General features: G+C 40.2%; 62 protein-coding genes and 2 pseudogenes (1 of these 64 only partly in view). 39 read left to right on the top strand and 25 right to left on the bottom strand.

Annotation, left to right across the window (positions count from 1 at the left end; all coding sequences use genetic code 11):
- Positions 1-403: the 3' portion of a DUF937 domain-containing protein gene (locus H6H03_RS28835; RefSeq protein WP_190958486.1), read on the top strand. Its footprint begins 119 nt before the window's first position; 403 of the gene's 522 nt are visible here — the last part of the coding sequence; the start codon falls outside the window, past its left edge; it ends in the stop codon at positions 401-403.
- Positions 404-663: 260 nt separating this feature from the next.
- Positions 664-1,311, top strand: coding sequence for a class I SAM-dependent methyltransferase (locus tag H6H03_RS28830; protein ID WP_190958485.1), 648 nt, complete (start codon positions 664-666; stop codon positions 1,309-1,311).
- A 601-nt stretch (positions 1,312-1,912) separates the two neighbouring features.
- Here H6H03_RS28830 and H6H03_RS28825 read toward each other — a convergent pair.
- On the bottom strand, positions 1,913-2,710 hold the full coding sequence (locus tag H6H03_RS28825; protein WP_190958484.1) for a dienelactone hydrolase family protein: 798 nt from the start codon (positions 2,708-2,710) through the stop codon (positions 1,913-1,915).
- Between the two features lie 335 nt (positions 2,711-3,045).
- Between H6H03_RS28825 and H6H03_RS28820 the strand changes: the two genes are divergently transcribed.
- The 3 genes from H6H03_RS28820 to H6H03_RS28810 all read left to right on the top strand — a co-directional run bounded on the left by H6H03_RS28820 (position 3,046) and on the right by H6H03_RS28810 (position 7,035).
- Positions 3,046-3,591 carry a DUF2267 domain-containing protein gene (locus H6H03_RS28820; RefSeq protein WP_190958483.1) on the top strand — a complete coding sequence of 182 codons (546 nt, stop codon included), beginning with the start codon at positions 3,046-3,048 and terminating at the stop codon, positions 3,589-3,591.
- Between the two features lie 282 nt (positions 3,592-3,873).
- Positions 3,874-5,757, top strand: coding sequence for an MASE1 domain-containing protein (locus H6H03_RS28815; protein WP_242058027.1), 1,884 nt, complete (start codon positions 3,874-3,876; stop codon positions 5,755-5,757).
- A 306-nt stretch (positions 5,758-6,063) separates the two neighbouring features.
- The gene (locus tag H6H03_RS28810; protein ID WP_190958482.1) at positions 6,064-7,035 is read left to right on the top strand and encodes a helix-turn-helix domain-containing protein; all 972 of its coding nucleotides are present in this window, start codon (positions 6,064-6,066) and stop codon (positions 7,033-7,035) included.
- 224 nt (positions 7,036-7,259) lie between these two features.
- On the opposite strand, the gene H6H03_RS28805 is transcribed toward H6H03_RS28810, so the two are convergent.
- Positions 7,260-7,748 carry a hypothetical protein gene (locus H6H03_RS28805; protein WP_190958481.1) on the bottom strand — a complete coding sequence of 163 codons (489 nt, stop codon included), beginning with the start codon at positions 7,746-7,748 and terminating at the stop codon, positions 7,260-7,262.
- Between the two features lie 318 nt (positions 7,749-8,066).
- Positions 8,067-9,398 (bottom strand): annotated as a pseudogene (locus tag H6H03_RS28800) (site-specific integrase); the annotation flags it as partial.
- Positions 9,399-9,721: 323 nt separating this feature from the next.
- On the opposite strand from H6H03_RS28800, the pseudogene H6H03_RS42110 reads away from it, so the two are divergent.
- From H6H03_RS42110 to H6H03_RS28740, 13 genes and pseudogenes are all read left to right on the top strand, one after another.
- Positions 9,722-9,880 (top strand): annotated as a pseudogene (locus tag H6H03_RS42110) (nitrogenase molybdenum-iron protein alpha chain); the annotation flags it as partial.
- Positions 9,881-10,085: 205 nt separating this feature from the next.
- Positions 10,086-11,621 (top strand): nitrogenase molybdenum-iron protein subunit beta, encoded by a 1,536-nt coding sequence (gene nifK / locus H6H03_RS28795; protein WP_190958479.1) that lies wholly within the window; start codon positions 10,086-10,088, stop codon positions 11,619-11,621.
- Between the two features lie 171 nt (positions 11,622-11,792).
- Positions 11,793-12,140, top strand: coding sequence for a Mo-dependent nitrogenase C-terminal domain-containing protein (locus H6H03_RS28790; protein ID WP_190958478.1), 348 nt, complete (start codon positions 11,793-11,795; stop codon positions 12,138-12,140).
- A 296-nt stretch (positions 12,141-12,436) separates the two neighbouring features.
- Positions 12,437-13,849, top strand: a complete 1,413-nt coding sequence (nifE, locus tag H6H03_RS28785; protein ID WP_190958477.1) for a nitrogenase iron-molybdenum cofactor biosynthesis protein NifE — start codon at positions 12,437-12,439, stop codon at positions 13,847-13,849.
- The gene (gene nifN / locus H6H03_RS28780) at positions 13,850-15,187 is read left to right on the top strand and encodes a nitrogenase iron-molybdenum cofactor biosynthesis protein NifN (protein WP_190958476.1); all 1,338 of its coding nucleotides are present in this window, start codon (positions 13,850-13,852) and stop codon (positions 15,185-15,187) included.
- 41 nt (positions 15,188-15,228) lie between these two features.
- The gene (gene nifX, locus H6H03_RS28775) at positions 15,229-15,642 is read left to right on the top strand and encodes a nitrogen fixation protein NifX (RefSeq protein WP_190958475.1); all 414 of its coding nucleotides are present in this window, start codon (positions 15,229-15,231) and stop codon (positions 15,640-15,642) included.
- Entirely contained in the window at positions 15,639-16,115 is a 477-nt protein-coding gene (locus tag H6H03_RS28770; RefSeq protein WP_190958474.1) for a NifX-associated nitrogen fixation protein, read from the top strand. The genes nifX and H6H03_RS28770 overlap by 4 nt, the downstream gene beginning before the upstream one ends.
- A 245-nt stretch (positions 16,116-16,360) precedes the next feature.
- A complete protein-coding gene (locus H6H03_RS28765; RefSeq protein WP_190958473.1) occupies positions 16,361-16,579 on the top strand; it encodes a CCE_0567 family metalloprotein in 219 nt (72 codons plus the stop codon).
- Positions 16,576-16,893, top strand: coding sequence for a nitrogenase-stabilizing/protective protein NifW (gene nifW, locus H6H03_RS28760; RefSeq protein ID WP_190958472.1), 318 nt, complete (start codon positions 16,576-16,578; stop codon positions 16,891-16,893). The genes H6H03_RS28765 and nifW overlap by 4 nt, the downstream gene beginning before the upstream one ends.
- Before the next feature lie 10 nt (positions 16,894-16,903).
- The gene (locus H6H03_RS28755) at positions 16,904-17,707 is read left to right on the top strand and encodes a HesA/MoeB/ThiF family protein (protein WP_190958471.1); all 804 of its coding nucleotides are present in this window, start codon (positions 16,904-16,906) and stop codon (positions 17,705-17,707) included.
- A 92-nt stretch (positions 17,708-17,799) separates the two neighbouring features.
- The gene (locus tag H6H03_RS28750; RefSeq protein ID WP_190958470.1) at positions 17,800-18,171 is read left to right on the top strand and encodes a HesB/IscA family protein; all 372 of its coding nucleotides are present in this window, start codon (positions 17,800-17,802) and stop codon (positions 18,169-18,171) included.
- Between the two features lie 101 nt (positions 18,172-18,272).
- The gene (locus H6H03_RS28745) at positions 18,273-18,572 is read left to right on the top strand and encodes a 2Fe-2S iron-sulfur cluster-binding protein (RefSeq protein WP_190958469.1); all 300 of its coding nucleotides are present in this window, start codon (positions 18,273-18,275) and stop codon (positions 18,570-18,572) included.
- Positions 18,573-18,772: 200 nt separating this feature from the next.
- Positions 18,773-19,024: a FeoA family protein gene (locus H6H03_RS28740; protein WP_190958468.1), complete on the top strand. Its 252-nt coding sequence runs from the start codon at positions 18,773-18,775 to the stop codon at positions 19,022-19,024.
- 205 nt (positions 19,025-19,229) lie between these two features.
- On the opposite strand, the gene H6H03_RS28735 is transcribed toward H6H03_RS28740, so the two are convergent.
- The gene (locus H6H03_RS28735; protein ID WP_190958467.1) at positions 19,230-19,439 is read right to left on the bottom strand and encodes a TOBE domain-containing protein; all 210 of its coding nucleotides are present in this window, start codon (positions 19,437-19,439) and stop codon (positions 19,230-19,232) included.
- Between the two features lie 756 nt (positions 19,440-20,195).
- Here H6H03_RS28735 and H6H03_RS28730 point away from each other — a divergent pair.
- From H6H03_RS28730 to H6H03_RS28715, 4 genes are all read left to right on the top strand, one after another.
- On the top strand, positions 20,196-20,792 hold the full coding sequence (locus tag H6H03_RS28730) for a CBS domain-containing protein (protein ID WP_190958466.1): 597 nt from the start codon (positions 20,196-20,198) through the stop codon (positions 20,790-20,792).
- Positions 20,793-20,964: 172 nt separating this feature from the next.
- The gene (locus H6H03_RS28725; protein ID WP_190958465.1) at positions 20,965-21,429 is read left to right on the top strand and encodes an ankyrin repeat domain-containing protein; all 465 of its coding nucleotides are present in this window, start codon (positions 20,965-20,967) and stop codon (positions 21,427-21,429) included.
- Positions 21,404-22,690 (top strand): nitroreductase family protein, encoded by a 1,287-nt coding sequence (locus H6H03_RS28720; protein WP_190958464.1) that lies wholly within the window; start codon positions 21,404-21,406, stop codon positions 22,688-22,690. The genes H6H03_RS28725 and H6H03_RS28720 overlap by 26 nt, the downstream gene beginning before the upstream one ends.
- Positions 22,691-22,708: 18 nt before the next feature.
- On the top strand, positions 22,709-23,086 hold the full coding sequence (locus H6H03_RS28715; protein ID WP_190958463.1) for a hypothetical protein: 378 nt from the start codon (positions 22,709-22,711) through the stop codon (positions 23,084-23,086).
- 62 nt (positions 23,087-23,148) lie between these two features.
- Here the strand turns inward: H6H03_RS28715 and H6H03_RS28710 are convergent, their stop codons facing one another.
- Positions 23,149-23,631: a hydrogenase maturation protease gene (locus H6H03_RS28710; RefSeq protein WP_190958462.1), complete on the bottom strand. Its 483-nt coding sequence runs from the start codon at positions 23,629-23,631 to the stop codon at positions 23,149-23,151.
- A gap of 379 nt (positions 23,632-24,010) precedes the next feature.
- Here H6H03_RS28710 and H6H03_RS28705 point away from each other — a divergent pair, with 379 nt between their 5' ends.
- Positions 24,011-24,553: a DUF7004 family protein gene (locus H6H03_RS28705; RefSeq protein ID WP_190958461.1), complete on the top strand. Its 543-nt coding sequence runs from the start codon at positions 24,011-24,013 to the stop codon at positions 24,551-24,553.
- Positions 24,554-24,639: 86 nt separating this feature from the next.
- Here the strand turns inward: H6H03_RS28705 and H6H03_RS28700 are convergent, their stop codons facing one another.
- Both H6H03_RS28700 and H6H03_RS28695 read right to left on the bottom strand, forming a co-directional pair.
- Complete coding sequence (locus H6H03_RS28700; RefSeq protein WP_190958460.1) at positions 24,640-25,062, bottom strand: hypothetical protein; 423 nt, start codon at positions 25,060-25,062, stop codon at positions 24,640-24,642.
- A gap of 192 nt (positions 25,063-25,254) precedes the next feature.
- Positions 25,255-25,587: a winged helix-turn-helix transcriptional regulator gene (locus tag H6H03_RS28695; protein WP_190958459.1), complete on the bottom strand. Its 333-nt coding sequence runs from the start codon at positions 25,585-25,587 to the stop codon at positions 25,255-25,257.
- 119 nt (positions 25,588-25,706) lie between these two features.
- Between H6H03_RS28695 and H6H03_RS28690 the strand changes: the two genes are divergently transcribed.
- From H6H03_RS28690 to H6H03_RS28680, 3 genes are all read left to right on the top strand, one after another.
- Positions 25,707-26,444: an SDR family oxidoreductase gene (locus tag H6H03_RS28690; RefSeq protein ID WP_190958458.1), complete on the top strand. Its 738-nt coding sequence runs from the start codon at positions 25,707-25,709 to the stop codon at positions 26,442-26,444.
- Positions 26,445-26,675: 231 nt separating this feature from the next.
- Entirely contained in the window at positions 26,676-27,182 is a 507-nt protein-coding gene (locus H6H03_RS28685) for a GNAT family N-acetyltransferase (RefSeq protein WP_190958457.1), read from the top strand.
- Between the two features lie 36 nt (positions 27,183-27,218).
- On the top strand, positions 27,219-27,428 hold the full coding sequence (locus tag H6H03_RS28680) for a type II toxin-antitoxin system HicB family antitoxin (protein ID WP_190958456.1): 210 nt from the start codon (positions 27,219-27,221) through the stop codon (positions 27,426-27,428).
- Between the two features lie 63 nt (positions 27,429-27,491).
- On the opposite strand, the gene H6H03_RS28675 is transcribed toward H6H03_RS28680, so the two are convergent.
- From H6H03_RS28675 to H6H03_RS28655, 5 genes are all read right to left on the bottom strand, one after another.
- Entirely contained in the window at positions 27,492-27,905 is a 414-nt protein-coding gene (locus H6H03_RS28675; RefSeq protein ID WP_190958455.1) for an HNH endonuclease, read from the bottom strand.
- 6 nt (positions 27,906-27,911) lie between these two features.
- Positions 27,912-28,115, bottom strand: a complete 204-nt coding sequence (locus tag H6H03_RS28670; RefSeq protein WP_190958454.1) for a hypothetical protein — start codon at positions 28,113-28,115, stop codon at positions 27,912-27,914.
- Positions 28,116-28,265: 150 nt separating this feature from the next.
- A complete protein-coding gene (locus tag H6H03_RS28665) occupies positions 28,266-29,861 on the bottom strand; it encodes a nickel-dependent hydrogenase large subunit (RefSeq protein ID WP_190958453.1) in 1,596 nt (531 codons plus the stop codon).
- 117 nt (positions 29,862-29,978) lie between these two features.
- Positions 29,979-30,941 (bottom strand): hydrogenase small subunit, encoded by a 963-nt coding sequence (locus tag H6H03_RS28660; protein ID WP_190958452.1) that lies wholly within the window; start codon positions 30,939-30,941, stop codon positions 29,979-29,981.
- Positions 30,942-31,308: 367 nt separating this feature from the next.
- A complete protein-coding gene (locus H6H03_RS28655; protein WP_190958451.1) occupies positions 31,309-32,124 on the bottom strand; it encodes an Rpn family recombination-promoting nuclease/putative transposase in 816 nt (271 codons plus the stop codon).
- A 529-nt stretch (positions 32,125-32,653) separates the two neighbouring features.
- Between H6H03_RS28655 and H6H03_RS28650 the strand changes: the two genes are divergently transcribed.
- From H6H03_RS28650 to hypB, 12 genes are all read left to right on the top strand, one after another.
- Positions 32,654-33,631, top strand: coding sequence for a hypothetical protein (locus H6H03_RS28650; RefSeq protein WP_190958450.1), 978 nt, complete (start codon positions 32,654-32,656; stop codon positions 33,629-33,631).
- Positions 33,632-33,724: 93 nt separating this feature from the next.
- Complete coding sequence (locus H6H03_RS28645) at positions 33,725-33,991, top strand: hypothetical protein (RefSeq protein WP_190958449.1); 267 nt, start codon at positions 33,725-33,727, stop codon at positions 33,989-33,991.
- An 8-nt stretch (positions 33,992-33,999) separates the two neighbouring features.
- The gene (locus H6H03_RS40615) at positions 34,000-34,224 is read left to right on the top strand and encodes a hypothetical protein (RefSeq protein WP_242058026.1); all 225 of its coding nucleotides are present in this window, start codon (positions 34,000-34,002) and stop codon (positions 34,222-34,224) included.
- Between the two features lie 49 nt (positions 34,225-34,273).
- Positions 34,274-35,122: a NifU family protein gene (locus H6H03_RS28635; RefSeq protein WP_190958447.1), complete on the top strand. Its 849-nt coding sequence runs from the start codon at positions 34,274-34,276 to the stop codon at positions 35,120-35,122.
- Between the two features lie 354 nt (positions 35,123-35,476).
- A complete protein-coding gene (locus H6H03_RS28630) occupies positions 35,477-36,688 on the top strand; it encodes a hypothetical protein (RefSeq protein ID WP_190958446.1) in 1,212 nt (403 codons plus the stop codon).
- Positions 36,689-36,715: 27 nt separating this feature from the next.
- On the top strand, positions 36,716-39,094 hold the full coding sequence (gene hypF / locus H6H03_RS28625; RefSeq protein WP_190958445.1) for a carbamoyltransferase HypF: 2,379 nt from the start codon (positions 36,716-36,718) through the stop codon (positions 39,092-39,094).
- Between the two features lie 42 nt (positions 39,095-39,136).
- Complete coding sequence (locus tag H6H03_RS28620) at positions 39,137-39,397, top strand: HypC/HybG/HupF family hydrogenase formation chaperone (RefSeq protein WP_190958444.1); 261 nt, start codon at positions 39,137-39,139, stop codon at positions 39,395-39,397.
- A 197-nt stretch (positions 39,398-39,594) separates the two neighbouring features.
- Entirely contained in the window at positions 39,595-40,779 is a 1,185-nt protein-coding gene (gene hypD / locus H6H03_RS28615; RefSeq protein ID WP_190958443.1) for a hydrogenase formation protein HypD, read from the top strand.
- Between the two features lie 31 nt (positions 40,780-40,810).
- Complete coding sequence (locus H6H03_RS28610) at positions 40,811-41,026, top strand: tautomerase family protein (RefSeq protein ID WP_096534655.1); 216 nt, start codon at positions 40,811-40,813, stop codon at positions 41,024-41,026.
- Positions 41,027-41,095: 69 nt separating this feature from the next.
- Complete coding sequence (gene hypE / locus H6H03_RS28605; RefSeq protein WP_190958442.1) at positions 41,096-42,142, top strand: hydrogenase expression/formation protein HypE; 1,047 nt, start codon at positions 41,096-41,098, stop codon at positions 42,140-42,142.
- A 20-nt stretch (positions 42,143-42,162) separates the two neighbouring features.
- Positions 42,163-42,504 (top strand): hydrogenase maturation nickel metallochaperone HypA, encoded by a 342-nt coding sequence (gene hypA, locus H6H03_RS28600; protein ID WP_190958441.1) that lies wholly within the window; start codon positions 42,163-42,165, stop codon positions 42,502-42,504.
- Positions 42,495-43,349 (top strand): hydrogenase nickel incorporation protein HypB, encoded by an 855-nt coding sequence (gene hypB / locus H6H03_RS28595; RefSeq protein ID WP_190958440.1) that lies wholly within the window; start codon positions 42,495-42,497, stop codon positions 43,347-43,349. The genes hypA and hypB overlap by 10 nt, the downstream gene beginning before the upstream one ends.
- A 63-nt stretch (positions 43,350-43,412) precedes the next feature.
- Here the strand turns inward: hypB and H6H03_RS28590 are convergent, their stop codons facing one another.
- From H6H03_RS28590 to H6H03_RS28560, 7 genes are all read right to left on the bottom strand, one after another.
- The gene (locus tag H6H03_RS28590; protein WP_190958439.1) at positions 43,413-44,261 is read right to left on the bottom strand and encodes an Rpn family recombination-promoting nuclease/putative transposase; all 849 of its coding nucleotides are present in this window, start codon (positions 44,259-44,261) and stop codon (positions 43,413-43,415) included.
- Between the two features lie 142 nt (positions 44,262-44,403).
- Positions 44,404-44,778, bottom strand: coding sequence for a hypothetical protein (locus H6H03_RS28585; RefSeq protein ID WP_190958438.1), 375 nt, complete (start codon positions 44,776-44,778; stop codon positions 44,404-44,406).
- Positions 44,768-45,775, bottom strand: coding sequence for an LLM class flavin-dependent oxidoreductase (locus H6H03_RS28580; protein ID WP_190958437.1), 1,008 nt, complete (start codon positions 45,773-45,775; stop codon positions 44,768-44,770). The genes H6H03_RS28585 and H6H03_RS28580 overlap by 11 nt, the downstream gene beginning before the upstream one ends.
- 137 nt (positions 45,776-45,912) lie before the next feature.
- Positions 45,913-46,248 (bottom strand): hypothetical protein, encoded by a 336-nt coding sequence (locus H6H03_RS28575; RefSeq protein ID WP_190958498.1) that lies wholly within the window; start codon positions 46,246-46,248, stop codon positions 45,913-45,915.
- A gap of 508 nt (positions 46,249-46,756) precedes the next feature.
- Positions 46,757-47,068, bottom strand: a complete 312-nt coding sequence (locus tag H6H03_RS28570; RefSeq protein WP_190958436.1) for a hypothetical protein — start codon at positions 47,066-47,068, stop codon at positions 46,757-46,759.
- Positions 47,069-47,070: 2 nt separating this feature from the next.
- A complete protein-coding gene (locus tag H6H03_RS28565) occupies positions 47,071-47,337 on the bottom strand; it encodes a hypothetical protein (protein ID WP_190958435.1) in 267 nt (88 codons plus the stop codon).
- Positions 47,338-47,420: 83 nt separating this feature from the next.
- Positions 47,421-47,840 (bottom strand): hypothetical protein, encoded by a 420-nt coding sequence (locus tag H6H03_RS28560; protein WP_190958434.1) that lies wholly within the window; start codon positions 47,838-47,840, stop codon positions 47,421-47,423.
- 967 nt (positions 47,841-48,807) lie between these two features.
- Between H6H03_RS28560 and cysK the strand changes: the two genes are divergently transcribed.
- Positions 48,808-49,767 (top strand): cysteine synthase A, encoded by a 960-nt coding sequence (cysK, locus tag H6H03_RS28555; protein WP_190958433.1) that lies wholly within the window; start codon positions 48,808-48,810, stop codon positions 49,765-49,767.
- 348 nt (positions 49,768-50,115) lie between these two features.
- Here cysK and H6H03_RS28550 read toward each other — a convergent pair whose 3' ends face one another.
- The 6 genes from H6H03_RS28550 to H6H03_RS28525 all read right to left on the bottom strand — a co-directional run bounded on the left by H6H03_RS28550 (position 50,116) and on the right by H6H03_RS28525 (position 55,827).
- Entirely contained in the window at positions 50,116-50,628 is a 513-nt protein-coding gene (locus H6H03_RS28550) for an ArsC/Spx/MgsR family protein (protein WP_190958432.1), read from the bottom strand.
- A gap of 115 nt (positions 50,629-50,743) precedes the next feature.
- Entirely contained in the window at positions 50,744-51,355 is a 612-nt protein-coding gene (locus H6H03_RS28545) for a cysteine dioxygenase family protein (RefSeq protein WP_190958431.1), read from the bottom strand.
- A 297-nt stretch (positions 51,356-51,652) separates the two neighbouring features.
- Positions 51,653-52,138: a hypothetical protein gene (locus H6H03_RS28540; protein WP_190958430.1), complete on the bottom strand. Its 486-nt coding sequence runs from the start codon at positions 52,136-52,138 to the stop codon at positions 51,653-51,655.
- Between the two features lie 109 nt (positions 52,139-52,247).
- Complete coding sequence (locus H6H03_RS28535) at positions 52,248-52,844, bottom strand: cytochrome c oxidase subunit 3 (protein ID WP_190958429.1); 597 nt, start codon at positions 52,842-52,844, stop codon at positions 52,248-52,250.
- A gap of 181 nt (positions 52,845-53,025) precedes the next feature.
- A complete protein-coding gene (gene ctaD, locus H6H03_RS28530; RefSeq protein WP_190958428.1) occupies positions 53,026-54,717 on the bottom strand; it encodes a cytochrome c oxidase subunit I in 1,692 nt (563 codons plus the stop codon).
- A gap of 129 nt (positions 54,718-54,846) precedes the next feature.
- The gene (locus tag H6H03_RS28525) at positions 54,847-55,827 is read right to left on the bottom strand and encodes a cytochrome c oxidase subunit II (protein ID WP_190958427.1); all 981 of its coding nucleotides are present in this window, start codon (positions 55,825-55,827) and stop codon (positions 54,847-54,849) included.
- Between the last annotated feature and the right edge of the window lie 399 nt (positions 55,828-56,226).

Genomic DNA, 56,226 nt, shown 5'->3' with positions numbered 1-56,226 from the left:
ACCATCTCAAATGCAAAATATCATGTCAGTTATGGGCAATATGCTTCGTCCTGTACTGAGGCATCAGCAGTCATTACCTGATGGGAATCAGTTACAAAATCTGATTAGTCAACCTACTAGTACTGATACTAGTGGAATGGGAATGCAATCTTTACTGCCACCTCAGTTGCAGCAGCAAATTGTTCAAACAGTTTCCCAAACAACGGGAATCAGTCCTAATGTAATTGAGGCTATTTTGCCCACAGTAACTTCGGCAGTACAAAGTTTGCTAAGTATGGGTTCTACTAACGGTGGCTCTCTAAATTCAAATTCTATTTTGAATACTTTTTTAGATAGCGATCGCGATGGCGGTACCGATTTAAGTGACGTTCTCAGATTTGGCGATCGTTTTGTTCATCCATAATACACATATAGGGTTCCTGTGTGATTTTTCAAAAAGCTCTGTAAATCTCAAGAGTAGCAGCTTTGAAATTGCACAGTAACTCATCCTGTTGACGGTTAACTGTCAACCGTCAACACGAAAAGATATGCTGCGTTGCCTTTAGAAAAATTATTTATTGTGAAGTTTCTTGCTGTTAATATAATACACAAGGTTTGGACACTAGACAGGTTATACAGTTGAACAAATAGTTAAAAACAGTAGTTCTATTTGTAAACAAACCTATGCAGATAAATCAGGCGATCGCAACCTACGATCGCGCCGCAGTGGATTATGACGCAATTATGAGGCGTTACTGGCACATTGAGCGCGAACCGCTAATTGCTTCCTTGCAACTTCAACCAGGACAAACTGTACTGGATGCTGCGGTAGGAACAGGTCTGAATCTTCCAGCCTATCCTCAAGGGGTGCATGTCGTCGGTGTAGATCTTTCTCATAAAATGCTGGATGAAGCGCGTAAAAAAAACGTATCCGCAGACATCACTTTTAAAGTATCGGATCTCTGCAATTTAGATTTTCCTGATAATAACTTTGATGCAGCAGCATCGGGATTTACCCTCTGTGTCGTTGACTATCCAGTCCGTGCTTTGGAAGAAATTTTAAGAGTTACCAAACCTGGTGCTTTAATTGCCATTATTGATTACTGCAAATCACGAGATCCAGAGATTGTAAAATGGCAAGAATTAATATCTGATGCAGCCTCACAACTAGGTTTTCCCACTGACAAAATCAAGTGGAATGCATTGATGGATTATGAAGAATTGATTTACAACAGTAAGCTGACTATTGAAGTGCTGATAGACAATCGCATAGAAAGTCCTAACCCGTTTTCATGTGGTTGTCAATTCCTGCTGAAAAATTCCAAAGCTTAAAAACTTAAATTGTAGTGCGTTAAGCGTTGCTATAACGCACCAACATATCTGGTGCGTTAATTTATCAATAGAGTTCCAACAATGCAGGGAAAATAAGCACAATCAGCATCACATCAAGTAAAACTAAGCTCACTATCAGCCAAATGTTAATTGTATAACCTTCTGACTTAAAGTATAACACAATAGCTTTATTAATAATTCCAACAATTATTGACGTATCAAATAAAGAAGCAGCTATTATTCCAAACAGGTAGGAGAAACTATTTCCTTGGCGATAGCTTGGCGTTGTTATATGCTGATAATACAGCAAAATAGCTAAGTTTCAAAAAAAAAATAGTATAAGCTACGAGCCACTTGTTGTTAGGCATAATCTGAGCAATAACAAAAGGAATAGTTAACAACAAAATAAAAAATCCAATAATATCAATCATTAATAAATTCCTAATTTTTTAGATTATTTATAAATATCCATTAGTCACATAAAATTTAGTAAAAGCGAACATGGAACGGAGAATATAACTGCGTATTAGTGAGATGTAACACCTCACTAATACGTACAAATAAAAGCCTGTTACCTGTTGCCTATTACCTATTGCCTGCTTTACAAATTGTTTTTAAACAGTTCTAAAACATGTTGCCAAGCATCAGGAGCGGCTTCAGGATTGTAACTTGGGTGTTGTTCCATAAATGGGTACTTATCTTTGAAAAATCCAGCAAAGAATCCGTGCCCGGCATCATATCGAAATACACGATGATTGATTTGATTTCTCTTTAATTCTGCTTCAATTTCCTCGGTTTCCTCCAGGGAAACTAATGTATCTCTTGTGCCAAAAAAGGCATAAATAGTACCTTTAATTTCCGGAGTACGATTAATAGTTGGAGTTTCTTCACCATAACTAGAAGTGGTAATTCCAGCACCATAAAATGAAGCTGTGGCTTTGATATCTGGGAAAGTTGCAGCGATGTAAGCAACGTGACCGCCAAAACAAAAACCAATGACACCAATGGCATCTTGTTTAACATTGGGTAAAGTTTTTAAGTAGGCGATCGCTGCTTGAATATCACTCAAGATATCTTGATACTTTACTTGTTGATAATATTCCAACCCCAGACGATAGGCTTCTGGGCTAAACCCAACATCTTCGGCGCTAAAATCAGCCTCAAAACCGGGAGCAATACGTTGATACATTGCGGGGGCTATTGCTATATAACCTTGTTTAGCGATTAGTTCTGCGATATCTCGAATGTTACTGTTGATGCCAAAAATTTCTGGAAACACGATAACTGCGGCAAAGGTTCCCTGATGTGCTGGTTGAGCTAAGTAAGCATCAATTTCTAAACCATTATTAGGTATTTTGACTTTTGCGGTGTTAATTTCGATGTTTGTGATTTCTACCATGTTTTTTCCGGCGAGTTGATACCAACTTGTCTATTTTGACTGTTTTTCGACACAGATAGAAGATGTATAGACAAGCTATTTTTTCCGTTTATGCAGCAACGACAAGCCAGACGGTCGTATGACAAATTACACAACAAAGGCATGAAAATATTTCTTCCCAATCCCTAGTACCTACTCCCTTTTTCAAGCTAGGATGTGCCTTATTACTCAACATGGAATTTATAACTTTTGGACAGACACCATCTCGAACTTCTGGACGATACTAAGGGTTTTTGATTTGTGCGACCTTACAGAGGCAAGCATAAAGACTCAATATAAAGAAGCACAAAAAAATTATGCCAGATCAAACATTTAGAACAAACATTCCAGAAGTAGATCCAAGTGAGATTGAAGATACTCGAACTCAAAGAGCGATCGCCAACGAACATCGCTCATTCCTAGAAAAAGTCATGGTCAAAGCTGGATTTGGAGATTTATATGACGCCAGAGACTTTAGCGAAGTTGTGTTTCGCGTCATGCGTGACTTGATGACAACAGAAGCAAGCGATCGCGTCGAGGGAGAACTGCATAAAGAAGCTGTGTCTACCGACGAAAAAGCACTCCAGTTTGAAGTCGCCGATCTTTGGAAAGATACCAATCCAATTGTCGGATTATTGAGCCGGGTTCGTCCACCCTGGCAAGGTCCTGGCATCTTCAAAATCGATTCCGATCGCTTCCTGTTCCGAGTTGCTAATGAAGGCGGTAAGCCAGCAACGGTTGACCGAGAACAAGCAGTTAAAGCCGTATTTTCTGCCACCAAAGACGAACTTTCCCAAGAGCGAATTGAGGAAATTGCTAGTTGGCTACCTGACTATGTACGTCAGCTTTGGGAACAAGCTTAATTACAAGTCTGAAAAAGTCAAGTCTGTTTGTGGATGATAATCGCAAACAGGCTTTTTATATAAATCATTCCGCAGACTTCACAGTTTGGTTTACCACAGAGCATGGTTTCTTTCGGTCTGACTTGCGCGATTCCATACTCATCACTATTTTTGCCATAGTGAGAAGCACAACGCACCCTACGTTTTGGTAGTTACGATTTGTAAACAAAATTGCTTAAAATCGTATTCTAAATACTAGCTGGTTAAAAAAACGCCAAGGAAGGGAATGCTAGAAAGAGCAATTTGAAACTAGCTCTGAGGCGATCGATGTTTTTCCCAAAAGCTTTGCTAAAAGCCCGTATTCCCTGCGTAGGCGAAGCCCGCCGCAGGCATCGCCGCCTGATAATAGGGTTTTTTATCCTGCTACCCGTTCACTTTGCCTTAGCCAAGTTAGCAACAGCATTTACATTTCCAGACGGCTCAGCTGCAATTTGGCCATCATCTGGCGTGTTTGTGGCAACACTGCTATTATTTGGACGGCGTTTTTGGGTTATCTTGCTGCTTTGCGACTTTATTATTAACCGGGTGCTATTTTTTCAGACGCCTGCTTCTTTAATAGTTGCGTCGCTGAATGCGATCGACTCATTTATTATTAGTACCTTAGTCGCTCGTTTCATTCAACGACCCTACCCATTTGAGCGCCCCCAAGATGCGATCAAATTTATTGCTTCGCTTTTCTTGTTTACACCTTTGACCGCCTTAGTGGGGGCAGCAACTCAATGTGCAGACGGAATTTCAGTCTGGCAGAACTTTCAGATGGTTTGGCTGGGGTGGTATGTCGGTACTGTTGTGAGTATGTTAATTATTTCTCCTGCATTATTAACGTTGTTTAAGGCATATCGCAGCCGTCAGTGGTGGAAAGCAAAGCAGCCAGGAGAATTTTTTCTAGTCTTAGCACTATTAATAGGAATTGGCTGTGCAGCTTTTTGGAGCAACAATCCAGTAGAGTATATGATGGTACTGCCGTTGTTGTGGGCTGCTTTTCGATTGGAACAGTGGCAAAGCACACTTTTAATTCTTGTCATGGCAGCGATCGCCATTTTTGGTACATCCAAAGGATTTGGATCTTTTGCCAAAGATTCCGTTGGCACTTCTCTAATGCTCCTGCAATCTTTTATGAGTGCATTAACCATTGTCACATTAATTTTGTCGGCGGCGATCCACGAAAATCGCACTTCCTCTGCTCAACTAGAGCAAGCCAACAATCAGCTAGAACTTCGCGTTGAGCAGCGAACTTCTGAACTGATGAATACTCTACAAGAGCTTCAGATTACTCAGGCGCAACTGATTCAGAAAGAAAAAATGTCAAGTTTGGGGCAATTAGTGGCAGGGGTAGCACATGAAATTAATAATCCAGTTAATTTTATTCACGGTAATCTTAACCATCTACAGGAATATACTCAAAATTTATTAGATTTTGTAGCGTTACAGCAGAAGTACGAACCAAATCCTGCCCCGGAAATTTTAGCAGCTGCCGAGGAGCTGGATTTAGAGTTTTTGCGATCGGACTTACCGAAAATATTGTCTTCGATGAAAGTAGGTACCCAGAGAATTCGGGAGATTGTGTTATCGCTACGAAATTTTTCTCGCATGGACGAAGCTGAATTTAAAGCCGTTGATATTCACGCAGGTATCGATAGCACTTTGATGATTTTGCAACACCGCTTCAAAGCTACATCAGAACGTCCAGAAATAGAGGTGATAAAAAACTACGGTAATCTGCCGTTAGTAGAATGTTATGCCGGACAACTGAACCAAGTATTTATGAATATTTTGATAAACGCGATTGATGCTTTAGAAGAACGTAATGCCAAGCGTACCGAGCGAGAAATTCAAGACGATCCAAATCGAATTACAATCCGCACAGATGTTGTTAATAGTACTTTTATAGAAATAGCGATCGCTGATAACGGCATCGGCATTCCCAGCCACATTCAGCAACGCATATTTGATCCCTTCTTTACTACCAAACCAATTGGTAAAGGAACTGGGATGGGGATGTCTATCAGCTATCAAATTGTTACAGAAAACCATAACGGTAAACTAGAGTGCCATTCAGTTCCGAACAAAGGAACTGAGTTAATCGTTCAGATTCCTCTCCAGCAAAGAGTTTATAGTGCAGCTTAACGTATAGCGGAATGTAGTTGAAGGGAGGAATGCGATCGCTTTCTTCTCTGACACTACATCATAAGCCTTACGCACAGTTCAAGGAACTTACCCTTGGTACGCACCTAAGGTTTTTTCTCAAAGAGATGTCAGTATCATTTTTCCGTTCGTGACTGCGTTTATTACACCTTTGTTCCAGTGTTTTTGATGAATTAAAAAAAATTAAATTATACAATTAATATCCGGAAAGCCAAGGTGAAGTTAGGAAAAATAGTGAAGATTTGATTGTAACTTTCTTTCCTTGATTTAATATAAAAGGCTTTCACAATGGTGACTACTCCTGTATACTATTTGCAAATTCTCGGCAATCCGAATATTGAAATTTCTCAAGATGAGGTGCGATCGCTTTTAGGAGAAATAGAAGTACAACTGCATAGTAGCGGAGTTTATCGGCGTGCTTTAGCGATGGTGCAAAAGTTAATAGGCGAACAAACACATCAGGCTCAAGATATATTAAAAGCTGTAGGTAGAGAAGCGATCGGTTTAGCATTTCGACAATTTGCCCAACAATATCAAAAAGTTGAAACAGCTACAGATACCACGCAAGCCACAGAAACAGTCAATTCTTCACCAGAAATACAGCCCACTCTCCAAGAGCAACCCTCTAAAAATGCAACAGAAAATTCGCTGTGGAAAAAACCACTACAATTGCTAAATCATCAGAAAATTTCCCAAGCACAACAAGCCGAGCAAGCAGCCCAACAACGCATAGATAGCCTACGCCAAATCGGCCAAGAACTCCAAAAAATCCGTCAGTCCAAAGGGCTTTCTTTGTACCATATCCATTTTTGCACCCATATCCGAATGGAGCTGATAGAGGCATTAGAAAACGGTAACTCCAAAGAATTACCAGATGACATTTTTCTACGTGGATTTATCCGACGTTATGGAGATGCTTTAGGACTTAATGGTGTTGCTTTAGCTGCTTCTTTGCCAGTACAAGCAGCTATACCAGTAACTAAGTCCTTGTCGCATCAATCTAAAAAAGGAATGGAACTGGAAATTCATCCGCCGCATTTATATGTAGGTTATACAGCTCTTCTTGCCGGTGCAATGGGAGGATTAGCTTTGATGTCCCAGCAACAAGCAAATACTAATATATCAATAGAGCAAGATAACTCTTCTTCTGTTTTACAATCATTAAAACAAGAATCTCCTACTGTTAAACCAGGGATTAAATCTACTAATAATGGTGTGGTTGTTGGATCTGATATTTCCCCACCAGAAGGATCATATTAACGAACTGCACCACAGCAGATTGCAAGTTTGTGAGGTACAGATCGTTGTAGGGTAGCACAGCTGTGCTATCCGCAAACAAAAGTATAAAAGGAATGCGATCGCGCTTATTTTCTCACCCTACGCCATATTGCGATCGTCTGCTGATAAATCAAGGTGCGTTGCGCTTTGCGACAACACACCCTACATTAGAAATGCGATCGTTCTTACTGATTATCTCAAAGTACTTATGAAAGTAAACTTTTGATTTCAGGGCTTACACTACCAGCAGACAAATAAGCTTTTTTAATTGTTGCGATGTATTTAGAAACTAATTTTTGCAAACCACTATCAAAATAATTAGTCTCCATTTCTTCCTCACTGACACCATCATCATCGCAGCACTCCCATGCTAAATGCCCCGGACATGGAGCTTCTTTGCTGTACCAACGCTTTTTATCCTCTTCAGAAGAGAGAGTCTCTTTACTCCACAAACGAACTAGATAGCTGTTTGGACAGTTAATACTAGTTTCCATTTCCACAAAAGCCTTTTCTAAATCTACGCTCAGTCCCACAGCTTCATACATACTATCGCTTACATTATCATTCCAAAACTTAATTTTGCAGTTTCCAGAATTAATTGCTCGAATAATTGAATCAGAAATGTATACCAAGTTGTTTTCAAGCTGACGATATACAAAGTCTTCTCTTGCTTCTGGATTAATTTGGCTGCACATAACTGTATGTTGTCGGTTTATATTTGAGGTTCAACTAGAATTATTCACTAAAAACCTTCAAAACTAACATTATAGAGTTTCCTAATTTACTGAGGTACTTAATACATTGCTAATAAAATTGGATAAACCTCTGTGTACCTTTGCGCTTGACTCTGCGCCCCTCTGCGTTAAAAACAAAACTTTGTGTACCTCACTTAACAGCAAATTGCTATAATATGTAAAAATTATTTATTTGTGATAATATAAAATTAAAATATAATTAGCTATAAAGTGGGTTGCCCTGTGTGATAACCCAGTATGTAAATTTCATTAACCAACTCAAATCTTTTTATAAAGTATCTCCATCTTCAATTTCTCAATCTCCAACTTTAATTTCTCATTTTCCAATCTCAATTTAGCATTCTCTTCCCTAATCAACTCAACTTCATTCCTCTTGCTCAAAGCCTGATTCATCGCTAACTTTCGCATATCGAGTGAGAACCAACGCTGATAAGTTTGCGTATGAACTTGTACGCTATGCCCCAAATTATCTGCCGCAGCTTTAATTGGAATTCCCAAAATATGCGCTCGAATTGCCCAAGCGTGACGTAAATCATAAGGTTTAAAATCTAAGCCTATTTTACGAAACCACCAACTGACTCGTTGTGTTAATGCCGTAATTTCTGCATAATTAGTATTATCTTTTTTACTAATTGCTGTTGCCAACATTTCTAAATGTTTGGGATTTCTTAAATCAAATTCTTCAATCCATTTTTTATATAACGGTAAAGCTTCCCTCTCGCCAGTCTTACAGTCTTTATGAACCTTCCAGGTTAAATCTACATTTTCTTGACTTAACCACCAATCGATGTCAGGATTAGTAAAAAGCTCACGCGGTCGTAAACCAAAAACTGCTAACATTCCATAAGCCCAGCGCCAAAGTTGCCAGCTATCTTGAACATTTTGGTTCACTTGATTGCCTCTGGTATTTAAATATTCTTCAAACTTGCTAATTCCCTCAGCTATTTCTGCATCAGTCGGTATATTGCGGGAATTCTTCTCTGGCATTTTGGAATATTTTGATAAATCGATTTCGATTTTGAACGTCTGGCAAAATACAGCGATCGCTCTAGCTGCATTATACTTAGCCCATTCCTTATCGATTTTTTCAATTGCAATTATCAAATTCTCAGAAGTCGCTAAATCAGTAGCATTTGTGAATCGCTTAGTTCGGGAAAAATAATAAAAAAATGTATGTTCGCTTTTTGTTGTGCGTTTGTGAGTTTTAAAATATTCATCTTCAAAATTTTCGAGTAATTCTCCAATTGTTTTAAAATCTTTTTTGATTGCCTCATTACCTAAATATTTATCATTCCATTCAAATGTTTTACGAGCAATTAACTTACCTAATTCATAAGCTTCTTCCTCAGCCGTCTTTAACCCATCTAAATTTGCAGGAATATTCAAGCTGAGATTGTACTGCTTTCTACCAGTGCCATTTTTATCCTTGTCTCCGGGTTTAATCGGTAATGTAGCGCGTAATTGCAGACTTCCATTCGATTCTCTAATTGTTACCTTTGTCTTTGCAGACTTCAAACGCAGATTTACTGTCTCTAATTCCAGTAGTACTTTTGATTTCATGTGTTCTCTTTACTGCTGTGCTTGCAGACTTTAAATAATTCGTAATTCGTAATTCGTAATTTGACTCTTAATTATGAATTATCAATTACAAATTTTTTTTGTCCTGGTTATACTTACTCAATAACTACTAATTTGTAATTTATAATTTTTAATTACCAATTACTACTTATAAAATATCTTTTTCCGACTGATAATTAATTCCTGATTCATAACTAAAATCCTTAATTACGAATTACGAATTACGAATTATGTTTTAGCTTATATTTAGCTTAAAAATAAATGCGTTCTCGGCGAACAATGTTTAATTCTGACATTGCTCATTGCAAACATTAAACTCTCTAAAAAAATAAAAGCATCAAAAGGATTACTCCGGCCCTTATCACGGTTATGACGGCTTTGCTATCTTCGCTCGTGATATGGATTTGGCACTCAACAGCCCAACCTGGGGATTAATTGGCGCTCCCTGGAGCAAAAAAGCTGAAGCTAAAGCTAAAGCCAAAGCAACCGCCTAAAAAAAATGAGAGAGACATAAGTACCTGGGGCTAATACCCCAGGAGGGAGTCGGGAATTCAAAATTCAAAATTAAAAATTCAAAATGATGTGTTTTGCTTTTTGCATTTTGAGTTTTGAGTCACATTTCCACTCCCTAACTAGTCTCCATTCGCCTCACTGCCGATTCCTCGATTAGTAATAACTCAGCAAGCTTGGAGATCAGAAATGCCTCAGAATCCAGATAAAATTCAAGACCACGTAGAGCTGTTTCACCAGCCGGAATACCAACAATTATTCCAAAACAAGAAGGAATTTGAAAACGGTCACGACCCCGAAGAAGTTGCGCGGGTTGCAGAATGGACTAAGAGTTGGGATTACCGCGAAAAGAATTTCGCTCGTGAAGCTCTAACCGTCAACCCCGCTAAAGGTTGCCAACCTTTAGGAGCAATCTTTGCTGCTGTTGGATTTGAAGGCACTCTGCCCTTTGTTCAAGGTTCCCAAGGTTGCGTTGCATACTTCCGCACCCACTTAACCCGCCACTACAAAGAACCATTCTCTGGTGTATCTTCTTCCATGACTGAAGATGCAGCGGTGTTCGGTGGTCTGCAAAACATGATTGATGGCTTGGCGAACTCTTACCAACTCTACAAGCCCAAGATGATTGCTGTCTGCACCACCTGTATGGCAGAAGTAATTGGTGATGACTTACAAGCTTTCATCAACAACGCTAAGCAAGCTGGTTCAGTTCCTCAAGATTTCCCAGTTCCTTACGCTCACACCCCCAGCTTTGTTGGTTCCCACATCACTGGTTACGACAACATGATGAAGGGTATTCTTTCTAACTTGACCGCAGGTCATAAGAAAGAAACCAGCAATGGCAAAATCAACTTCGTTCCAGGTTTTGACACCTACGTTGGCAACAACCGCGAAATCAAGCGGATTGCTTCTCTGTTTGGCTTTGACTACACAATTCTAGCTGACAACAGCGATTACCTGGATTCACCTAACACTGGTGAGTTCGATATGTATCCAGGTGGTACAAAGCTGGAAGATGCAGCAGATTCAATTAATGGTAAAGCTACAGTATTCCTGCAATCACACTCTACAGTCAAGACCCGCGAGTACATCGAAAAAGAATGGAAGCAACCAACCGTAGTTTCCCGTCCTTGGGGTATTAAAGCTACTGATGAGTTCTTGATGCAACTCAGCGAACTATCTGGTAAGCCCATTCCTGAAGAATTGGAAATCGAACGCGGTCGTGCAGTTGACGCAATGACTGACTCCCATGCATGGGTTCATGGCAAGCGCTTCGCTATCTACGGTGAACCCGATTTAGTGTACAGCGTTGTGGGCTTCATGCTGGAAATGGGTGCTGAACCAGTTCATATTTTGGTTCACAACAGCAACGAACAATTTGAAGCAGAAATCAAAGAATTGCTTGCTTCTAGCCCCTTCGGTCAAAATGCAACAGTTTGGGGTGGTAAAGACCTGTGGCACATGCGTTCCTTGTTGTTCACCGAACCCGTAGACTTGTTGATTGGTAACTCCTACGGTAAGTACCTGTGGCGCGATACCAAGATTCCCTTAGTGAGAATCGGCTACCCCATTATGGATCGCCACCACTTGCACCGCTACAGCACCATCGGTTACCAAGGTGTAATCAACTTGCTCAACTGGATTGTAAATACAATCTTCGAGGAAATCGATCGCACCACCAATATTCCTTCCAAGACCGATATTTCCTACGACTTGATTCGTTAGAAATTACACGGAAACGCAAGTTATTAGGAATTAAGGGTTAGGGACTGGGGACTAGGGACTGGGGACTGGGGACTAGGGAATTAATTATTCCCAATCCCCAATAACCAATACCCTCTCCCCAGTACCCAATACCCACTCCCAAATTTAGCATTTACCTGAGGCGTAAAATAAATGGAAACTATCAATAAAACTCACACCCACACTCATACTCATCCTCATCCTAATTACCATCCACCTAACTATCGAAAACGCGGGATATTTAGCAAAATTCTCAATCCTTTACGTAATGTGGTAGATGGAATTCAGGTTAAAAATAATCGCTTCGCTCATTTAATTTGCCAAACAATTCCTTGCTGTTGTCCTTTTGAACGCCAAATAAAATTATTCGGGCGGTCTTTTGATATTCCAGCATTGTGTAAACTCAATCCTTTATATGATGAGTTTGTCGGATTGCGTTTTCGTGCTTTATCTTATCTCGCCGATGTATGTGGGGAAGATGTCACGAAATATATTTGTTAGTTATTAGTCATTGGTCATTAGTCATTGGTTATCGGGACTTAATAAGTTTTTATCTCACGCAAAGGCGCAAAGGCGCAAAGAAGAAAGTAAAAGTAAGGGCTTTTGCAAGAAGTCAATTAGTTATTCAAAAAACGGCGTTGCTGAATCAGAGTATGAAATGCCAAAATTACCTTTTCTTTGTACCTTTGCGCCTTTGCGACTTTGCGTGAGACAAATTCATATTTTCAATCAGCAACGCCTAAAAAACAAATGACTAATGACAAAGAGAAAAACTGCCATCCACTAAGAGAAGAGAGATGAAAAGCACCCAAGGCAAAATTAACGAGCTGCTCAGTGAGTCAGGATGCGAACACAATCAGCATAAACAATCAGAAAAGAAAAACAAGTCTTGCACCCAACAGGCACAACCTGGTGCTGCTCAAGGGGGTTGTGCTTTTGATGGGGCGATGATTGCCTTAGTACCCATTGCGGATGCGGCTCATTTAGTCCACGGGCCGATCGCCTGTGCTGGTAATTCCTGGGGCAGTCGTGGTAGTCTCTCTTCTGGGCCGCAACTCTACAAGATGGGCTTTACGACTGACTTGACTGAAAATGATGTTATTTTCGGTGGCGAGAAGAAGCTTTACAAAGCGATTTTGGAACTCCACAAACGCTACCAACCAGCAGCAGTGTTTGTCTACGCTACTTGCGTGACTGCTTTGATTGGCGATGATATCGATGCAGTTTGCAAAACCGCAGCCCAGAAGATTGGCACTCCAGTTATCCCGGTAATTGCTCCAGGATTCATTGGCAGTAAAAATCTGGGCAACCGTTTTGGCGGTGAAGCTTTATTAGATTATGTTGTCGGGACAGCAGAACCGGAATACACAACGCCTTATGATATTAACTTAATAGGCGAGTACAACATCGCCGGGGAAATGTGGGGAGTCACGCCGCTGTTAGAAAAATTAGGCATCCGCATTTTGTCAAAAATTACGGGCGACGCTCGGTACAATGAAATTCGCTATGCCCATCGCGCCAAGCTGAATGTGATGATCTGTTCGCGGGCGCTGCTGAACATGGCGAGAAAGATGGAGGAGCGTTACGGCATTCCTTATATTGAAGAATCTTTCTACGGCATCGATGATATGAATCGCTGTCTGCGAAATATTGCTGCTAAATTAGGCGATCCGGATTTGCAAGAACGCACAGAAAAGCTGATTGCTGAAGAAACTGCGGCTTTAGATTTGGCACTGGCTCCCTATCGCGCTCGACTCAAAGGTAGGCGTGTTGTATTGTATACTGGTGGCGTTAAAAGTTGGTCGATTATCTCGGCTGCTAAGGACTTGGGTATTGATGTTGTTGCTACCAGTACTCGGAAAAGTACTGAGGAAGATAAAGCCAAAATCAAGAAGTTGCTGGGTAACGATGGCATCATGCTGGAGAAAGGCAACGCCCAGGAATTGTTACAGCTGGTGAGAGATACTCAAGCAGACATGTTGATTGCTGGAGGTCGTAACCAATATACCGCCTTAAAAGCTCGGATTCCTTTCTTGGATATCAACCAAGAACGCCACCATCCTTATGCAGGTTATGTAGGAATGATTGAGATGGCGCGGGAATTATACGAAGCTCTTTATAGTCCGATTTGGGAGCAAGTACGCAAGCCGGCTCCTTGGGAAGAGAACGTGGGGAGTGCTTTCACTGCGTCAATGGAAGAGGTAATCTAAATGGCGATCGTTACTGTTTCTAACAAATCACTGACGGTTAATCCTCTCAAGCAAAGCCAAGCTTTAGGCGCGTCTTTAGCTTTTCTGGGATTGAAGGGGACGATGCCTTTATTCCACGGTTCTCAAGGTTGTACTGCTTTCGCTAAAGTTGTCCTGGTGCGGCATTTCCGGGAAGCGATTCCCTTGGCTACCACTGCGATGACGGAAGTCACTACGATTTTGGGTGGCGAAGAAAATGTGGAACAGGCAATTCTGACTTTGGTGGAAAAGGCTAAACCAGAAATTATTGGTTTATGTACCACTGGATTGACGGAAACTAGAGGAGATGACATTGAAGGTTTTCTCAAGGAAATCCGCGATCGCCATCCAGAATTGAATGATTTAGCGATTATTTTTGCCCCGACTCCCGATTTTAAAGGTGCGTTGCAAGATGGTTTTGCCGTCGCTGTGGAAAGCATAGTTAAGGAAATTCCCCGCGCAGGTGGAATCAAAACCGAACAAGTAACGATTTTGCCGAGTGCTGCTTTTACGCCAGGCGATGTCCAGGAAATCAAAGAGATGGTGACGGCTTTTGGCTTGGTGCCTATCTTTGTACCTGATATTGGCGCTTCCCTTGATGGACACTTGGAAGATAACTACAGCGCGGTTACAGTTAGCGGAACTACCTTAAAACAGCTACGAGAAGTTGGTTGTTCTGCTTTCACCTTGGCTTTAGGCGAGAGTATGCGCGGTGCAGCCAAGATTTTGGAAGAAAGATTTGGCACGCCTTACGAAGTGTTTGGAGAAGTGACTGGATTAGAACCAGTAGACGAGTTTCTCCAAGCATTGGCGGTTCTCAGCGGTAATAGCGTACCGGAAAAATACCGTCGCCAACGTCGTCAGTTGCAAGATGCGATGTTAGACACGCACTTTTATTTTGGTGCGAAGCGAGTTTCTTTAGCACTGGAACCCGATTTATTGTGGTCAACAGTCCATTTTCTGCAATCAATGGGAGCGCAGATTCATGCTGCGGTGACGACAACGCGATCGCCTTTACTCGAAAAACTCCCAGTTAAAAGTATTACCATCGGCGATTTAGAAGACTTTGAGGGTTTAGCAGCAGGTTCGGATTTGCTAATTGGTAACTCAAATGTCGGTGCGATCGCCAAACGCCTTAATGTTCCTCTTTATCGCCTGGGATTGCCCATTTATGACCGCTTAGGTAATGGTCAATTTACCAAAGTTGGTTATAGAGGCACAATGGAACTTCTGTATGGCATTGGCAACCTCTTTTTAGAGGCAGAAGAAACAAGAGTTAAGAAGTTACAAGAATTAGGAATTGTGGGCGCTGATTTTTGAAGAATGAGTCAGAATTCACAATTTTAAAGAGGAGAAATACGATGAAAATTGCCTTCACTACGAGTGACCGAGTTCATATTAATGCTCATTTTGGATGGGCAAGATTAATTGATGTTTATGAAATTTCCGATGAGGGATATCATTTTGTCGAAACCCTCAACTTTGAAGGCGAACTCAAAGAAGATGGAAATGAAGATAAAATCACACCAAAACTGGAAGCATTAGGCGATTGTACCATTGTTTATGTAACAGCAATTGGTGGCAGTGCTGCGGCTCGGTTAATCAAAAAAGGTGTTACCCCAGTGAAGGCGCGATCGGAAGAAGAAGAAATTAGCGAAGTGCTAAATAAATTAGTACAAACCCTCAAGGGTAATCCTCCACCTTGGTTGCGTAAAGCTTTACAACAAAAACCTTCAAACTTTACAGATGAAGTTGGAGACGAAGCAACAGTATGACTATAAATAATAGTGTGAACGGAACTGCTGCCGCTGAAGTCTTGAACTCGCCTTTTATTAAGGTATTAATCAAACAGATTCGGGGTCAAGATAGCTATGGAGTTTATCGTAGTTGGTCGGATGAGTTAATTCTCAAACCCTTTATTGTTACCAAACAAAAGAAACGGGAAATTTCCGTTGAAGGTGAAGTAGATCCAATAACTCAAGCTCGGATTATGGCATTTTTTCGAGCTGTAGCTGCTGGGATTGAACAGGAAACAGGCTTAATTTCTCAAGTTGTGATTGATTTGAGTCATGAGGGATTTGGCTGGGCGTTGGTATTTTCTGGTCGTCTTTTGTTAGCTGTAAAAACTTTACGCGATGCTCAAAGATTTGGCTTTGATTCGCTGGAGAAATTGGCCGAAGAGGGAGAAAGCTACGTCCAAAAAGGTATTGATTTGGTGAAGCGGTTCCCGGAAGTAGGAAAAATATAAAAAGTTAAGAGTTAGGAGTTAGGAGTTATGAATTATGAGTTAGGAGTTATGAATTATAAGTTAGGAGTTATCAGTTAGGATTGATAAATACTGAGTTATCGGTTAATAGTTAGGTAAATCATTAACTCGTAACTCTTAATTCCTAACTCCTCACTCCTAACTCCTAACTCCCAACTCTTCACTCCTAACTCCCAACTCTTCACTCCTCACTCTTAACTCCTAACTTTAAAAATAAGGGGTTGCTGATGGTGCAAGCGGAAGAAACGAAAATTGAAGAACTGAAGGGACAAATTAGACGGCTGAATAGTAAGGCAGGTCAGATGAAGATGGATCTGCATGATTTAGCGGAAGGTTTACCAACAGATTACAAACAACTTATGGATGTTGCAGCTGCAACTTATGAAATCTTTCGTCAGTTAGATGAACTTAAGCAACAGCTGAAAGAATTGGAGAACGCTAAATGACTGGAACTTTGGAAGAATTCAAGAAACTTGTAGATGCAGAAGAATTTTTGCAATTCTTTAATTTGCCTTACGACCAACAATTTGTAAATGTAAATCGTTTACATATTTTGAAAAAGTTTTCGCAATACATCAAGGAAGTTGATGATAATTCTCCTGATTTGAGTGCAGAAGAAAGGCTGAATCAATATTCTGTAGCTTTGCAAAAAGCTTATCAGGTATTTATCGAGTCAACACCACACGAACAAAAGTTGTTCAAAGTGTTTAACGACAAGCCGAAAAATGTAGTCACACTGACAGAACTCACTTCTGATTAGGAGGTATAAATTGGTAAACCTAACGCCTACCGAATTAGAACGCTATCGTCGCCAAATGATGCTGCCTAATTTTGGCGAAGCAGCACAGAAGCGCCTAAAGTCAGCAACGGTTTTGGTTACGGGTGTGGGAGGATTGGGCGGTACGGCGGCGCTTTACTTAGCAGTAGCGGGCGTTGGGCGGCTAATCCTAGTCCGGGGTGGTGACTTGCGGCTGGATGATATGAATCGTCAGGTTTTGATGACGGACGATTGGGTAGGTAAGCCAAGGGTATTCAAAGCTAAGGAAACTCTGGATGCAATCAATCCTGATGTCCAGGTGGAAGCAGTTCATGATTATATCACCCCGGAAAATGTGGACGCGTTGGTGCAATCCGCTGATATGGCTCTTGATTGTGCCCATAATTTTACGGAGCGCAATTTGTTAAATGAAGCTTGCGTGCGCTGGCGTAAGCCAATGGTGGAAGCTGCAATGGACGGGATGGAAGCTTACCTGACAACGATTATTCCTGGTGTGACTCCTTGTTTGTCCTGTCTGTTTCCAGAAAAGCCTGATTGGGATCGGCGCGGCTTTTCAGTTCTAGGCGCTGTTTCTGGAACGCTGGCTTGTTTAACCGCGCTGGAGGCGATTAAGTTGATTACTGGGTTTAGTCAGCCTTTATTGTCGCAATTGCTAACTATGGACTTGAGCAGATTGGAATTTGCTAAGCGCCGTTCTTACCGCGATCGCTCTTGTCCAGTATGCGGTAATAGTGCGCCCTGGAGATACGCTCAACCCAATTCAATGGAAGCCAGCGGTATTGCACAAAATAGCTAATTTCGTCATTAGTCATTGGTCATTAGTAAGAAAGCAAAGGGCAAATGACAAAGGACTAATGACAACGGACAAACAATAAATCAGGAGATCTAATGTCTGTAACTTTATCAGAAAAAGCAGAATTTCATCTGTGGGCATTTCTTAGAGGTTCCGCACCCGACGCTAATGGCGCAACTAAAGGTGTCCGCTTCTCTGTCAAAGATGGTGGTTGCAGTGGCTACGAATATGCAATGGATATCACTAACAAACCCCAACCAGACGATTTGGTAATCCAGCAAGGCAAAGTGCTGGTTTACGTTGACGCCAAAAGTGCGCCGTTATTAGAAGGAGTTATTGTTGACTTCGTTGAGGGTGTGATGGAAAGCGGCTTTAAGTTCATCAACCCCAATGCAACTGAGAACTGCGGTTGTGGAAAGTCTTTCAAAACAGGTGACTGTACGCCTACTGGTGTACCTTGCAGCTAACACCATTGTCAGTGTTAGGCGATCGCATTGCACAGCGATAAGTTGACTCAAAATTTTCGGAAATTAATCCTAATTGTATAACGTTTGAGGAGAATCGGAAAATGGCTACCTACCAAGTTAGATTAATCAACAAAAAAGAAGACATCGACGCCACAATTGAAGTTGACGAAGAGACTACTATCTTAGAAGCAGCAGAAGAAAATGGTATTGAGTTGCCCTTCTCTTGTCATGCAGGTTCTTGCTCTAGCTGTGTTGGCAAGGTTGTTGAAGGTGAAATTAATCAAGACGATCAAAACTTCCTAGATGACGAGCAGGTTTCTAAAGGATACGCTTTACTTTGTGTAACCTATCCTCGTTCTAATTGCACAATTAAAACACATCAAGAAGCGTATTTGGTTTAAACCTTTACTTTGATTGCTGTTCTTAGCAATTACAGCACATTGTAAAGCAGTGAGGTACAGATAATCGTAAGGGCGCATAGCTATACGCCCTTACCCGTGTACTTCATTGACGTGAAATAAGCTGTAAACAAAAATGAAGGATAAAAATATACTTTATCCTTCATTTTCATAGTTCATCATTCATTATTAATAATTGATTTGTGTTTACACCTTTTAGAGTGATTGGCTGCTCCTTAGAATTATTGGGAGTGGGAGAGCAAGGAATTATCAGTTTCTGCAAAATTGAAGATGAAACAATTTTAAACAAGCTGATATCCAAGGGTATAATACCAGGAAAATCTATCATTGTACAACAAAGGTTTCCCTCGTTAATTATTAAAGTAGAAAACACTTCTTTATCAGTAGATATAGAAACTGCCCGTGCTATTTATATTAGAATAATTCATCATTAAATTATTTGTAATAAAAATACGGCAAATTGTAGGCTAACGCACCGCCACCGCCAACACCAACAATTCAAGGTGCGTTGCGCTTCGCGACAACACACCCTACTAATAAATTTTTGACCTCACTCCTTTGTTAACTAATTTTAGGAGTGAGGTCACTAATTTATAGATTATGAATGCAATTTGGTATCAGAAGCAAATTGGATATTTTTTATTCAACAGCAACTAATACATCTGATGATTTAATAACTGCATAAGCTGTTTTACCTTCTGCAAGTCCCAGCTTTTCTGCTGATGATTTTGTGATGATTGACACTAGCTCTACCCCTGGTGCTAGTTCTAGAGTTACTTCAGTGTTAACTGAACCAGGTACAACTTTTTTAACGGTACCTTTGAGAGAATTACGAGCGCTAATTTCCATTTTTCTTGTGTTTCTTTTATTATGGATACTCAAATAATGTAGCAAATGATGTTTAAAAAATCAAATTCTTTGGGGTTTCTTAATAAGGTATAAGAAAAATCAACCAAAGTCTATTGGCATATATCTGTGGAATGTTGACTTTTATCTTTTTTTTATTGACATGAAGGTATTTAATTGCTAGATGTTACTTGCGTACAATATCATAGTTATATCACCTATCTGCTAATAATCTAATTTCTAAAATAAGACTATTAAAAATACTCAAACTTTCTGTATTTTCACAATTTTTTAAGATTTTTCCTTCAATATGTCTGGGGATCTTTATAAATGATTCATAATTCAAACTTATCATAGTGATAATATATAGATAAGCTAAATTGTTGCTAGTCAACCTAGACTTCAATAAAGGCGATTACAGAGTGATTTCAGACATTCCTCTCTTAATTCTGGTAAAGCCTAAAAATAGGTAGGAAGTAAGATTTACTCAACACGAAAACAACGGAAAAAGCGTAAGTCAGTTCGCAGAAACTAGCCAGATTTATTAAGGTGTGAAATCGGTTCAATACATCGAAATAGGTATGTCTAATTTCCGTAACCGCTTTTGACGGCGGCAAATATAATTCCTCAGAATTCAACTTGAATTTGAGTTAAGCATCTTTGCGTTCCGCGCAGACTAAGCAATGCAGTTTGGGAAGAATTGCAGCAGTTTAGAACAAATTCGCTTACTTGCAACAACGAATTTAAGGAGCAGCAATTATGAGAGCCAAACAGATCATGACTCAAGATGTAGCTACTATTCGCGGTTTGGCTAGTGTAGCTGAAGCAGTTAGATTATTAAGGCTCAAGCAATTACAGGCGTTGGTTGTAGAACCCCGTCACAGTGGCGATGCTTACGGTATGGTTACTGAGATGGATATAGCCAGCAAGGTTGTTGCTTATGGAAAAGACCCTGAAAAGGTGCATGTCTACGAAATAATGAGTAAACCCTGCATTGTTGTAAATCCTGACCTCGATGTGGAATATGTTGCGCGGTTATTTGCTAATACTGGTGTGTGGCGTGCGCCTGTGATTCAAGGTGAATTACTTGGTATTATTTCTGTAACTGATATTATCACTAAAGGTGACTTTGTAGAGAAACCAAAACTAACATTCTTACGCAAAGAACTCCAAAAAGCTATTTCCAATGCTCGCTCAATTTCTGCTAATTATGGTGCATTTTCTAAACGAGCGATCGAAGCTTGGGATTTTGTAGATGAACTTGAAGCGGAAGCTGGTTTTTATGGCGCACCAAAACCAGAAAAATCAGCAAGAGAATTATTCTCTGATTGTGAAGAGTTAGTAGCTATTGCGTAATAGGCTTATTAGGCAATTAGCACAAATTAGAGCATTGATTTACTAATCAAAAAGCTCAAATTTAGGCTATCACATAGCTTGTGAAATGATGGTGGGCATAGCCCACCATTACGTTTTGCAAGCAAATTTTTGCTTGTTAATTAGTGAGATTTGTGGGATTTGAAGAGTAATTATGAGTCAAGGTTTAAGTGAAGCAACAACCCAATGGTTAATAGCAAAAGGCTATAATCCTGAAGAGTTGAATCAACCAGGTGAAAATGGCGATACAGCTTTGATGAAGGCTACGAGAGAGGGTGTCTATGCTGTCGTCAAAGAACTGATTGATGCAGGTGCGGATATCAATGCTCGAAATAGCGATCGCAATAATGCTTTATGGTTTGCTTGTTTTGGCAATCACTACGATTTAATTAACTTGCTGCTGGCTCACAAGATTAACATTAATAACCAAAATGATAACGGTGCAACTGTTTTAATGTATGCAGCATCAGCCGGAAAGACAGAAGTCGTCAAGTTGCTCTTACAGTACCATCCTAACTTAAATTTACAAAACTTAGACGACTATAAAGCAATTGATTTCGCCAGCAACGCAGAAGTTTTAAGGATACTCAAAAATGCCACAAAGCAAAATATCAGCTAACGCCTATCATGAAGCTACCAAGCATTCTTACTTATCGGTACAGATAAATCCAAATTATGTGGATGCTTCAACTCAACCATCTGCATTTAAATTCTATCCAAAATTTTATCGAAGAGTGAAATTAAATGTCAATAATCCCGTTCACTCTTTTATATCTTTAACTAGTGCAATAACACTAGAAAAAGAGTATAAAGATAGCCTCGATAAATTGCGGGTGAATCCATCAGCAGGCGCTCTATATCCTACGGAAGTTTACGTACAGGTTCGCAAAATTCCGGGAATCCTAGATGGTATCTATCATTTAGAAGTTGAGAATAATTGTCTAACACTTATCTATGAATTAATAGATGATGGGCTAGAGAGTTATATTATACCGGATAAAAGTATTAACGGATTCATATTTTTAATTAGTTGTGTTTATTATAGGTCTAGCTGGAAATATCAAAATAGAAGCGCGAGATATTGCTTTTTAGATAGCGGACACCATTTAGGTGCTATTGCTGCTTCAGCTTATCTCCATAAAAAAGATATACAACTAATTTTTGATTTCGATAAACTTGGTCTCAATTTAGCTTTGGGATTTGAGAATAAAGAGTTTATCACAGCTTGTGCGGTGTCGGGAGAATTACAAGAAAAGCAAGTCAGACCGTTAAGGATAAAAGTTCCTTTTGTTTGCGGTACTGATTACTTTGAAGCTAATCAATTCATTGAAGATACTTATCAGGCTACGGCTGTACAAAAGAGTAGTGAGCAAACACTCAAACAGCCTCACTTTAGCTTTGACAAGGATAAATTTCTTCAAACTGTTTTGCATAGGCGTTCTATTCGACGTTTCCGGAAAAAATCTATTTCTCAAGAAGATTATCTATATATAATGCAGCAACTTCAGCAGCCAATACCAACAGAAAATCATGAGGAAATAGATATTTACTCGGTGGTACATCGAGTAGAGGAAATGTCATGCGGATTATATAAAGGTACGCATCTGATTAAGACGGGTAATTTTAGCGAACAGACTGGTTACTTATGTATTAATCAAGCTATTGCCAAAGATAGCGCTGTAACTTTATTTTTTGTGTCTGATTATTTAAACTACCAAACTGCTATGCAAATAGCTGGTTTTCTAGGACAGAGGCTTTATTTAGCTAGTAATTATTTGGGTATTCAATGTAGTGGTGTCGGTGCTTTCTACGATGATGAAACCCAAGAATTATTAGAGACGAATAAAGATGTACTTTACGCAATAGTGATTGGAATATAAGCAGGGAAGGAAAAAAATATGGCTAGAAAGATGTATTTCTTAAATGGTGATGATTCGCATCCAGTACAACCGACATCGGCAGATATTATATTGCGGCAACAACTAGAGTATTCTATTAGTAAGTACTTTTACGATGGTTGCGATCGCGCAATTCAAAATCTGTTATCTAATTGCCGCTGGTACGTAACAACCCACGCTAGCGCCATGACATTAGTAATTGAATGTCCCGACCAAGTTACCAACTGGCGCATCTTACAACAAATAGTACCGATGGGGACATTACTCAACCAAATTATCAGCAGCGCCAAAATTCGCGTCTGTCCCCCAGAAGGCCAAGGCGTACCTTTTGAAATGAGGGTAGATGAACTGTCTGTATATCGTGATATGGCGGGCTGAAGGACTGGGGACTGGGGACAAGGAAATGGCAAGTGAGAGAGAAATAACCAATGCCCTATGCCCTATGCCCTATGCCCTATAGCCACATTTTTAATAAGTGCAACTACCTCTTCAAAAACCAAATCAGCAGAATGTTTAACAACAGGACTTAACTCTAGTCCTAAATCAAGATTTGCCGCTTCAATTAAATAAACTGTCACATCTTCAGGAAAATCATTTTGAAAGATTTTCCGCCCGGCGGCTAAAGCATTATCCCAACGAAAATCATGCAAATTATAACTAGGTTCTGGCAAAGCTTCTAATTCTTTCCCTGGAACTTTAAACACAGCACCAGGCTCAGAATTAGTTGAACTTGCATCAATAATTATTAATTGTTTACTACCTCTAGCTTGAAACATTACTTCCATTCCTGCGGTGCCACAGTCATAAATTCGCACATCAGGATGAGGGTTTTGAGCTAGATATTTTTGTAGGCGTTGAGCGATAATTACACCTATAGCATCGTCACTGCGATTGAGATTTCCACAACCAATAATAGTTAGCATTCGATGATTTTAATTGTTTAAGCAGTTGCAAATTCAGTTAAAGCGCGCTTGCTTGGAGGATGAAAAGCTAACACAATATCTTGTTCAGCCCAGTCCTCTTCGAGCCAAATTTTGTGATTTTTCAAAAATAATTTTAGTTCAACTTTGTGTAACTGCAAGTGTTTTCTCAGCCACTACATCCGCAAATACCTTAACATTTTCATACTTGCACTTAGAAAGCTAGCATTACTAAAATCATAAATAACCTGTCAAGTAGAAAATTACTGCTTTTAAAGTACGGTTTTCCTCCTTACAAAAAACTACAATTGTAATATACTTTTACTAGTTTAAAATTCATTTTTTTAAAACTAAATAATTCAAATATTGGTCAAAAAAAATTATGCGCGTTTTAAAGAGTTTTAGCGGGAGAGCGACGATTTCATTTAAAATCGGTAAAAAAGATAATTACATGGTTACTATAAATAACAAACCACCTAAAGATACACATTTCCTCAGATTCTTCTCAGCTTATAGAGACAAACAGGCAATTTGGGAAGCAATTAAAGATGTGGCTCAGCAAATAGATAGACAAACTGAAGATTTATCATCATTTAAATGTCCTAAATTTCCAGAAACAAAAATGTCATATGCCCATCTTTCTAATGAAGCTAGACGAAAAATAGAACTTGTACAGGAGGTTTTTTTTCATGCTTACGCTGCTTGTCTGATTGCAGAAGAAAGAAAGGCTGATGTAATTGAAGAAAAAATAAAATTTTATCAACATTATCAAAAAACTGGTTACTCCAGGCTAGGAAAACGAATTAAGCTCTTAGCAGCATACCAACTTTTGTTTGAGGGTTTATCTGTGGAATCTGCTGCAAACTTCTCAGTAGATAAGAAATATTGGGTGATAGATCAAGAATGTAAAAAGAGAGGTATTTAGCTAGATTAACCTCTTAAAGTAAGATAGAGGCTTTGATTGATGACATAGACAAAGCCTCTAAAAAATAACTGTTCAGCCGGCAAAAATCATAACTCTACACCATGTTTTTTGGCAATTTCAGTAAGTTTTTCCAACTGATGTTGTGATGCTTTAGTTAATATTGCTTGTGCATCTTCTGGAACAGTGCCTTCTTTAGGAATTAAATACTTGACATAAAGTGACACAAAATCAGCTACGACAGCCATACCAGATAAACCATGTTTGTCAGCTTCCTTACCAGCGATCGCTGCTACTAAACCTGCTTTAATTGGATCGGGTTTAACTTTCATAAACTGATCCACAAGTTTGGGAATATAATCTGCTGGTGGCAAATTAGCTAACTTAGTTCTATCTGGAGTAAAGTTACATTCTGCGGCTTTTGCCTGTTCTAAAACACACCATTCTATGAATTCTTGCAATGCTGCATCGGGAACGCGAGGGAAATAGTTATGTAGCGCTAAATCAGACACAAGCTTACCGTGTAAATTTATGTTTTATGCAAATGCATTACGGCAAGCCTAACGCACTGTTTCTATAAGTTTTAGTGTGTTACGCTACGAGTTTTGAATAATTAGTTATTGGGCATTGAGTATTGGGAAAGAGACAGAGGGGCAGGGGAGAGAATTAAAAATTACCTCTTTCCCCCCTGCTCTTCATCTCCCTCACTCCCGGTTCATAATCTTCAGATGTTCTTGTCCCCAGTCGCAAAGAGCTTTCAAGACTGGTATAAGGGTTTTACCATATTCTGTGAATGAATATCCTACTTTTAGAGGTACATCTGAGTAGACTTTTCGGTTAATAATTCCATCATTTTCTAGCTCACGAAGCTGTTGAATGAGCATTTTTTCTGTAATCTCAGGAATCAATTTTTTCAATTGACTGTATCGTTTTACTTCATCTTTCAAGTGCCAGAGAATTAAAATCTTCCATTTGCCGCCTAAAATTTTGAGCGTTGTTTGCACAAATAATGTGCCTTCAGTTTGCTGTTCGGGCATGTAATTCGCTGAATTTCAACTTATACGTACTTACAAAAAAGTAAGTACTTTTCAAAAAGTAAGTATAAGTATACTTTTGGATTGGAGTAATTTCTGTCTCAATGCTGTAGAGGAAAATTATGGAAGTTTTAGGTGCAGTAGCTTTGGTAACTGGCGCAAATGGAGGTCTAGGAAAGTACTTTGTAGAAGGGTTAAAAGCGCAAGGTGCAGCCAAAATTTATGCTGGCGCTCGCAAGCTGGAGGCGCTCAATGAATTGGTTGCAACTGACCCTGAGCGAATTATCCCGATTCAGCTAGAAATTACTGATGAAGAATCTGTGCGCCAAGCTGCATTAAAATGTCAGGATGTCAACTTTTTGATTAATAATGCTGGTGTGGGCTTGAACAAGGGATTGATTGCTGCACCTGATTTATCCTCTGCTAGAGCAGAGATGGAAGTTAACTACTTTGGGACGTTAATTATGTGCCGTGCTTTTGCCCCGATTTTGAAACAAAATGGAGGTGGAGCGATCGCCAACATGGTGTCAATGGTGGCGCGGGTAAATCTTCCTTTTAATGGCAGCTATGGCGCTTCTAAAGCAGCAGTTTTGTCCATGACTCAGGCGATTCGCGCAGAGTTGGCGGCTCAGAAAACGCTGGTAGTGGCAGTGCTACCAGGAGCGATCGATATTGGTATGGGCAAGTCTTTCCCCGATCCTAAAGTACCTCCAGAAGAAGTGGTTCGCGATACACTGCAAGCTGTGATTGATGGTACAGAAGAGGTTTATCCAGGTGAGCAGGCTAAGCAACTTAATGAACAACTGATGCAAGACCCCAAAGCAGTTGAAAAGATGATTGCGACATTTTTACCAGATTAGAAGAATTGGTGGGGCGGTTGGCGTAGCCCGCCGCCAGGCATCGCCAAAATAACAAATGCGTGGCGTAGGCAGCTGTAGGTATCACTGGAGTAGCATAAAGGTTTTAGGTTAGTTTATTTTTCTTTACATAATTTGATTCTGGCTAGTTATTTAGAACAAATTGTGATTCAGTAAACTATAAGTAATCTTTCTGCTCTCAAAAATGCTGGAGTCGCAGTGAGGTCTAAACTAATGACTTTAATACTTGAAACTCAGAGGCTGCTGTTAAAACCAATTTTGAAGAGTGGGCTGAACACACTACACGCTATTCTCATCGATTCATACGTCAGAAGATATCTGTGCGATGACAAAATTTTTCCATTGGAACAGGTTGAAGAAATGGTGAGTGTGAGCCAAAATAATTTTGCAAAAAAAAGGTATGGTCTTTGGTTTATTGAGACTAAAAATGAGCAAAAAATTATTGGATTTGCTGGTTTGTGGAATTTTTTTGAGGAAGTACAGCCTCAATTAGTTTATGCTTTGCTGCCTGAAGCTATTAAGCAAGGCTATGCTACCGAAGCTGCAACGAAGATACTCGAATATTCTTTTGATGAACTTAACTATCAGTATCTTGTAGCAAGCTGCGATCGCCCAAACTTAGAATCACAAAAATTAGCAGAAAGAATTGGCATGATAAAGGTAGATGAAAAAATTATCAATGGCAATCCTTTAGTATTTTTCAGGATTGAGAAATCGTAGGTCAAATTACACCATAGTTAGAGTTGATATTGTGATATGAAAACTTTTACTGCGATCGTTGAAAAAGATTTTGATACTAAGTTATATGTTGGCTATGTCCCTGGCTTTCGTGGAGCGCATTCTCAAGGCGAAACCCTGGATGAGTTGCAGGAAAATTTGCGTGAAGTTATTGAGATGCTTTTAGAAAATGAGAATCTAGCATTTGAGAGGGAGTTTGTGGGTACACAACAGATTGTGGTTCAGTAGACAAGCAGCAACCAGTACAATATTTAATTATGAGGGTAAAAGTGAGTTAAGCTTATGCATCTATTAAGGTGGTGGATGACGACCAAGAAGTTCCTCTTCTGCCCGAATCGCCAGCATAATCTCACGATTCATTTTAAGTGCATTAACTGTTGCTCTTCCTGTAGCTGTTAATCCCATAACTTGTACATCATTCCATTGAAAGTGTTCTTTCCATAGTTGTTGGCGAGGGTTGAAGATTGGGATTTTTTCTAGCGTTTCTGGATCTTCAACCAATTGTCGTGCAGCCTTACGTAGGGAACAGGACACGCAGGAAAGTGCTAAATTATTTGCTGTTGTTGTACCACCTGCTACTACAGGAGTGATATGGTCGATATGAAATGTAGCTGCTTGACCTGTTTGGGATAAGGTGCAATATTCACAGCGATTGCCTGCTCTTTGGATGACTAATCGACGTAAAGCAACTGAAACAGTAACCATTTATCCCTACCGAATTACACGCTGCGATCGCAAGTGCAATAGAGATAAAAATTCTGCCAACTCAACCAGCCCTTCTGCTTCTCCTCGTTCTGCTTGGGTAAGCACTTCCCCTGCATCTTGCCGATCCAGAAGAAATTGCAGACGCTCTTGGACGGCTTCAGGAAGTTTAAAATGAGTCAGTTCAACAGGTATCTCAATAATTTCAGCCATATAAAAGTTTGTCTAGCAAAATTGCAATTATTTCTAGACAGTATAGTTCTACTATATAGTAGAACCAAATTCTAAAAGTAAGATACGAGGTACGATAGAAAATTCTTTGCGTACCTCCGCGCTTACCTTCGCGCCACTTTGCGTTTAAACTTAAGCAGTCCGAAAACGTGCCAACTCCTCACCGGTCTTCGCATCATGGGCGTGGACTGTACACACCAAACATGAATCAAACGATCGCGCTACATGCCCAACTTCTACCGGATCGCTAGAATCATAAATGGGTGTGCCAATTAAAGCTTCTTCAATCGGGCCGCGCTTACCTTCACCGTCACGAGGGCCGATATTCCAAGTACCAGGCGCAATCACTTGGTAATTCTTAATTTTACCGCCTTCTATTTCCACCCAGTGACACAAAGAACCCCGCGCTGCTTCCGTTGCACCCCAACCCTTGCCATCTTTTTCTTTGGGTTTGATATACCAAGGGTCGTTTAATTTGAATTCGCGCAAACAATGTTCGGCTTGACGATATAGCTTGACAATTTCGTGAAGTCGTGCAAGCTGACGTACATGAATACTAGGGCCGCCCATCCGCTTGAAGACATCGAGGATAAAGGGGTCGTAGTGTTGCCAAGATTCGCCGTGTTTGCCGCCTGCAACTAATTGCCGCGCTAAGGGGCCGGCTTCTAAACGTCCGAAATCTTTGTGCAGGACTGCACTTGCCCAAGAATAGGCGTTATCGAAGTCTTTAATATTATTGCTGATGGGTTTAGTGGTGCGATCGCCAGGATGAATATCCGCAGTCCCTTCATCGTACCAGGAGTGAGTTGTATTCTCGCGGGTAAAGGACTGATCCATTAAGACGTGAGTATCAGTGAAGCTGTCATACACTCCACTTTTCATAATCATCGCCGCGTTTCGTCCTTCAATGGTCGGTTTTTGGTATTTATCCTCATGGGCTAAATATCCCCAAGTGACATATTTACCGACACCAGCGCCATATCTATCTAAACCAATGTCTAAACCCATGCGCCAATAAAAACCCAGGTCAGACTCTCGATGATTGCGGTCTTCATCCAACCAATCTAAAAAGTCATCATAACTTTGGATTTGTTCGTAACGTTCTAAAGAACAACCCAACCATACTGGTTCTAACCAATTTGTGCGAAAATATTCCAGAATCGCCCAAGCGCGGGTAATATCAGTGAGGGTAGGAGCGCACATCACGCCACCAGGAACCATGTAGCTAGAATGAGGCCATTGACCGCCCAATAGTGCATAAATTTCTACAGGTTTGGCGGAAATTGTCACGCCTAATTCGTAAGATTTACCAGTGAAAGCCGCAAAGCGTCTGGTAGCTTCATCATAATAGCGACTATTGCGATATTTTTTATTAGTCAAATCAATGGCAAACAATCCATAAAAATACCGGGGAATACTTTGGATTGTTTCCACAATTTGACCGAGATTTCTGGCCAAAATTGCATTGCGGGGAACTTCTGTTTCCCAAGCTGTATCTAACGCCCAAGATGCAGAAGTTAAGTGAGAACCGCCGCAAATTCCGCAAATTCGAGGCGTGACAATTAATCCTGCTTGGGGGTCTTTACCGCGTAAGATAATTTCAAATCCCCGAAATAGTTCCGCATGAGTCCAGGCGTTGACCACTCTTCCATTTTCGATATCAACTCGGACATCTAAATCGCCTTCAACTCTACCAACAGGCGATATATCTAATGTTTGAATACCCATTGTGTTCTCCTTTAATTAGTGGGGGGATGAGGGAGATAAGGGAGACACGGGGACACGGGGACGGGGGGACGCGGGGAATAACCAATGCCCAATGCCCCATGCCCCATTCCCCATTACCTAAACTGTAAAAAAGTCTTCTTCCGCCCAAGGTGGCGCTGCGTCTTTTGCCACCATTGTGAGTAAGGCGTAGTCTTTTTTGTTGACTCCTGGCGGCAATTCTTTGGGAACCCCCATAACTGTTTGGGTTTTAAATACGGTTCCTGGTTTGAGGTCAAAGAAGGGAAATTCTGGTTCAGTGCAACCCAAACAAGGCATTCCGGCGCGGGTTTTGGAGGAGACACGATTCCATAGGATGCGGTTGCAGGAGGAATGGGTCATGGGGCCGCGACAACCCAAGTCATAAAATAGGCATCCTTTACGCTGACCAAATTCGGCGGTTGATGCTTTGTAAGCAAAGTGGACGTTGCGAGTACAACCTGTTTGGGTATAGGTGTTGAAGAAAGTTTGCGGACGATGCAGTTCATCTAGGGCGATGTCTGCTATGCGTCCAGTAGCGATCGCCACTAATATCTGCGTAATCCAATCGGGATGTGCGGGACATCCGGGAATGTTAATTACAGGTAATCCAGCTTGGGAGACGAAATCTTTACCTAAAAAGCCACCTTCTTGACGCTTGAGAAATTGCAACCCTTCCGATTCGCTGGGGTTGGGCGACATGGCGGGAATTCCTCCCCAAGTGGCACAGTCTCCCACAGCAACGATAAATTTAGCGGCTTTGGCCAGATCTGTTAACCAATCTTTCATGGGGCGATCGGCAAAGCGATTCCATTCCCCAGTACCGTTGGGGGCGTTGACAACGCTACCTTCAAATACCAATATATCCAGGGGAATCGCGCCAGAAATACAATCCCGCAGCAGTGTTTGTAAATTATCGCCTAGTTCCAACCCCAAAGATGGATGCCAAAGTACCTTGATGCCAAAGTCGGCAATTAAATCGCAGACTGTTGGTTCTTCGGCGTTGAGAAATGACATGGTGTTACCCGAACAAGCACCACCTTGTAGCCACAGTACGTTAGTCATCGGCTATGTGTTTTTCTATTGTTTACCAGACTCAGTGCTAAGTTCTAAGTCAGGAGTTACGAAGTTCTTCCCCTACTTCCTCATTTCCCCGATATTACCCACTCCCTAATTCCTACTCAGCACTGTGGATTGTGCATAATGTAGGCGGTCAAGCTTGTAGAGTGTCACTTGTTTCTCTATATTTATTTTTCAACATAAGGTATTTTTTAATTCAACTCTCTTTTATTAAAAAAGAATTAATTATTAGCGATAATTAACAGGCTACCTTAAAAAAAGCAAAGAGAAGGAAGAAATACTTTACTGAAGTCAAAGACAGCAAAAATATAGGGGCACAACACATTGCACCCCGACCTACCACCTTATTGTTTTAGGATTTCGATTGTGCAGCTTGTCTAACAAGTTGTTCATCCAAACCTAAGACTTGAGCTATCTGCTCAATACTTAAACCCAGCCCTAATAACTGGGGTATCGTTTCTAACTTACCTTCTTTTCTACCTTCTTGTCTGCCTTCTTCTCTACCTTCTTGTTTACCTTCGGCAAAAACATCTTGGTAAAATCTAGTTTGCTTTAACTCATTTAATCCAAACATTTTTCCTATCTCCTCCTGGCTCAATCGCGGCAACTTGTATATTAATATCGTCTCTATCAATTGTATAATTTCCCTAATCGTAGCGACATCTAGAATTTGCTCTCTGGCACTGTTGACTATTTCTAGGGCTTTTGTTGTGGCAGTTGATTCCGGTTCAACGATTAGTTTAACTGTGTTGATGCCGATTGATGATGACTCAATTGAGCTTAATTCGTCAAGATAGACGCGAGTCACTCGTTGTGAGTTGAGTAATTCAATATATCTTTCGGTATTTCCAGTATCAACGCTGCGGTTCGGGAAGATGACAACACCACGCCAATTGTTAGTTAATTCAGTTTTGTCGAGATAGTTAAAGATTTCAGCGAATAAACATGAGTAGAATTTTTTGTCTGGTTGAAATTGGACTTCGGCAAAATAAATCGGTAAGTCTGGTGTATTTGGTAGGAAGACGCCATCGATTCTAAATGCCAGTTCTTTGACTTCAACTGAGGAAAATTGATAAGCACTAGCTAGTTGCGGCGGTTGGTTAATCAACTCAAAGAAAGTGCTGGGGATACTTTGAAAGATGCGATAAAAGATACTGTCTGTTTTCAAGGAGGCTTATTTTATAGTTGATGAACATATTTTACACTTCGGTGTTTATCCAGGGTAAGCTCATCTAATTTGGCATCAAATCAGTTTGATAACTGACACCTTGATTCTATTTTAGTTGACTAGTACCGCATTATTCAATGTCACAAAGTTTGCTTAGAAAAATACTGCATATATGTATGTCAACAATTCTATAAAGAATATTTTGATTGTGTTTAGCAATGATACAAAAAATATTTTCAAAATATTCAGGTGTTTAAAGCTGACATTAATATTGGCAATTCCCCCCTAGAATTTGAGAAATAGAATGTTTTATATTTTAGAGATTGGGCATTGGGCATGGGGCATTGGTTATTAATTCTTCTCCCTCATCTCCTCATCCCCAGTTGCTAATCCTAAGGGGAATTCCGCCAAAAGGACTCGAAGCCTGCGTAAATCAGTATGGCCCGTGATGAGATGCTATTCATAGTGTCTTAATCATTCGTGGGTGTCAAGAGACTCAAATTCTAATTGGCTAGAGTATGGCAGAGTTATGACCCCTAGCATTACAGATTCAGCAGTGAAGGCTGCGATCGCGGCTGTTGCGTCGGAGTCAGCCTCAGCAGATGAAAAAATCCAAATGCTGATTGAGATTGCCCAAGGCTTTCAAAAAAAGCCCAAAACAGCCCAAGATTTGCGGAATGCAGTTAGTTTATATTACCGCGCCTATGAAATGTGTGGTGAGGAGTATCCCCTACTGAAAGCCAGGGCGCAAGTGGGGATGGCAGGAACGTTACAGGCAATACCAGATGTTAGCACGCAACTGCTAGTGCAAGCGAAAGTCGGTTATGAAGAAGCGCTACCGATTTTACAACAATTGGCTTCGCCAGAGGAATTGGCAGAAGCACAGATGAATTTTGGGCTAGTGTTACAGTCACTTGTGCCGTATAATTTAGCGCGGATAACTGATAGTATCCAAGCTTATCATGAGGCTTTGCGGGTATTTACTTGGCAAGATTACCCACAAGAATACGCCATTTTATACAACAATATTGCGATCGCTTATCTTTCCATGCCCTTAGCATCGGAACGGGAATACTTGCGTCAAGGGTTAGCAGTGCAATCATTTGAGACGGCGCTAAAGCATATTAATCTGATTGACCATCCCAGGGAATATGCGATGTTGCAAAATAATTTGGGTAACGCTTTGCAATATTTAGTAAGTTCGCATCCTGTGGAGAATAACTTAAGAGCGATCGCGGCTTATGACGAAGCTCTAAAAGTCCGTAATTCCAAAGATACACCCCTAGAATACGCTAACACAATTTCCAACAAAGCTAACGCCTTATTCAACTTACCCGACGACCCAGAAAAACCAGAAGCTGGTAATCCTAAAAACCTCTTACAAGCGCGTGCATACTATCAACAAGCTTTAGAAATATTTACCAACTATCAACAGATAGAACAAGCTGAAATAGTAGCTAAAGCCTTACAAGATGTGGAAGCAGAAATTAATACTGATAAATTATGAGCTATGAGTGATGATTTTTTTATCTAACTTAACTCCTCACTTATAACTCTTAATTCGCCACTTTCCTAATTCAATCAAGGAGAAAAACAGAGAATGGAAGAATTATTGAAAACTCTTAATACAGGAGATTTTCTTAGAAGTTTAGCAGCAGGCGATCTCAACATAGCAACGGAATTTGTTTGGCTGATCGCAGCAACAATTTTATCTATGATTGGCGGTGCTATTGGCGGAATGCTATTAGCAGGTAAAGACATAGGTTATCAGTTTTCAGCCATGCTTGGTGCTTTGTTTGCTCCTGCTGGCGTAATTCCAGCCATTATTATAGGGCTAGCTATACTCAATTTATTAAATAGTTATTAGGAGGAAATATGTTAGAAATTGGTTGGTATTCTGCTAAATTATTTTTCAAAGGAAAGCTACTGCGCGACCCTATATATTTTGTTCAGAAAGTTGCTATTGCTAGTGCTGTAGGTTCTTTACTGCTAGTGTTATTTGCACAAGCAGAAATTCCTTTCTGCTTACCAGTAACAATATCTAGTTTACTCACAGGAATGATTATGCCATTTCTCCTCAAAGATTTCAAAATGAAGTGAATTGTCAATTGTAAATAACCAATGCCCAATGCCCAATGCCCCATATCCTATGTCTAACCTTGAAGAATTAGTTCAGGAAATTAACCGCTTTGAGGCAATTATATCCGAGTGGGATGAAAGCCAAAGGTGTGTAGCAGTAGGCTTAAAAAGAGCAATTGAAGCTTTGCACAAAGCAGCATTGACTAATTTGATTAAAAATCTCAAACAAGAATCAATGCCAGCTTTGCGCCATGCTGTTAGTGATGAACTAGTATATGCAGTGTTGCTTTACCACGAATTAGTTAAACCACCAAAACCAGCATTAGCACAGCGTATTAAGGCTGCCCTTGAAGAAGTTCGCCCAGGCTTAAAAAGCCATAACGGAGATATAGAATTAGTAGCAATTAAACCACCAGATACAGTAGAAGTTAAGTTAATAGGGACTTGCAGCAGTTGTCCGGCTTCTACTTTAACTTTATCTCAGGGAGTAGAACAAGCAATCAAAAATCATTGTCCTGAAATTACCAAAGTTGTTGCTGTTAATCATAATTCTACTGTTAACACTGCAAATTCTACTTTAATAAGTCCATTCTCTTCACAGCTAACTTCTACTTGGGTAAAAGTAGCAACTATCGAACAAGTTCCTGAATTTGGTGTGTTAGCAGTACAACTTGCTGGTACTTCGCTAATTTTATATCGCCAAGATGTTACGTTTAAATGTTACCGTAATGCTTGCGCTCATCTAGGAAATCCTTTAGAACATGGTAAGGTTGAAAATAGTATTATTACTTGCCCTTCCCACGGATTTGAGTATAGTTTAGAGACAGGTAAATGTTTGACTGCACCTGATATTTCCCTTCAGTCATATCCAGTTCACATTAAAGGTGATAAGGTTTTTGTGAAACTCCAAAAATTTTGATACATCTAGTAATTTGTAAGTGTCTTATTTTTGTTATTATGAGTTGAAATTATAGCCGTTCCCAATCAAATGAGGTACAGAAATTTCTAGGGGTGCAAAGCTTTGCGCCCTTACGTTGTACTAGAACGGTAAATGCTATAGTCAAAAGTCAAGGATAAAATCTAGACTTTTGACTCTTGAATTTAAACTGAATATAACTGCGATCGCATTGTTCGAGAGATAAACATAATTGCTTGTATTTTGCTCAAGTTAAGTACTTGTTTGAATATCTATAATTTTAGCAAAATGTTATTGTTGCTACATGCTTTCAAAGATTAATGTTTTTAAATATTTATCAGCCTCTATTTGCGGTTCATGGATATTCCAATTACAATTCATCCGACACCACCATTACCGACAGAAACAACAGCAACTCCTCAAAAGTTACCTTTTTCATCTCAGGGGGCAGAGGTAATTTTAGGTAATATTCTTAAAGCAGAACAATTAGTGATACCTGTAGCACCCAGCCCGACTACAATGTTTGGGCCGCGTGGTGCTTGTTTGTTCTCAAATGGCATATTGTGGGTGTCAGATACAGGACATCATCGATTGTTGGGATGGCGGAATTTACCTACTAAAGATAGTCAAGCAGCTGATTGGGTAATTGGGCAACCTGACTTTTATCATGAAGGACAAAATGCTAAAAGCGCAACTGGAAAAAGTACTTTAAACGTACCAACTGGAATTTGTAGCTGTGGTGAAGGTTTAGCTGTAGCAGATGCTTGGAATCACCGAGTTTTAATTTGGAAAAATTTACCAGAAGATAGCAATGTACCGGCGGATTTAGTATTAGGACAAGCTAATTTTATCGATAACGAACCAAATAGAGGAAGCCAACAAGCATCTGCGAATACAATGCACTGGCCTTATGGTGTTTTCTATCATCAAGGACGGCTATTTGTTGCTGATACAGGAAATCGCAGGATATTAATTTGGCATCAATTACCAACAGAAAACGGCCAACCTGCCGATTTAGTTTTGGGACAGCCAGATATGATATATCGTAATGAAAACGGTGGTGGTTCTCCAACCGCAGCGAGTATGCGTTGGTGTCACGATATTAATTTTTGGGGAGAAAATTTAGTTGTCAGCGATGCGGGGAATAACCGTGTCATGATTTGGCAAGGAATACCCACGGAAAATAATACTCCTTGTGCAGTGGTTTTAGGGCAAAAAAACTTTAATTGTGTCGAAATGAACCAAGGGGTTTATTATCCTAGTGGTAGCAGTTTGAGTATGCCTTATGGTGTGGGAGTGGCTGAGGAGTGGTTGGTAGTTGCCGATACTGCAAATTCGCGCTTGTTAGGATGGAGAAAGCCAGAGTCAATTTTATCACTGCAAGGTGCAAGGGCAGATGCCATTGCCGGACAAATTAATTTTGAAAGTAAAAGTGAAAATCGGAATTTTGGATTACCAAAACGAGATAGTTTAAATTGGTGTTACGGCATAAAATTTTGTGTCAAAACGGCAGTAATAGCTGATTCTGGAAATAATAGAATTTTGCTGTGGCAGTTTAATAATTCGTAATTCGTAATTTTTGGAAAACAAATTTATATGGTGGCTGAAGAAATTAGAGTTCGCGGTACTGTTCAAGGAGTAGGATTTCGCCCTACAGTATATCGTCTTGCTAAAGTTTGCGGTTTGGGTGGAAATGTTTGTAATGATGGCGAAGGTGTTTTAATTCGCGTATCTGGTAGTGAAGAAGCGATAACAGAATTTATTGCTAAATTGCAAACAGAATGTCCACCGTTGGCAAAAATTAATGAACTAATAAGAACTCCTTACGCAGGTGAGTTGGACGTTAATAATTTTGTGATTTCTAGTAGCGTCAATAGTGCAATTAAAACAGAAATTGCCCCTGATGCAGCGACTTGTCTGCAATGTCAAAAAGAAATATTCGACCCTTTTAGCCGCTTTTACCGTTACCCTTTTACTAACTGTACTCATTGTGGCCCTCGGTTGAGTATTATTCGTGCCATTCCTTATGACAGATGGAATACCAGTATGTCTGCGTTTGTTATGTGTCCAGAATGTGCAAAGGAATACCACGATGTCGAAAATCGCCGTTTTCACGCCCAACCTGTAGCTTGTCATGCTTGCGGTGCTTCAGCTTGGTTAGAACGTGCTGATGGAAAAGCGGTTACTGCTTCCATGTTCTCGATGTTAGATGATGTTGATGCCGTTTGTACCCTATTGCAAAGAGGTGAAATTGTCGCAATTAAAGGGTTGGGTGGTTTTCATTTAGCTTGCGATGCAACTCAGGAAGTTGTTGTAAAAAAATTACGATATAGCAAAAGGCGCTATCATAAACCCTTTGCTTTAATGGCACGGGATATTGAAGTAATTGAACAGTATTGTAGTGTAAATCTTAAAGAAAAAGAATTATTGAAAAGTCCTGCTGCGCCCATTGTTTTATTGCGGAAAAAGGTACTGGGGATTGGGGACTGGAGACTGGGAATAGAAGTGGAGAAAAAACTTGCAGTGTCAGTTGCACCGGGGCAAAATAGCCTTGGGTTTATGCTACCTTATACGCCGTTACATCATTTAATTTTGCGGCGGATGAATCGTCCAATTGTTTTGACTAGTGGCAATATTGCTGATGAGCCGCAATGTATTGATAATGATGAAGCCAGGGAAAAATTAAGAACAATAGCTAATTATTTTCTTCTTCATAACCGGGATATTATTAATCGAGTAGATGATTCGGTAGTGCGGGTTGTTGGCGATAAAGTACAAACAATTCGGCGTGCTAGAGGATACGCACCAGCAGCGATTAGTTTACCACCGGGGTTTGAGAATGTGCCGCCAATTTTAGCAATGGGTAGTGAGTTAAAAAATACCTTTTGTTTATTGCGAGGAAGAGAAGCAATTCTTTCACAACATCTAGGAGATTTAGAAAATAGTGCGGCTTTTCATAGTTATCAAGAAACTTTAAATTTATACTTAAATTTATTTGAACACGAACCAGAAACAATTGCGATCGATAAACATCCTGAATATCTTTCTAGTAAAATTGGTAAAGAATTTGCAGATAAAAAACAAATTAAAATTAACCCAGTTCAACATCATTACGCCCACATTGCTGCTTGCATGGCGGAAAATCAGATTCCTCTAGATTCGCCTCCAGTATTAGGTATTGCTTTAGATGGTTTGGGCTATGGAGAAGATGGTAAACTTTGGGGCGGAGAATTTCTGTTAGCAGATTACCGGAAATTTACGAGACTAGCAACATTTAAACCAGTGGCAATGATTGGCGGCGAACAAGCAATATATCAGCCTTGGCGTAATACTTATGCTCAATTAATAGCGGCTAATATTTGGGATGATTGTCAAGAAAAATACGCTGATTTAGAAATAGTTCAATTTTTGAACAATAAGCCAATTAAGCTACTTAATCAATTAATTGAGAAAGGAATTAACTCTCCTCCAGCTTCTTCAGTGGGGAGGTTGTTCGATGCGGTGGCGGCGGCTATCGGTATTTATAGAGATGAGTGTAGCTATGAAGGACAAGCAGCGATCGCAATGGAAGCTCTAGTCAATGTTAACAGCTTAAATAATGATAAAGAAATGCTAATATATCCTTTTAAATTTAGCTTTTTAGATAGTATTTATTGTATAGACCCGGTTCCAATGTGGCAAGCTTTACTCCATGACTTGCAGCAACAAATTCCTAAAGAAGTTATAGCTGCTAAATTTCACAAAGGTTTAGCTAATGTAATTATGGAGATGGTTAAGCGTCTTTGTCAAGAAAATATGATTCATCAGGTTGCTTTAACAGGAGGAGTATTTCAAAATTGTGTATTGTTAGAGCAAGTTAGTAAATCATTAGCAATATTGGGAATAAAAGTATTGACTCACAGTTTAGTTCCAGCAAATGATGGCGGGTTATCTTTAGGGCAAGCAGTTATTACAGCTGCACAATTGAGAAGATAAATTTAATTCACGCAAAGGCGCAAAGGCGCAAAGAAGATAAAAATGTGTTTAGGAATTCCTGGTCAAATTATTGAAATTACCAATGTTAATCATAAGTTAGCTATTGTTAATGTTGGTGGTGTTAAGCGTCAAGTAAATATTGCTTGCATCGTTGACGAAGAACATCCGCCTGAAGCTTGTGTTGGAGATTGGGTGTTAGTGCATGTTGGCTTTGCGATGAATCGAATTAATGAGGAAGAAGCAGCAGAAACATTAGAGTTGTTGCAAGAATTAGCAGCAGCGCAAGTGGAGATTAGTAATTGAAGGGAGAGAATTTTTTTCACGCAGAGGCGCCACTGCGTTGGGCGGGTTTCCCGACTTGTTCGCGCAGCGTCTCCGACAGGAGAAGCAAGTGGTGTAGCGCAGAGGCGCAGAGAGGTAAAGAGAGAATTTTGACAATAAGTCTAATCAGTCTTTTGCTTCCTTTGTGGTTCGTTTCAAAAAACTATGGTTCTATTCTTATGAAATACGTTGATGAATTCCGCGAAAGAGAAAAGGCTGAAGCTTTACGTCGGGAAATTGCAAAATTGTGCGAGGAAATAGAAAAACCTCTCAAAATTATGGAGGTATGTGGCGGGCATACTCACTCTATATTTAAATATGGTATTGAAGAAATTTTACCCGATCGCATTGAATTAATTCACGGGCCTGGTTGTCCAGTATGCGTTATGCCAAAAGGGAGATTAGATGATGCGATCGCTATCTCTCAAAATCCTAACGTCATCTTTACCACATTTGGCGACGCTATGCGAGTTCCTGGTTCTAAAACCAGTTTACTGCAAGCCAGGGCGCAAGGCGCAGACATCCGTATGGTGTACTCTCCTCTAGATAGCTTGCAAATTGCCAAGCATAACCCCGACAAAGAAGTAGTTTTCTTCGCCTTAGGTTTTGAAACCACAGCCCCCAGCACCGCCTTCACCATTCTGCAAGCCGCAGCTGAAGAAATTCCTAACTTCAGTATGTTTTGCAACCATGTCCTTGTAATTCCCGCCCTCAAAGCACTATTAGATAATCCCGATTTGCAACTTGATGGATTTGTCGGGCCTGGCCATGTCAGCATGGTAATTGGCACTGACCCTTATGAATTTATTTCCCAACAATATAATAAACCAATTGTCGTTTCAGGATTTGAACCTTTAGATATTCTTCAATCAATTTGGATGCTTTTGCAACAACTAGTAGAAAATCGTTGCGAAGTTGAGAATCAATATAATCGAATTGTTCAAAAAGCTGGAAATAAAGTAGCATTAGAAGCCATCAATAAAGTGTTTGCTGTACGAGATACTTTTGATTGGCGCGGTTTGGGCGATATTCCCTGTTCAGGATTAAAAATTCAACCTGAATACGCTCAATTTGATGCCGAACTTAAATTTACCATTCCTAATCTCAAAGTAGCTGACCATAAAGCTTGTAAATGTGGAGAAATTCTCAAAGGAGTATTAAAACCTTGGGAATGCAAAGTATTTGGTACAGCTTGTACACCGGAAACACCAATTGGCACTTGTATGGTATCTTCTGAAGGTGCTTGTGCAGCCTATTACAAATATGGACGCCTCTCTACAATGGCTAAAAAAACAATAGCTGAAAAACCAAAAGCAACCATCACCCAAGAACCCCTACCTGCCTGTGGTTTCTCTTTAGACTAGCCCCAAACTATACTATTTGAGAGTAACTTCCATGCCATTTATTACAGTCCAAATTGCCAAAGGACACTCCATCGAAAAAAAGCGCCAACTAGTTAAAGCAATCACCGATGCCCTTGTCGCCACCTTAAACTCTAAACCAGAATGGATAACCATTCACATCGATGAATTTGAACGCGAAAATTGGGCAGTCGGAGGTCAACTACATTCTGATAAACATAGTGGCAGACACGAAGAAAAAGGCAGATAAAACTTCTCAATTCCCTCTTTGCGCCTCTGCGCTTCTGCGTGATATCCCCCTTAAAAAACACCTACAATAATGCACTTCCGTCGCCATAAAATCCAAGACACTCACATCACCCTCGCACATGGTAGCGGTGGTAAAGCCATGCGCGATTTAATTGACGACATCTTTGTTAATACTTTTGATAACCCAATTCTCTCCCAATTAGAAGACCAAGCAACCTTTAACTTAACCCCACTTTTACAACAAGGAGACAGACTCGCTTTTACCACAGATTCATATACTGTAGATCCTTTATTTTTTCCCGGTAGCGATATTGGAGAATTAGCCATTAACGGCACAGTTAATGATTTAGCCGTCAGTGGCGCTAAACCTTTATATCTAACTTGTAGCGTTATTTTAGAAGAAGGATTACCAGTAGAAACATTGCGACGCGTTGCAACCAGTATGAAAGCGGCCGCCACAAAAGCTGGCGTTCAAATTGTCACCGGCGACACAAAAGTTGTACATCGCGGTGCTGCTGATAAACTATTTATTAATACTGCTGGTATTGGTATCATTCCACAAGGAATTAATATTTCTGCCCAAAATATTCAATCTGGGGATGTTGTAATTATTAATGGTGAATTAGGCAATCATGGGGCAGCAATTTTAATTGCCCGTGGAGAACTAGCTTTAGAAACTAATATTGAAAGTGACTGTCAGCCCTTGCATGATTTAGTACAAACTATCCTCAATGTATGTCCCCAAGTTCATGCAATGCGGGATGCAACACGCGGAGGTTTAGCGACTGTTTTAAATGAATTTGCTGTTACCTCCCATGTGGGAATTCGCCTCTACGAAGAATCTATCCCAGTGCGTGAAGAAGTGAAAGGCTTTTGCGAAATTTTGGGTTTAGATCCGTTTTATTTAGCTAACGAAGGTAAGTTAGTTGTAGTGGCGAAAAGAGGGTATGCTGAATCTATTTTATCAGCGATGAAATCGCACCCAGCAGGAAAAGATGCTTGTATTATTGGTGAAGTTATTACCTCACCTCCAGGTATAGTTTTGTTAAAAACAATTTTCGGTGCTGAACGTATTGTTGATATGTTAGTAGGCGACCAATTGCCACGAATTTGTTAATATTTAAGATACTTTTTTATATGCATGAATTAGGAATTACCCAAAATATCGTAGCAATTGTAGCTGAACACGCCAAAGGTGCAAAAGTACAACGAGTTTCCTTAGAAATTGGCGAACTTTCTGCTATTATGCCCGATGCCATCCGATTTTGTTTTGATATTTGCACTCAAGGTACAGTTTTAGAAGGGGCGACATTAGAAATTTTGGAAATTCCTGGTTTGGCGCGATGTCAGCAATGCGGTGCAGAAATTTATCTAGATAAACCATTTGGTATCTGTAACTGCGGTAACGTGAAATTAGATTTAATATCTGGTGAAGAACTCAAAATTAAAGAAATTGAAATAGAGGAATTATGTGTGTAACCTGCGGTTGTTCTGATGAAGGCGAAACCAAAATTACTAATCTAGAAATAAGTGAAGCTGAACATAATCATCAACATACTCACAGTCATACTTTAGCTGATGGCACTGTGATTACTCATTCCCACAGTCACGATACTCACACAGAACCATCTCAAGTTCATGCCAAAATACATGGCACAACTATATCTTTAGAACAAGATATATTAGCAAAAAATAATTTAATAGCAGCCCAAAACCGCGGATGGTTTAAAGGTCGAAATATCCTCGCTTTAAATTTAATGAGTTCTCCTGGCGCTGGAAAAACAACTCTTTTAACTCGCACTATCAATGATTTAAAACATCAAGTATCTATTAGCGTCATCGAAGGCGACCAAGAAACTACTAATGATGCTAAAAAAATTCAAGAAACAGGTTGTAAAGTCATCCAAATCAATACCGGAACAGGTTGTCATTTAGATGCATCAATGATAGACAGGGGTTTACAGCAACTAAACCCCCCTTTGAATTCAGTTGTCATGATTGAAAATGTGGGAAATTTAGTTTGTCCAGCTTTATTTGATTTAGGAGAACTTTCTAAAGTAGTAATTCTCTCTGTCACGGAAGGCGAAGATAAGCCGATAAAATACCCTCACATGTTCCGTGCTAGTGACATCATGATTCTGACTAAAATTGATTTGCTGCCTTACGTGCAATTTGATGTGCAAAAGTGCATAGAATACGCAAAGCAAATTAATCCCAAAATGCAGATTTTTCAAGTTTCTGCAACTACTGGGGTGGGGTTAGATAATTGGTATAAATGGCTAACTGAAAAGATAACAAATATGTCAGCAGTAATTACGGCGTGAACGGAATAATACCCACTTTGTGTGAAATTATAAAAATAGCCGCCAGCCTTTTCAACTAAGAAATTACTCACAAATTCGCTGTAATTCTTCAACTGTATTCAGCATTTTAATAGCCTGCTGAATCTCTTTTAATCGCTGTAAATCTGTAATTTGGTAAATCATTGGCATTAAATCTAAGCCAGGAGTGCCAAATTTAATTTCCAGTGCTAATTCAATACCTGAATATAATTCCTCTCGTCGTCCCCGTGCTTCTCCTTCACGTAAAATTTCTTGATACCAAGGCGACTCACGCAATACAGTCATATCCCACCTCATAATTTCTTGTACTAGGGCACTCTCTATTACAAACGTAGCAAAAAAGGCCAAAACTGTTTCCAGTTGATTTAATTGTTCGTCTGCACGTAGAACTTGCAAGGCTTCTCGAATTATAACTTCGTTTTCGCCACCTTTGAGGATGGGTACAAAGGGAAGTAAGGATGGTAATGGTGTCTCGAATACAGTATTTACATCAACTTCCCAGAGGTTAATTACTCGATAATCTTGAGTTGCTTTTAAACCTGCCACATTTGATGTATACGTTGTAGGTATTTCTGTGTTAGTTCCTTTGAGAATGTTAATTAATACTGGATAGGTAAGTAAATTATATTTTTCTTCAGCCAGTGCTGCATAAGCACGCATTCGTCGTGGCATTTCGGGTTTATAGCGCAGTTGTAATTCATTAATAACAAGAAACTTTCCGTACTGAGGATTTTCAACGCGGATGAGTACATCACTTTGCCTACTCAGCCATTGAAATTCTGAGTTGAGAATTTCACCTACGATAACGTCGGGAATTTGTGTTACCCATTTCACCCAATTCTCGGGTGCAAGACTAATTAAGCGTTTAGTGCTGACATCAGCAGGTTTGGACATAAGCTAGATATAAAGAAAGTAGAGGCACAAAGAAATTTTATAACTTGAAAAAGCTAAAATATCAAAATAAATAATTCTTTCCAAATGAAAACACCCTGTACTCTAAAAGTACAGAGTGTGAGACAATATGATGTTTATCGACCTAAAGCCAATCTCGATAAGCTGAGATTTCATGAACGCCAATTTCAAAGGGCATTCCTTTACCAAATGGTGGATAGACGCGAATTTTGGCGTTAGTAGAAAATCTCTCTAAGCGATTACCTAACTGGGGAATATTGCTAACAATATGCCAGTAAGATACTATGTCGGGGCAATCAATAATTAATGTGAGAATGTTGGCATTTGTTGTCAAATACCACTGACAATTAGATAACAGTACTCGCGTAATGCGATCGCAGGCTAAAAAAAAGCATCTGCCTGTAGACTGTTCTAACTCCATCTGCAACATTCCATCCTCTCTTGTTACCTCAGTTGGAGGTAAATCATCGGGAGGTAGCAGGTATAATTTAGAAGACATAATTTCGCACCTCTTGGTTGTAGCGCGTCAAACTCTCCAGGTTTTTTTGCACATCTAAAGATGAGGGTTTGAGTGCTAACGTACCTAAGTTTAATTCGTCCTGAAATTTTTTGATTTTGTCTCGACAAGTCTCCACATCACCGATAATTGAGTTTTCAATCAAATAGTCTTCATCGAAACAAATATTTGTGCGGTCGAATGGTTTTTGGTTGGGATTCGCACTATTTTGCATTACTTCGGTCGAATTAGCTTTCATTTTTTGGCTGAATTTGCGAATGAAAGGTAACGCTTCACTCACTGCCTCATCGTTAGTTTTGCCAACATAAAAGAAGCGTGCCAGCACAAAGTTTTCTGTACCACTAGCATTTAACGCTTGATATTTGGCAATGGTACTTTTCAATCTCTGTAGGGAGAACGGCGGGCCACCCATTAAACTGAAGGAATGTTTGGCGGCAAACTCGATACCATCATCACCACCAGTGGCAACATAGACGGGAATTTTTTGTTGCAATGGTTTGGGGTAAATTGTTAGGCGATCGCATTGATAATATTGCCCATTAAATGATACGTTAGTTTCATATAAAAGCTTCTCAATCAATGCCATCGACTCTAACATTTTCGGACGCGATTCATTCATTGGCGTTGCAAAATGCTTGTTTTGTTGAGGGAAAGGCCCTCCTTTGGCAACTCCAAATAATAATCGTCCATTGCACAAGTTATCCAAAGTGGCGATGTCCTCTGCTACCCGAATTGGGTTATGAAATGGCAATAACACCGCCGCTGTACCTAATTTGATAGTTGAAGTCAATCCCGCCAAGTGTGCCATTAACACTAACATGGATGGGCTAAGATTGGATTCACTAAAATGATGTTCGCTTACCCATGCTTCTTCAAAACCTAAGCTTTCTGCCTGTTTTATCAGCGTTACTTGCTCAAAAATGGCGCGACGAGCATCTTGGTGATGATTTTCGTAATTGCAGAAAATTCCAGTTTTCATTACTTGCGTTGATACTTTTTACCCACCGTGCGTGCTGGCTATTTAGTAGTCTGTCAAGACAACTTTGCTCAATTTAAAACTCTCCCACTCACCCTGAAACCGCCAATTTTAGCTTGACAAACTGGCTTGACAAACTACTAAGTAGCAACCCACTGCAACTCCAACCATAGGCGTGGATTATTTTCTTTGAGCTTCGACATTGGGTCGCGTAATAATCGCTTGGCATTGATGCAAACTACTTGCACTAGACCCATGTTATCTGCTACTTCTCGCAGTATTTCTTTGTGAGCTTGCACATAGGAAATCATTTCATCAGAGCAATAAATTCCTATATATTGCAAGCGTCTTGCAGGTCGTCCCCAAAAACAGGTGATGACTTTTACATAACACCCGTCGAGTAATTCTCCAGCTTTGGGATAGTAGTGGTTGACGACTCTTGTGAATTCTTTAGCTAAGATGTCTTCAGCAATCATTTCAACTGATATTTCTGTAGCGTCGGTCACTCTAATTTAATATAACATAATCTTGTCAATTAAATATGACAATTTACTTTATTTAACTGAAATAAAATATTAAATATGGCAATTTATTTTATAGGCAAGAGGCAATAGTAAAGAAAGTTATTTCAGTTTTAAATAGAAACTTTGTTTTACTTATGAATACTGCTGCATATTAGGGACTTCCAAGAAATAAATTATCCAAATAAACGTAGACGCATTAGCGAAGCGGTAGCGACGTTCGCGCAGCGGACGCACCAGAAGGAGCGTCAACGGCTTGCCGCAGGCTACTACAGAGAACACAGAGAAAGGAGGAATAGAGAGAGTTTTCACGTCAGTTTTGGAACATTTTTTTATTTGGAAGTCCCTTATACAAAAAGAGGTATACCTAGTTTGGTACACCTCTAATTAATTCTGAATTCTGTTAGCGTAGCCCATTCTGAATTCTGAATTCTTAATTTTTAATTTTTAATTTTTAATTTTTTTACCGGGCATTGCGTTCGCAAACTAAAACTTCAGCAACAATATCCGGTAGATTTACGAAATCTGTAAATCCTTCAGAACCATCAATCGGTGAAATAAATGTATAGTTTGGATCGCAAACTCCATTGTCATACACTTGAATAAACCAGCGATCGGGAAATCCTTCTACACCTAGTTCTACAATGTACCAACTTTCACCAATTAGCCGAGAGTTAAAGACTGTAAACCACTCTCTATTTTCTTCTGAAATGTTCCAATCTGCCATGAGTAGCTCTAAAGCTATTTGTCCGGCATCAGTTGAAGTCAACAGCATTTTTACTCCTTATTAGCAACTTCAGAGTTGGGAACTTCAGGATATAAACCCAGTTGTTTCGCTAGTTCGCGTGCTACAAAAAATAAAAATTTCGCACCATCTTGATTGCCTTCATGGGCAAACATAGTTGCTACTTGTAACATTGTTTCTACTAAACCAGAGTCAATTAATTCTGGTTGAGATTCTAAAACTTCTGGTTCATGACCATTAGGGCATTTTAATAGTTCATCAATCAGGTTAAAATACAAGTGTTGGCGTTGTTCTGTCATGGTTATTTTCTGGATTTGAAGGAACAAATTTGAAGCGTATCCAGAGAGTTTAAAATCTCTAAATAAGTCTAATAATGCCCAGTTTACTGTTCAATACTTTGCTGCCACAGCCTTTCTAACATTTCAACTTGTTCTTTTAAAACAGCAGCACGATAAACCAGATATCTGTCGTAAAAGATAATACCTACCCCAACACAAATCGGGGTTAACAAGAAGAACCATTGCAGGATAGTGCCAAGTTTATATTGCTCAGTAACAGTCAGCATTTTATTAACCAGATTTTGCTCAGAGGTTTGTGTATTAGTCTGAGGTAATGGTATATTTTCTGTCTGGGGAGTTGCAGCGATCGCCACACCAGTCTTGCTAACTTCACAGGCTAAATTCTGTGATTCTAATAACTCAATATGTCGCTCCCAAATGATGCCAAATACTACTAGCTCTGGAGAAAGTACCGCTAAGGTAACTACGCAAACTGTAAGAACATTTAAAAATTTGGCTTTCATCTTGTCTCCCTTGCCAGGTAGTATACACCCAGTAAGAAAATATCTTTATCAAGCAGGGAATAGAGAACAGAGAACAGAGTTAAAAGTCTCTTGAGATTATGGCTTTGTTCTTAAAAGTTATACCTCATTTCCTGTAATCTGTTATCTTTCTACTTTTCAAACAGTTCTGATGCTAAAATATGTGTAGAAGGTAATTTTATAACTATTAATTGTCAGTTATTTCTCTAATTACGGCTGACCATTAATCATTGACAAAATACCAAACTTTTCACAAATAGTAGGAATCTTTACTTAGAAATAACGCCCTCATATCCTGAAATGTAATTTCATCCTACTCTCAAAAGAGAGATTAAGAAGTCCCCCCTAGTTCACTAAGCTTTCGCTTAGGAATGTTGGGGGGTAGAGGGGAATCTCTGCGTAAATCCTATACGATTTATATCAGCCACCTCTACACAAAACAGTTTACCCCAGCCCCGTTAAGATTATTAAATTCATTAAAACAGTACTCAAAGTCTGTAATGCTTGCTCAATAAGTATTTTAAAAATTCATTGGGGTATGGGTGCTAGTGTTTTTCAAAAGGGGTTCTAGTATTTTCGAGGTGGGGTTCTGGTGTGTGGAGTACTCAACTTCAAAGCAATGTAGGCAAGGATTAAAGACTATTTTTTGGAAAACTTTGCTCGGATAAAATCTGTACTCAAAACAAAAAATTAATGTCTGTTGATAAGGATAGACTCAAGAAATAGAAAAAGCAATTAAATTGTTTCAGGTTAATTCATATTTTCATAACAAATTGAATTCTAGCGACTAACATTTTGAAAAAGTTCTTCTGAAACTTATATATTGTGTGTTTCAGTTAAAATACATGGCATATACACTCGCTGGCACTCAACTACAAAACCAATACACAAAAGCTTATTGTTATAAATAGATACTTTGCACTAAGATTTAGGATTTTAGGAGTAAATAATGCGGATTGCTAAAGACGTAACAGAACTTATTGGACGAACTCCTTTAGTTGAACTGAACAAAATTCCTCAAGCTGAGGGAGTAGTTGCAAGAATAATTGTCAAACTCGAAGGTATGAACCCAGCCGCTTCGGTGAAAGACCGCATTGGCTTAAATATGGTACTTGCGGCTGAAGCAGACGGTTTAATTCAACCTGGAAAAACCATTTTAGTAGAGCCTACCTCAGGTAATACAGGAATTGCTTTAGCAATGGTGGCAGCCGCACGGGGCTACAAGTTAATTTTGACAATGCCTGAAACCATGAGCAGCGAACGACGGGCTATGCTCAGAGCTTATGGCGCATCGTTAGAGTTGACACCAGGTACAGAGGGAATGCGGGGAGCAATCAAAAAAGCTGAAGAAATTGTCGCTAATACTGCCGATGCTTATATGCTGCAACAATTCCGCAACCCTGCCAATCCCAAAATTCACCGCGAAACCACCGCCGAAGAAATTTGGGCTGATACAGATGGGGAAGTGGATATTGTAATTGCCGGAGTAGGTACCGGTGGGACGATTACAGGGATTGCAGAGGTAATTAAAAGCCGCAAGCCGACTTTCCAAGCGATCGCAGTTGAACCCAGCAACAGCCCAGTACTCTCAGGTGGTGAAGCCGGGCCCCATAGAATTCAAGGCATTGGCGCTGGATTTGTCCCAGATGTTCTGCGCTTAGAGTTGGTTGATGAGGTAATTAGAGTCAGCGACGATCAAGCGATCGCATTTGGACGACGCTTAGCAAAAGAAGAAGGCTTATTGTCTGGAATCTCCTCTGGTGCTGCTTTGTGCGCCGCCATTCAAGTAGGTAAACGTAAAGAAAATGCCGGAAAGTTAATCGTGATGATTCAACCTTCCTTCGGCGAACGCTACCTCAGCACCCCCATGTTTCAAGACTTGTCCTTAGAAACTGCCGACGTTCGTTAAAAAAATATAGAGTAAGGGCATAGCATTGTTTATACGTGTCAACTTAACGTGAAACACTTGTAAAGATGTGATAGATATTCAGTTCTCTCACTTACTATGAAAATCCGCGTCACCCCACCCCGGTTTTGTCTAAAGCCAAAACCGCCCCCCTTGGCAAGGGGAGGGGTTGGGGGTGGGTTAAAACGCATCTGGGATAAGCGTTTGAGCTTAAGTTGGCACCAATAAGCATTGGTGTGCCCTTAACCCGTGGTTGAAAAATCTTCTAAAGAAACAACGTCTTAATTTTTGCAGGCCGATGCAATCAAATTTCAGAACGTTGCTTTTAGACAACGTTAAAAACCATCATCACTAATGGCTACAGCCGCCTTGTTCTTTGTGTTGTTCGCCGTGATGCTTACAGCCACCTTCGTGATGATGGTCATGATGACCGTGCTTGCCATTGTGGGCGCAGCCTTGCAAATCCTGATTCATCAGATTTTCGCTCATTTCTCGGAAAGACTCATCCACAGGCTTTAAGCCAATCCAAGCATCAATCTTTTCAACATCAAATCCTACCTCACGGCGATCGCCTACTTGTAATAAAGGACGGCGAATCAACAGCGGATCTCTCAACATCTGTATCAAAGCAGTTTCGGCATCGATTTTTTCCGGAACTATCTCACCAGATTTTACCCGTGGAGAAGAACGATTAAACCAGTCGGCTACGGGGCGATCGCCAAAAAATGAACGCAACCTCTCAACTGTCCAAGGTTCAGTTAGCAAGTCGTATGCTACGACTTCATGACCAGCAGCTGTGAGCAAAACTTTTTGCTTAGTACCACCTTTACAGCCTGGTTTACTATAAAAAATTACTCTTGCCATACAACTACCTCCATAACAATTCGTAATTCGTAATTAAGAACCTGACACATCCGTGGGTGAAGAGAAGACGCGATTCATCGCGTCTCTACAAGGAATTCTGAATTCTGAATTCTCTTTAAAAATTCTTCGCTTTCTGGGTAAGAAAGTCAAACTCAAATCTTTCTTTCGGATCGGTTTCACCGTAAATGTTAAAAGTCACAGTGGGTTCATCGCCCAGTGCTTCTACACAGTGAATTGCATCGGGAGTAAAGCTAATAATATCTCCTGGAAACAGAGTTAGTTCTCCCGTATATTCAATTTTGTCTTCAGATTCTGAACTCTGAGTGCGTTGCCAAAAAGTATTTTTTTCCTGACCTTTTAACACCGCCACTACTCCCCACGTTCCATGATTATGAATAGTTGATTTGGTTCCTGGTGCAAATGTTACTGTTTGCACGGTCAACGGAAAACCCAATTCATCGTATAGGAGTAAAACAGAGGTTCCAGTTTTGGGAGAAGGTTCTAAATACTGACTCCGCACCCAGTAGGAATTGACGATCAAGCGCCTAACAAGCATCCGAATTTCTGGCAAACAACTCGATTCATCCTCCACATTATTGAGAACATCTTCCACCTCAGTTAAAAACCGATAAACGCGGTAATTATCTCTCAATAAATCCCATGCTCTCACAGATTTACAGGCTTGATACTGACCGTCTCCCGTTAATAGCCAATCCCTACCTTTCATAACTGTCAAAATCTCATTTGAGAAGATTGGATGATAATAATCGGAGAAACATTAGGAACACTACCTACAAATGGTGTAGTAGGTATGTAGATCGGAGGAATGATAGAGTTATTATTACTCGCAGTTCCCAAAAGGGGATAAGACGAAGATGAAGTAGATAACCAATTGTTCATGAATGTTCACCTTGATTGAATAAAAGGGGATTGGGCATTAGGCATTAGGCATTGGTTATTCTTTCTTGCTCTGCTTCCTCACTTTCTCATCCCCATGCTCTATGCCCTATTCCCCATACATTAATTAATCGTCTTCTTCTGCTGGACGTGTCAAAATATCTAGGAGAATTCCGGCTCCGAAATCATGCTTTTCGTCTATCTCTTTGACTTTGATACTGATTTCTTTTGCTTGGTCTATTGCTCCTAACTTTGCTAGAACTAATCCAGAGGCCGCATAAGCATTCAAGTACAATCGAATTTGTGGATCTTCCTTGCGATTGACCAATATAGGCTTAAGTTGCTCCCAGTCGTCAGGGAATTTTTCTAGTTCTTTAATTTTATCTAATAATTTCGTTGTTGTTTGCAGTGCAAGAGAATAATTATTTTTATAGTAAAAAAATCTATATGCTGCTACTAAAACATCTGTATTTTCACCAGTTTTAGCTAATGCTTGTTGAATATATTTTTCAGATTCTGATGTATTTTCCCAACTTTGTGCAGCTAAAATTAATAAATTTTTGATATCATCAGGAACCTGAAACCATGAGAACTTATTTGTATCGAGTTGCATAATAAATTGATTGGTGAGGAAGTAAGAGGCAAGAGGCAATAGGCAATAAGCAATAGTAAAAAACTAGTAAGAATTACCAATGCCCCATGCCCCATGCCCCATGCCCAATTTAAAACAAGGCTAGAATGTACACCAAAGTGAAAAGAACAATCCAAATAATGTCTACGAAGTGCCAGTAAATTTCTGCCATTTCGATGAAGGTGTGATTTTTGGCAGTATATAGACCGGGACGGCGCGATCGCCACAACACAGCTAATATTAATAACAGTCCCACAAACACGTGCAAACCGTGGAAGCCTGTCATTAAATAAAAGCAGTTGGCGAAGACATTGGTAGTCATGCCGTAGCCTAAAGTTGCGTACTCATAAGCCTGACCAATCAAGAAAATTGCTCCCATGATGGCAGTAATTGTGTACCACAGTTGCATTCCCTTGACATTATTCTTTTTAATCGCTGTATCACCGAAGTGAATCACGAAACTGCTAGACACCAGAATAATGGTGTTAATCGTCGGCACGAATAACTCTACTTCTGTTCCTTCCGGAGGCCAAACCGCCGTACTGCTGCGGAAAAACAAATAGGTGGCAAAAAATCCGCCGAACATCAGGGATTCAGAGACGAGGAATGTTAACAGTCCCCAAACTCTTAAATCTGGATGTTCTTCGTGATGTCCTGCACTTTCATGTTCTGTTGTAGCTATAGTCATAGATTTGTTGGCAATATTACCCGTTGCGTGTGTTTTTAAACGCAGAGGAACGCAAAGTAAACGCAAAGGTACGCAGAGAATTTACTAAGTGGTAACGAATACAAACTTTGCGAACCTCTGCGCTTACCTCAGCGCCCCTCTGCGTTTAAATTTCAACTCTCAATTCACCACAAAAGCTCTACTAAACACTGGCTTCCGGTGCCGCTGCTGGCTGTACTTCATTACTATGCCCATGACCGTAGTCATAAGGGCCGTGAGTGACAACTGGCAACACTTCCCAGTTTTCAATGGCGGGTGGCGAGCTAGTTGTCCATTCTAAGGTCAAACCTTGCCAAGGATTATCCCCTGCTGGCTGTCCCTTAATCCAGCTTTGAATAATGTTGATGGCGAAGGGAATTACTGATATACCCAAAACAAATGAACCAAAGGTACAAATTTGATTGAGGTCAATAAATTGGGGGTCATACATTGCAACTCTTCGCGGCATTCCTTGTAAACCCAATTCGTGCATGGGTAGGAAGGTTAAATTCGTGCCGATTAAGGTGAGGAAAAAGTGAATGCGTCCCCAGGTTTCATTCAACATCCGTCCGGTCATTTTGGGGAACCAGTGATAAATACCGGCATAAATGCCAAACACGGAACCGCCAAATAGAACGTAGTGGAAGTGCGCGACTACATAATATGTGTCGTGGACGTGAACATCAAAGGGGGCTGTTCCCATTGTCACGCCGCTTAAGCCGCCCATCACAAACATGGATAACAAGCCAATGGCGAAAAGCATGGCGCTGGTGAAGCGAATTTTACCACCCCAAAGGGTAGCAACCCAGCCGAATATCTTGACGCCAGTGGGAACGGCAACAAGTAAGGTGGAGATGGTGAAGAACATCCGCATCCATCCGGGTGTACCGCTGGTAAACATGTGGTGTACCCAGACGAATAAACCGACAACGCAGATGGCTACACTGGAATAAGCGATCGCTTTATAACCAAAAATCGGCTTACGGGCGTGTACTGGAATCACTTCGGACATAATGCCGAAAATGGGCAGAATCATTAAATATACTGCCGGGTGGGAATAAAACCAGAATAAGTGTTGGTAGATTACAACGTTACCGCCTGCATCTGGTTTAAAGAAGGATGTGCCAAAGTTGAGGTCAAACAATAACAGAATTAAACCTGCTGCTAATACAGGTGTGGAGAGAAGCGCCAGAATGGAAGTTGCCAAGATTGCCCAGCAAAACAGGGGTACTTGATCCCATTTCATGCTAGGAACCTTCATCATCAAAATGGTGATGACAAAGTTCAGCGAACCCAAAATTGAGGAAGTTCCCACCAAAACGATCGCCAATATCCACATTGTTTGGGCGATGGGTGCTGTCACCAAGCTCAAGGGTGGATAAGCTGTCCAACCTGATTGCGAACCGCCAAATAGGAAACTACCTAATATCAGCGCACCTGCTGGTGGGTTTAACCAAAAGGCGATCGCATTTAGCTTCGGGAAAGCCATATCCCTAGCACCAACCATCAAGGGTACTAAGAAGTTACCAAAACCCCCGATGGCGCTAGGCACAATCCACAGGAAGATCATAATCGTCCCGTGATTTGTCATGAAAGCGTTATACAGATTTGGGTCTAGCCAATCTGCATCAGGTGTTGCTAATTCGACGCGGATGGCCATTGCCATCAGTCCACCGATGAGATAGAACACAAACGCTGTAACAAGATATTGGATACCAATAACCTTGTGGTCAATATTAAATGTGAAATAATCTTGCCATTTCCACGCCTGTTGATGAGAGGTGTGGGCGATGGCCAGAGTTTCTGGTTTCTTTTCTTCTGGTGGAGTGTTCGGTGGAAATTCTACCTGTGTCATATTTTTTCCTGCTATGCAGAGTTCAAGGTCAAATGTCTAAAGTCCAAAGTAATTACGGCAGAATTGGTGAATTCAGAAGTAATACAGGCTTTAAGCCAAGATTTGAGACTTTTGACTTTTGACTATTGCCTATTGCCTATTGCCTGCCATAACCACTGACTTCAGAGTTGCAGCACTAATTCCCATATCGTGGATATGAGGAGCAAGAAACTCTGATGTTGATAACTCAGCAGGGTTAACTGCAACTACTTGATGCTGCTTTTGAGCGACTTGGTTTTCTGTCAACCAGCTTTGATATTCTTCTGGTGTGTGGACAATTACCTGTGTCCGCATCGAACCGTGGTAACCACCGCACAATTCAGCACAAACTACGGGATATGTGCCTGGTTTAGTAGCAACAAATCGCAGTTGAGTGGGAATACCGGGTAGTGCGTCTTGCTTCAGCCGGAAGTTTGGCACCCAAAATGAGTGAATTACATCAGTTGCTGAGAGGTTGAGCTGCACATCAGCACCGACGGGAATGTGCAATTCTCCGGAAGTAATGCCAGTTTCAGGATAGTTAAATATCCAAGCGTACTGCATCCCTTGGACATCAACAACTAAGTCAGCTGGTTTGCCTTCGGTAGTAGGAGAGGCACCAAAACCAATTGTCGGGGCTGTTGTTGCTTCGGGTGTGTCATTGAGAGTAGCTGCAATTGCACTCCCACTCGAATGATGAACATGAGCTACTGAATGGGGATGACCCGCAGCTTCAAAGCCTCCCATGCGGTTAAAAACATCTACGCTGTAGATGCCTAAACACAAGACAATAATTGTGGGAATTGCTGTCCAAAAAACTTCTAAAGGCAAGTTGCCTTCTACTGGTAAGCCATCGGTGTCATCTCCCCGACGCCGACGATACTTAACCAAAAAAATCACAATTGTTCCTTCTACCACCAAAAACAAAGCAATGGCGATGGTAAACATCACATTGAAAAAACCGTCTACCAAAGGCGCTTGTTGCGATGCTTGTACCGGCAGTAGAGTGTGGTTTTGACCAATCCAAATGCTAATTGCTGTGACTACTATCCCAGCAACCAGAGTCCATAGTGAAACAGGAACTTGTTGCATACATACTACCTGCTCTGTAAACCGTCTTTCAAGGTACTGGGAATTGGGAATTGGGTACTGGTGATTGGGGACTGGGAATTGGGTATTGGATATTAGAAAAACTCTTCCTTGCCTCCTCATTCCTTTGTCTCTAATTTCCAATCCCCAGTTCTTAATCCCTAGTCCCCAGTCCCCAGTCCCTCACTTCACTTAATTAACTTTCTAACGTGCAGCTAGAAAAAATGGGGGAAACTTCCAGATTTTTTTCATATCTTTCCCCCAGAAAATTTTCAATTATATTTCAACTTCTTTTCCCGGATTTCTCACAAGTGAAAAAAAAGTATTCACATAACCTCAATGACTAACAATTTTTTAATACATGAGTAATTTAGATTCAAAGGTAAAAGTCAAGTAAGCATA

Source organism: Nostoc paludosum FACHB-159 (genome assembly GCF_014698835.1).
Taxonomy (GTDB): Bacteria; Cyanobacteriota; Cyanobacteriia; order Cyanobacteriales; family Nostocaceae; genus Nostoc; species Nostoc paludosum.
Note: the sequence above shows the minus strand (reverse complement) of the source record. Positions and strands in the feature narration are given on the sequence as shown.

Excerpts from the sequence above, each read along its gene's own strand:
- H6H03_RS28830 (WP_190958485.1), top strand. The coding sequence starts at position 664 with ATGCAGATAAATCAGGCGATCGCAACCTACGATCGCGCCGCAGTGGAT.
- H6H03_RS28825 (WP_190958484.1), bottom strand. The coding sequence starts at position 2,710 with ATGGTAGAAATCACAAACATCGAAATTAACACCGCAAAAGTCAAAATA.
- H6H03_RS28820 (WP_190958483.1), top strand. The coding sequence starts at position 3,046 with ATGCCAGATCAAACATTTAGAACAAACATTCCAGAAGTAGATCCAAGT.
- H6H03_RS28810 (WP_190958482.1), top strand. The coding sequence starts at position 6,064 with ATGGTGACTACTCCTGTATACTATTTGCAAATTCTCGGCAATCCGAAT.
- H6H03_RS28805 (WP_190958481.1), bottom strand. The coding sequence starts at position 7,748 with ATGTGCAGCCAAATTAATCCAGAAGCAAGAGAAGACTTTGTATATCGT.
- nifK (WP_190958479.1), top strand. The coding sequence starts at position 10,086 with ATGCCTCAGAATCCAGATAAAATTCAAGACCACGTAGAGCTGTTTCAC.
- H6H03_RS28790 (WP_190958478.1), top strand. The coding sequence starts at position 11,793 with ATGGAAACTATCAATAAAACTCACACCCACACTCATACTCATCCTCAT.
- nifE (WP_190958477.1), top strand. The coding sequence starts at position 12,437 with ATGAAAAGCACCCAAGGCAAAATTAACGAGCTGCTCAGTGAGTCAGGA.
- nifN (WP_190958476.1), top strand. The coding sequence starts at position 13,850 with ATGGCGATCGTTACTGTTTCTAACAAATCACTGACGGTTAATCCTCTC.
- nifX (WP_190958475.1), top strand. The coding sequence starts at position 15,229 with ATGAAAATTGCCTTCACTACGAGTGACCGAGTTCATATTAATGCTCAT.
- H6H03_RS28770 (WP_190958474.1), top strand. The coding sequence starts at position 15,639 with ATGACTATAAATAATAGTGTGAACGGAACTGCTGCCGCTGAAGTCTTG.
- H6H03_RS28765 (WP_190958473.1), top strand. The coding sequence starts at position 16,361 with ATGGTGCAAGCGGAAGAAACGAAAATTGAAGAACTGAAGGGACAAATT.
- nifW (WP_190958472.1), top strand. The coding sequence starts at position 16,576 with ATGACTGGAACTTTGGAAGAATTCAAGAAACTTGTAGATGCAGAAGAA.
- H6H03_RS28750 (WP_190958470.1), top strand. The coding sequence starts at position 17,800 with ATGTCTGTAACTTTATCAGAAAAAGCAGAATTTCATCTGTGGGCATTT.
- H6H03_RS28745 (WP_190958469.1), top strand. The coding sequence starts at position 18,273 with ATGGCTACCTACCAAGTTAGATTAATCAACAAAAAAGAAGACATCGAC.
- H6H03_RS28735 (WP_190958467.1), bottom strand. The coding sequence starts at position 19,439 with ATGGAAATTAGCGCTCGTAATTCTCTCAAAGGTACCGTTAAAAAAGTT.
- H6H03_RS28730 (WP_190958466.1), top strand. The coding sequence starts at position 20,196 with ATGAGAGCCAAACAGATCATGACTCAAGATGTAGCTACTATTCGCGGT.
- H6H03_RS28725 (WP_190958465.1), top strand. The coding sequence starts at position 20,965 with ATGAGTCAAGGTTTAAGTGAAGCAACAACCCAATGGTTAATAGCAAAA.
- H6H03_RS28720 (WP_190958464.1), top strand. The coding sequence starts at position 21,404 with ATGCCACAAAGCAAAATATCAGCTAACGCCTATCATGAAGCTACCAAG.
- H6H03_RS28715 (WP_190958463.1), top strand. The coding sequence starts at position 22,709 with ATGGCTAGAAAGATGTATTTCTTAAATGGTGATGATTCGCATCCAGTA.
- H6H03_RS28710 (WP_190958462.1), bottom strand. The coding sequence starts at position 23,631 with ATGCTAACTATTATTGGTTGTGGAAATCTCAATCGCAGTGACGATGCT.
- H6H03_RS28705 (WP_190958461.1), top strand. The coding sequence starts at position 24,011 with ATGCGCGTTTTAAAGAGTTTTAGCGGGAGAGCGACGATTTCATTTAAA.
- H6H03_RS28695 (WP_190958459.1), bottom strand. The coding sequence starts at position 25,587 with ATGCCCGAACAGCAAACTGAAGGCACATTATTTGTGCAAACAACGCTC.
- H6H03_RS28690 (WP_190958458.1), top strand. The coding sequence starts at position 25,707 with ATGGAAGTTTTAGGTGCAGTAGCTTTGGTAACTGGCGCAAATGGAGGT.
- H6H03_RS28685 (WP_190958457.1), top strand. The coding sequence starts at position 26,676 with ATGACTTTAATACTTGAAACTCAGAGGCTGCTGTTAAAACCAATTTTG.
- H6H03_RS28680 (WP_190958456.1), top strand. The coding sequence starts at position 27,219 with ATGAAAACTTTTACTGCGATCGTTGAAAAAGATTTTGATACTAAGTTA.
- H6H03_RS28675 (WP_190958455.1), bottom strand. The coding sequence starts at position 27,905 with ATGGTTACTGTTTCAGTTGCTTTACGTCGATTAGTCATCCAAAGAGCA.
- H6H03_RS28670 (WP_190958454.1), bottom strand. The coding sequence starts at position 28,115 with ATGGCTGAAATTATTGAGATACCTGTTGAACTGACTCATTTTAAACTT.
- H6H03_RS28665 (WP_190958453.1), bottom strand. The coding sequence starts at position 29,861 with ATGGGTATTCAAACATTAGATATATCGCCTGTTGGTAGAGTTGAAGGC.
- H6H03_RS28660 (WP_190958452.1), bottom strand. The coding sequence starts at position 30,941 with ATGACTAACGTACTGTGGCTACAAGGTGGTGCTTGTTCGGGTAACACC.
- H6H03_RS28650 (WP_190958450.1), top strand. The coding sequence starts at position 32,654 with ATGACCCCTAGCATTACAGATTCAGCAGTGAAGGCTGCGATCGCGGCT.
- H6H03_RS28645 (WP_190958449.1), top strand. The coding sequence starts at position 33,725 with ATGGAAGAATTATTGAAAACTCTTAATACAGGAGATTTTCTTAGAAGT.
- H6H03_RS40615 (WP_242058026.1), top strand. The coding sequence starts at position 34,000 with ATGTTAGAAATTGGTTGGTATTCTGCTAAATTATTTTTCAAAGGAAAG.
- H6H03_RS28635 (WP_190958447.1), top strand. The coding sequence starts at position 34,274 with ATGTCTAACCTTGAAGAATTAGTTCAGGAAATTAACCGCTTTGAGGCA.
- H6H03_RS28630 (WP_190958446.1), top strand. The coding sequence starts at position 35,477 with ATGGATATTCCAATTACAATTCATCCGACACCACCATTACCGACAGAA.
- hypF (WP_190958445.1), top strand. The coding sequence starts at position 36,716 with ATGGTGGCTGAAGAAATTAGAGTTCGCGGTACTGTTCAAGGAGTAGGA.
- H6H03_RS28620 (WP_190958444.1), top strand. The coding sequence starts at position 39,137 with ATGTGTTTAGGAATTCCTGGTCAAATTATTGAAATTACCAATGTTAAT.
- hypD (WP_190958443.1), top strand. The coding sequence starts at position 39,595 with ATGAAATACGTTGATGAATTCCGCGAAAGAGAAAAGGCTGAAGCTTTA.
- H6H03_RS28610 (WP_096534655.1), top strand. The coding sequence starts at position 40,811 with ATGCCATTTATTACAGTCCAAATTGCCAAAGGACACTCCATCGAAAAA.
- hypE (WP_190958442.1), top strand. The coding sequence starts at position 41,096 with ATGCACTTCCGTCGCCATAAAATCCAAGACACTCACATCACCCTCGCA.
- hypA (WP_190958441.1), top strand. The coding sequence starts at position 42,163 with ATGCATGAATTAGGAATTACCCAAAATATCGTAGCAATTGTAGCTGAA.
- hypB (WP_190958440.1), top strand. The coding sequence starts at position 42,495 with ATGTGTGTAACCTGCGGTTGTTCTGATGAAGGCGAAACCAAAATTACT.
- H6H03_RS28590 (WP_190958439.1), bottom strand. The coding sequence starts at position 44,261 with ATGTCCAAACCTGCTGATGTCAGCACTAAACGCTTAATTAGTCTTGCA.
- H6H03_RS28585 (WP_190958438.1), bottom strand. The coding sequence starts at position 44,778 with ATGTCTTCTAAATTATACCTGCTACCTCCCGATGATTTACCTCCAACT.
- H6H03_RS28580 (WP_190958437.1), bottom strand. The coding sequence starts at position 45,775 with ATGAAAACTGGAATTTTCTGCAATTACGAAAATCATCACCAAGATGCT.
- H6H03_RS28575 (WP_190958498.1), bottom strand. The coding sequence starts at position 46,248 with ATGATTGCTGAAGACATCTTAGCTAAAGAATTCACAAGAGTCGTCAAC.
- H6H03_RS28570 (WP_190958436.1), bottom strand. The coding sequence starts at position 47,068 with ATGCTGTTGACTTCAACTGATGCCGGACAAATAGCTTTAGAGCTACTC.
- H6H03_RS28565 (WP_190958435.1), bottom strand. The coding sequence starts at position 47,337 with ATGACAGAACAACGCCAACACTTGTATTTTAACCTGATTGATGAACTA.
- H6H03_RS28560 (WP_190958434.1), bottom strand. The coding sequence starts at position 47,840 with ATGAAAGCCAAATTTTTAAATGTTCTTACAGTTTGCGTAGTTACCTTA.
- cysK (WP_190958433.1), top strand. The coding sequence starts at position 48,808 with ATGCGGATTGCTAAAGACGTAACAGAACTTATTGGACGAACTCCTTTA.
- H6H03_RS28550 (WP_190958432.1), bottom strand. The coding sequence starts at position 50,628 with ATGGCAAGAGTAATTTTTTATAGTAAACCAGGCTGTAAAGGTGGTACT.
- H6H03_RS28545 (WP_190958431.1), bottom strand. The coding sequence starts at position 51,355 with ATGAAAGGTAGGGATTGGCTATTAACGGGAGACGGTCAGTATCAAGCC.
- H6H03_RS28540 (WP_190958430.1), bottom strand. The coding sequence starts at position 52,138 with ATGCAACTCGATACAAATAAGTTCTCATGGTTTCAGGTTCCTGATGAT.
- H6H03_RS28535 (WP_190958429.1), bottom strand. The coding sequence starts at position 52,844 with ATGACTATAGCTACAACAGAACATGAAAGTGCAGGACATCACGAAGAA.
- ctaD (WP_190958428.1), bottom strand. The coding sequence starts at position 54,717 with ATGACACAGGTAGAATTTCCACCGAACACTCCACCAGAAGAAAAGAAA.
- H6H03_RS28525 (WP_190958427.1), bottom strand. The coding sequence starts at position 55,827 with ATGCAACAAGTTCCTGTTTCACTATGGACTCTGGTTGCTGGGATAGTA.